Origin of the sequence: Actinomadura montaniterrae (assembly GCF_008923365.1) — a bacterium.
Taxonomy (GTDB): Bacteria; Actinomycetota; Actinomycetes; order Streptosporangiales; family Streptosporangiaceae; genus Spirillospora; species Spirillospora montaniterrae.
Genome location: NZ_WBMR01000065.1, coordinates 1 through 46,369, shown reverse-complemented (window position 1 = coordinate 46,369; position 46,369 = coordinate 1). Strand labels below are relative to the sequence as shown.

General features: G+C 73.3%; 47 protein-coding genes. 17 read left to right on the top strand and 30 right to left on the bottom strand.

Going from position 1 to position 46,369, the window contains the following annotated elements:
- Positions 1–357 precede the first annotated feature (357 nt).
- The 4 genes from F9B16_RS22495 to F9B16_RS22480 form a co-directional block, all read right to left on the bottom strand.
- Complete coding sequence (locus F9B16_RS22495) at positions 358–879, bottom strand: hypothetical protein (protein ID WP_151542084.1); 522 nt, start codon at positions 877–879, stop codon at positions 358–360.
- Positions 880–933: 54 nt separating this feature from the next.
- Positions 934–2,346 carry an NAD(P)/FAD-dependent oxidoreductase gene (locus F9B16_RS22490; protein ID WP_151542083.1) on the bottom strand — a complete coding sequence of 471 codons (1,413 nt, stop codon included), beginning with the start codon at positions 2,344–2,346 and terminating at the stop codon, positions 934–936.
- 77 nt (positions 2,347–2,423) lie between these two features.
- Positions 2,424–2,894 carry an Lrp/AsnC family transcriptional regulator gene (locus F9B16_RS22485; protein WP_225991853.1) on the bottom strand — a complete coding sequence of 157 codons (471 nt, stop codon included), beginning with the start codon at positions 2,892–2,894 and terminating at the stop codon, positions 2,424–2,426.
- An 81-nt stretch (positions 2,895–2,975) separates the two neighbouring features.
- Positions 2,976–4,394, bottom strand: coding sequence for an amidase (locus F9B16_RS22480; RefSeq protein ID WP_151542082.1), 1,419 nt, complete (start codon positions 4,392–4,394; stop codon positions 2,976–2,978).
- 128 nt (positions 4,395–4,522) lie between these two features.
- Here F9B16_RS22480 and F9B16_RS22475 point away from each other — a divergent pair, with 128 nt between their 5' ends.
- Complete coding sequence (locus F9B16_RS22475; protein WP_151542081.1) at positions 4,523–5,098, top strand: TetR/AcrR family transcriptional regulator; 576 nt, start codon at positions 4,523–4,525, stop codon at positions 5,096–5,098.
- 124 nt (positions 5,099–5,222) lie between these two features.
- Here the strand turns inward: F9B16_RS22475 and F9B16_RS22470 are convergent, their stop codons facing one another.
- The gene (locus tag F9B16_RS22470; protein ID WP_151542080.1) at positions 5,223–5,840 is read right to left on the bottom strand and encodes a TetR/AcrR family transcriptional regulator; all 618 of its coding nucleotides are present in this window, start codon (positions 5,838–5,840) and stop codon (positions 5,223–5,225) included.
- A gap of 216 nt (positions 5,841–6,056) precedes the next feature.
- Here F9B16_RS22470 and F9B16_RS22465 point away from each other — a divergent pair, with 216 nt between their 5' ends.
- Genes F9B16_RS22465 through F9B16_RS22440 form a run of 6 tightly spaced genes read left to right on the top strand, consistent with a single transcriptional unit; the run spans position 6,057 to position 12,964 of the window.
- Positions 6,057–7,676: an ABC transporter substrate-binding protein gene (locus F9B16_RS22465; RefSeq protein WP_151542079.1), complete on the top strand. Its 1,620-nt coding sequence runs from the start codon at positions 6,057–6,059 to the stop codon at positions 7,674–7,676.
- Positions 7,646–8,635 carry an ABC transporter permease gene (locus tag F9B16_RS22460; RefSeq protein WP_151542078.1) on the top strand — a complete coding sequence of 330 codons (990 nt, stop codon included), beginning with the start codon at positions 7,646–7,648 and terminating at the stop codon, positions 8,633–8,635. Before F9B16_RS22465 ends, F9B16_RS22460 begins: the two co-directional genes overlap by 31 nt.
- Positions 8,632–9,498, top strand: coding sequence for an ABC transporter permease (locus F9B16_RS22455; protein WP_151542077.1), 867 nt, complete (start codon positions 8,632–8,634; stop codon positions 9,496–9,498). Before F9B16_RS22460 ends, F9B16_RS22455 begins: the two co-directional genes overlap by 4 nt.
- A complete protein-coding gene (locus F9B16_RS22450) occupies positions 9,495–10,502 on the top strand; it encodes an ABC transporter ATP-binding protein (RefSeq protein ID WP_225991852.1) in 1,008 nt (335 codons plus the stop codon). Before F9B16_RS22455 ends, F9B16_RS22450 begins: the two co-directional genes overlap by 4 nt.
- Entirely contained in the window at positions 10,499–11,311 is an 813-nt protein-coding gene (locus F9B16_RS22445; RefSeq protein ID WP_151542076.1) for an ABC transporter ATP-binding protein, read from the top strand. Before F9B16_RS22450 ends, F9B16_RS22445 begins: the two co-directional genes overlap by 4 nt.
- Positions 11,312–11,341: 30 nt before the next feature.
- Positions 11,342–12,964 (top strand): CocE/NonD family hydrolase, encoded by a 1,623-nt coding sequence (locus F9B16_RS22440; RefSeq protein WP_151542075.1) that lies wholly within the window; start codon positions 11,342–11,344, stop codon positions 12,962–12,964.
- A gap of 65 nt (positions 12,965–13,029) precedes the next feature.
- Here the strand turns inward: F9B16_RS22440 and F9B16_RS22435 are convergent, their stop codons facing one another.
- Positions 13,030–13,356, bottom strand: coding sequence for a helix-turn-helix transcriptional regulator (locus F9B16_RS22435; protein WP_225991851.1), 327 nt, complete (start codon positions 13,354–13,356; stop codon positions 13,030–13,032).
- A gap of 107 nt (positions 13,357–13,463) precedes the next feature.
- On the opposite strand from F9B16_RS22435, the gene F9B16_RS22430 reads away from it, so the two are divergent.
- Positions 13,464–13,892: an STAS domain-containing protein gene (locus F9B16_RS22430; protein WP_151542074.1), complete on the top strand. Its 429-nt coding sequence runs from the start codon at positions 13,464–13,466 to the stop codon at positions 13,890–13,892.
- Positions 13,893–13,971: 79 nt separating this feature from the next.
- Here F9B16_RS22430 and dapD read toward each other — a convergent pair whose 3' ends face one another.
- Positions 13,972–14,928, bottom strand: a complete 957-nt coding sequence (dapD, locus tag F9B16_RS22425; protein WP_264159760.1) for a 2,3,4,5-tetrahydropyridine-2,6-dicarboxylate N-succinyltransferase — start codon at positions 14,926–14,928, stop codon at positions 13,972–13,974.
- Between the two features lie 300 nt (positions 14,929–15,228).
- Between dapD and F9B16_RS51060 the strand changes: the two genes are divergently transcribed.
- Both F9B16_RS51060 and F9B16_RS53640 read left to right on the top strand, forming a co-directional pair.
- Entirely contained in the window at positions 15,229–17,439 is a 2,211-nt protein-coding gene (locus F9B16_RS51060; protein WP_449699098.1) for a poly(ethylene terephthalate) hydrolase family protein, read from the top strand.
- Positions 17,423–17,554 carry a hypothetical protein gene (locus F9B16_RS53640; RefSeq protein WP_264159759.1) on the top strand — a complete coding sequence of 44 codons (132 nt, stop codon included), beginning with the start codon at positions 17,423–17,425 and terminating at the stop codon, positions 17,552–17,554. Before F9B16_RS51060 ends, F9B16_RS53640 begins: the two co-directional genes overlap by 17 nt.
- Positions 17,555–17,702: 148 nt before the next feature.
- On the opposite strand, the gene F9B16_RS22415 is transcribed toward F9B16_RS53640, so the two are convergent.
- From F9B16_RS22415 to F9B16_RS22370, 10 genes are all read right to left on the bottom strand, one after another.
- Complete coding sequence (locus F9B16_RS22415; RefSeq protein WP_151542071.1) at positions 17,703–18,920, bottom strand: SMP-30/gluconolactonase/LRE family protein; 1,218 nt, start codon at positions 18,918–18,920, stop codon at positions 17,703–17,705.
- Positions 18,921–19,144: 224 nt separating this feature from the next.
- Positions 19,145–19,681 (bottom strand): hypothetical protein, encoded by a 537-nt coding sequence (locus tag F9B16_RS22410; RefSeq protein WP_151542070.1) that lies wholly within the window; start codon positions 19,679–19,681, stop codon positions 19,145–19,147.
- 307 nt (positions 19,682–19,988) lie between these two features.
- Positions 19,989–20,633: a response regulator gene (locus tag F9B16_RS22405; protein ID WP_151542069.1), complete on the bottom strand. Its 645-nt coding sequence runs from the start codon at positions 20,631–20,633 to the stop codon at positions 19,989–19,991.
- Positions 20,630–22,678, bottom strand: a complete 2,049-nt coding sequence (locus F9B16_RS22400; protein ID WP_151542068.1) for a sensor histidine kinase — start codon at positions 22,676–22,678, stop codon at positions 20,630–20,632. Before F9B16_RS22400 ends, F9B16_RS22405 begins: the two co-directional genes overlap by 4 nt.
- 119 nt (positions 22,679–22,797) lie before the next feature.
- Positions 22,798–23,505: a DUF4386 family protein gene (locus F9B16_RS22395; protein ID WP_151542067.1), complete on the bottom strand. Its 708-nt coding sequence runs from the start codon at positions 23,503–23,505 to the stop codon at positions 22,798–22,800.
- Positions 23,506–23,937: 432 nt separating this feature from the next.
- Positions 23,938–24,354, bottom strand: a complete 417-nt coding sequence (locus F9B16_RS22390) for a DUF4352 domain-containing protein (RefSeq protein WP_192808931.1) — start codon at positions 24,352–24,354, stop codon at positions 23,938–23,940.
- A gap of 136 nt (positions 24,355–24,490) precedes the next feature.
- Entirely contained in the window at positions 24,491–24,760 is a 270-nt protein-coding gene (locus F9B16_RS22385) for a hypothetical protein (protein ID WP_151542065.1), read from the bottom strand.
- A 362-nt stretch (positions 24,761–25,122) separates the two neighbouring features.
- Positions 25,123–25,599 carry a hypothetical protein gene (locus F9B16_RS22380; RefSeq protein WP_151542064.1) on the bottom strand — a complete coding sequence of 159 codons (477 nt, stop codon included), beginning with the start codon at positions 25,597–25,599 and terminating at the stop codon, positions 25,123–25,125.
- A 123-nt stretch (positions 25,600–25,722) separates the two neighbouring features.
- On the bottom strand, positions 25,723–25,917 hold the full coding sequence (locus tag F9B16_RS22375) for a DUF397 domain-containing protein (RefSeq protein WP_151542063.1): 195 nt from the start codon (positions 25,915–25,917) through the stop codon (positions 25,723–25,725).
- Positions 25,914–26,729 carry a helix-turn-helix domain-containing protein gene (locus F9B16_RS22370; RefSeq protein ID WP_151542062.1) on the bottom strand — a complete coding sequence of 272 codons (816 nt, stop codon included), beginning with the start codon at positions 26,727–26,729 and terminating at the stop codon, positions 25,914–25,916. Before F9B16_RS22370 ends, F9B16_RS22375 begins: the two co-directional genes overlap by 4 nt.
- A gap of 102 nt (positions 26,730–26,831) precedes the next feature.
- Here F9B16_RS22370 and F9B16_RS22365 point away from each other — a divergent pair, with 102 nt between their 5' ends.
- Positions 26,832–27,284: an ATP-binding protein gene (locus tag F9B16_RS22365; protein ID WP_151542061.1), complete on the top strand. Its 453-nt coding sequence runs from the start codon at positions 26,832–26,834 to the stop codon at positions 27,282–27,284.
- Here the strand turns inward: F9B16_RS22365 and F9B16_RS22360 are convergent.
- A complete protein-coding gene (locus F9B16_RS22360; protein WP_151542060.1) occupies positions 27,252–27,854 on the bottom strand; it encodes a TetR/AcrR family transcriptional regulator in 603 nt (200 codons plus the stop codon). The genes F9B16_RS22365 and F9B16_RS22360 overlap by 33 nt on opposite strands.
- Positions 27,855–27,954: 100 nt before the next feature.
- On the opposite strand from F9B16_RS22360, the gene F9B16_RS22355 reads away from it, so the two are divergent.
- Together F9B16_RS22355 and F9B16_RS22350 are read left to right on the top strand one after the other, a co-directional pair.
- Positions 27,955–28,602 carry an FMN-dependent NADH-azoreductase gene (locus F9B16_RS22355; protein WP_151542059.1) on the top strand — a complete coding sequence of 216 codons (648 nt, stop codon included), beginning with the start codon at positions 27,955–27,957 and terminating at the stop codon, positions 28,600–28,602.
- Positions 28,602–28,922 (top strand): DMT family transporter, encoded by a 321-nt coding sequence (locus tag F9B16_RS22350; RefSeq protein WP_151542058.1) that lies wholly within the window; start codon positions 28,602–28,604, stop codon positions 28,920–28,922. Before F9B16_RS22355 ends, F9B16_RS22350 begins: the two co-directional genes overlap by 1 nt.
- Here F9B16_RS22350 and F9B16_RS22345 read toward each other — a convergent pair.
- From F9B16_RS22345 to F9B16_RS22335, 3 genes are all read right to left on the bottom strand, one after another.
- Complete coding sequence (locus tag F9B16_RS22345; RefSeq protein ID WP_151542057.1) at positions 28,906–30,240, bottom strand: serine hydrolase; 1,335 nt, start codon at positions 30,238–30,240, stop codon at positions 28,906–28,908. The two genes, F9B16_RS22350 and F9B16_RS22345, sit on opposite strands and share 17 nt — an antisense overlap.
- Entirely contained in the window at positions 30,237–30,848 is a 612-nt protein-coding gene (locus F9B16_RS22340) for a DUF3887 domain-containing protein (protein ID WP_192808930.1), read from the bottom strand. Before F9B16_RS22340 ends, F9B16_RS22345 begins: the two co-directional genes overlap by 4 nt.
- 274 nt (positions 30,849–31,122) lie before the next feature.
- Positions 31,123–31,914 carry an inositol monophosphatase family protein gene (locus F9B16_RS22335; protein ID WP_225991850.1) on the bottom strand — a complete coding sequence of 264 codons (792 nt, stop codon included), beginning with the start codon at positions 31,912–31,914 and terminating at the stop codon, positions 31,123–31,125.
- Positions 31,915–32,054: 140 nt separating this feature from the next.
- Here F9B16_RS22335 and F9B16_RS22330 point away from each other — a divergent pair, with 140 nt between their 5' ends.
- Both F9B16_RS22330 and katG read left to right on the top strand, forming a co-directional pair.
- Complete coding sequence (locus tag F9B16_RS22330; RefSeq protein ID WP_151542085.1) at positions 32,055–32,477, top strand: Fur family transcriptional regulator; 423 nt, start codon at positions 32,055–32,057, stop codon at positions 32,475–32,477.
- A 15-nt stretch (positions 32,478–32,492) separates the two neighbouring features.
- Positions 32,493–34,697, top strand: coding sequence for a catalase/peroxidase HPI (gene katG / locus F9B16_RS22325; RefSeq protein ID WP_151542055.1), 2,205 nt, complete (start codon positions 32,493–32,495; stop codon positions 34,695–34,697).
- 237 nt (positions 34,698–34,934) lie between these two features.
- On the opposite strand, the gene F9B16_RS22315 is transcribed toward katG, so the two are convergent.
- Positions 34,935–35,369 carry a Fur family transcriptional regulator gene (locus F9B16_RS22315; protein ID WP_151542054.1) on the bottom strand — a complete coding sequence of 145 codons (435 nt, stop codon included), beginning with the start codon at positions 35,367–35,369 and terminating at the stop codon, positions 34,935–34,937.
- Positions 35,370–35,615: 246 nt separating this feature from the next.
- Here F9B16_RS22315 and F9B16_RS22310 point away from each other — a divergent pair, with 246 nt between their 5' ends.
- Positions 35,616–37,511, top strand: a complete 1,896-nt coding sequence (locus F9B16_RS22310; RefSeq protein ID WP_151542053.1) for a serine/threonine-protein kinase — start codon at positions 35,616–35,618, stop codon at positions 37,509–37,511.
- Between the two features lie 403 nt (positions 37,512–37,914).
- Here F9B16_RS22310 and F9B16_RS22305 read toward each other — a convergent pair whose 3' ends face one another.
- The 8 genes from F9B16_RS22305 to F9B16_RS22270 all read right to left on the bottom strand — a co-directional run bounded on the left by F9B16_RS22305 (position 37,915) and on the right by F9B16_RS22270 (position 45,258).
- Positions 37,915–38,721, bottom strand: coding sequence for an FHA domain-containing protein (locus F9B16_RS22305; protein ID WP_151542052.1), 807 nt, complete (start codon positions 38,719–38,721; stop codon positions 37,915–37,917).
- A 97-nt stretch (positions 38,722–38,818) separates the two neighbouring features.
- Complete coding sequence (locus F9B16_RS22300; protein WP_151542051.1) at positions 38,819–39,733, bottom strand: ABC transporter substrate-binding protein; 915 nt, start codon at positions 39,731–39,733, stop codon at positions 38,819–38,821.
- Positions 39,730–40,842, bottom strand: coding sequence for an LLM class flavin-dependent oxidoreductase (locus tag F9B16_RS22295; protein ID WP_151542050.1), 1,113 nt, complete (start codon positions 40,840–40,842; stop codon positions 39,730–39,732). The genes F9B16_RS22300 and F9B16_RS22295 overlap by 4 nt, the downstream gene beginning before the upstream one ends.
- Positions 40,832–41,650 carry an LLM class flavin-dependent oxidoreductase gene (locus tag F9B16_RS22290; protein WP_192808929.1) on the bottom strand — a complete coding sequence of 273 codons (819 nt, stop codon included), beginning with the start codon at positions 41,648–41,650 and terminating at the stop codon, positions 40,832–40,834. The genes F9B16_RS22295 and F9B16_RS22290 overlap by 11 nt, the downstream gene beginning before the upstream one ends.
- A complete protein-coding gene (locus tag F9B16_RS22285; protein WP_151542049.1) occupies positions 41,647–42,408 on the bottom strand; it encodes an ABC transporter ATP-binding protein in 762 nt (253 codons plus the stop codon). Before F9B16_RS22285 ends, F9B16_RS22290 begins: the two co-directional genes overlap by 4 nt.
- A complete protein-coding gene (locus tag F9B16_RS22280) occupies positions 42,405–43,244 on the bottom strand; it encodes an ABC transporter permease (RefSeq protein ID WP_151542048.1) in 840 nt (279 codons plus the stop codon). The genes F9B16_RS22285 and F9B16_RS22280 overlap by 4 nt, the downstream gene beginning before the upstream one ends.
- A complete protein-coding gene (locus F9B16_RS22275; RefSeq protein WP_151542047.1) occupies positions 43,241–44,245 on the bottom strand; it encodes an NrtA/SsuA/CpmA family ABC transporter substrate-binding protein in 1,005 nt (334 codons plus the stop codon). Before F9B16_RS22275 ends, F9B16_RS22280 begins: the two co-directional genes overlap by 4 nt.
- Positions 44,242–45,258: an ABC transporter substrate-binding protein gene (locus F9B16_RS22270; RefSeq protein ID WP_151542046.1), complete on the bottom strand. Its 1,017-nt coding sequence runs from the start codon at positions 45,256–45,258 to the stop codon at positions 44,242–44,244. Before F9B16_RS22270 ends, F9B16_RS22275 begins: the two co-directional genes overlap by 4 nt.
- A gap of 59 nt (positions 45,259–45,317) precedes the next feature.
- On the opposite strand from F9B16_RS22270, the gene F9B16_RS22265 reads away from it, so the two are divergent.
- On the top strand, positions 45,318–46,109 hold the full coding sequence (locus F9B16_RS22265; RefSeq protein ID WP_151542045.1) for an IclR family transcriptional regulator: 792 nt from the start codon (positions 45,318–45,320) through the stop codon (positions 46,107–46,109).
- Positions 46,110–46,369 lie beyond the last annotated feature (260 nt).

The following is a 46,369-nucleotide window of genomic DNA, read 5'->3' as shown; positions in this document are numbered from 1 at the left end:
ACCTGCCCAGGGGCCGCAGAGGCTCCAAAGTCAAGGGTGGACGAAGTCCATCGCGAAGCGACGCCGAAGGCGCCCTTGACTTTGGAGGGGCGGCCCCGTACGCAAGCGCCACCCCACCACCCGAACACCCTTTTCTGCGGTCTCTCGAACACCCATTTAGATGCTCGACACGGGAGCTGGCTACAAAGACTTTGGCGCGCAAGACGAAATGGCCGCCAGACCGTGCCGATTGCCCGCGCCCTCCGCCCTCCCGCGCCCGCCGCCCTCCCGCACCCTCCGCGTCCCTCCGCACTCCCGCACCCTCCCCACCCATCGAGGGCATGGGCATCAGCATGCGCCCCAGGGAAGGTGGTCGTGCTATAGGTCCATGGCGGATACCACGACTCGGGGCTGGGCGGCGTCGCTGCGGTCCACTGCGGCCTGGCGCTGGGTCGGGCCGCCTTCGGCTGGGCGCTCTCCGGCGTAGTAGCGGGGGTCGTGGAAGGACGCCGACCCGAAGCCGCAGCTCGGCCCGTCCAGCGGTGCCGGGTCCGTGTCCGCGTCGTCTTCCGTGCTGGACGTCGACAGGCCGGAGCGGTCGAGGAACAGGCGGAGGCCAGACGCGGTGGTCCGGAAGGACAGCCGGAGGCTGTACTCGCCGAAGAAGGGATGCAGGTCCGAGGAGAAACGGACGTCGGTCGCGTCCGGGGGGATGACGAGCCCGAAGTGCCCGGTCACCTCGGAGAGGGAGACATTGCTGCCGGGGCAGGCGCGCGGGTCCTTCACGTCTGGTCCCCTCGGGTCCCATGTGAGGACGAGCCGGACGGTGATCGCGCTCGCGATCAGGAGGACGGCGCCTGCCGCCCCGAGAGCGAGGCGTCCGCGGCGACGCAGGGCCATGGGCTCTCCTCGCTACTCGCCCCGGGAAGCCTACAAGCGGGGCGGCGGGGTGCGTTAGCTGTCGAAGCCCAGGCCGAGGGTGTCCATGGTGCGGAGCCACAGGTTGCGGCGGCCGCCGTTGCGGTCGGCGGCGGCCATGGAACGGCGGGTCAGTTCGATGCCGAGCCAGCGCAGCGGTTCGGGCGGGAACGGGACGGGCTTGGTGCGGACCATGGCGAGGCGGGTGCGCGGGGTGTCGAGGCCGTCGAGGCGGTCGAGGATGACCTGGGCGGCGAAGCGGGTGGCGCCGACGCCGAGGCCGGTGAAGCCGAGCGCGTAGGCGGCGCGGCCCTGCGCGGCGGTGCCGAAGAACGCGGAGAACCGGGTGCAGGTGTCGATGACGCCGCCCCAGGTGTGCGTGAACCGGACGCCTTCGAGCTGCGGGAACGTGCGGAAGAAGTTGCCGGCGAGGACGCGGAAGGTGTCGGGGCGCTGGTCGAGGTCCGCCGAGACGCGGGACCCGTAGTGGTAGACGGCGTCGTAGCCGCCCCAGAGGATCCGGTTGTCGGCGGTGAGCCGGTAGTAGTGGAACTGGCTGCCCGAGTCGGCCATGCCGTGCCGGTTGCGCCAGCCGACGGTGGCGAGCTGCGCGTCCGTCAGCGGTTCGGTGACCATCGCGTAGTCGTAGACGGGGACGACGTACGGGCGGACCCGGTGGACGAGGGAGGGGAACGCGTTGGTGGCGAGGGCGACGCGGCGGGCGACGACGCGGCCGTAGGCGGTGGTGACGACCATGCCCGCGCCGTGCGGGGCGAGGGACGTGGCGGGGGTGCGTTCGTAGATGCGGACGCCGAGCCGGACGCAGGCGTCGCGCAGTCCCCAGGCGAGCCGGGCCGGGTTGACGAGGGCGGTGCGGTCGCGGTCGAGGAGTCCGGCGAGGTAGGTGGGGGAGTCGACCTCGGCCCTGACCTGGGCGGTGTCGAGGAACTCGGGGGACAGGCCGTGGCGGCGCATGGCCTCGGCCTCCTCGCGCAGTTCGCGGACCTGGTGGGGGCGGGTGGCGACGTTGAGCTCGCCGGTGCGCTCCCAGTCGCAGTCGATGCCGTGCCGGCGGAGGGTGTCCTCGATCTCGTCGAGGTTGCGCAGGCCAAGCCGTTCGAGTTCGGCGAGCTCGGCGGGCCAGCGGGCGAGGCCGTTGCCGAAGCCGTGGGTGAGGCTGGACGAGCAGAACCCGCCGTTGCGTCCGGACGCGGCCCAGCCGGCCTCGCGGGCCTCGACGAGGACGACGTCGCGGCCGGGGTCGCGTTCCTTGGCGAGCAGGGCGGTCCAGAGGCCGCAGTAGCCGCCGCCGACGACGGCGAGATCGGCGTGCTCGTCGCCGGCGAGGGCGGGGAAGGCCGCGGGGCGCGCGGGGTCGTCGAGCCAGAAGGGGACGGGTTCGGCGTGGACGAGCGCGCGTGCGGGATCAGCGGCGGTGGCCTGCGACATGCCACTAATTTAGCGGCTTGCGGCGCAGATTTCACTAATCGAGTTGCGGCAACCTGGAGCGGCTACTGATTTAGTGGTCAGTGCGTGCCCCAGCGGTAGCTCTCCTTGCGGAGCTGGAGGTAGACGAACGTCTCGGTGCCCGCGACGCCGGGGATGGAGCGGATGCGGGACGCCAGCACCTCGGCGAGGTGCGCGTCGTCGTCGCAGACGATCTCGCAGAGGATGTCGAAGCCGCCCGCGCAGAGCACCACGTAGATCGTCTCCGGCATGTCCGACAGCGCGGACGCGACCGGTTCGAGGGGTCCGGAGACCCGCACCCCGACCATGGCCTGCCGGTGCCCGCCGACCAGCAGCGGGTCGGTGACCGCGACGATCTGGACGACGCCGGCCTCGGTCAGCCGCTGCACCCGCTGCCGGACGGCCGCCTCCGACAGGCCGACCACCTTGGCGATCGCCCCGTAGGAGCGCCGGCCGTCCTCCTGCAGCTGCTCGATGATCTGCCACGAGATGTCGTCGAGGTCCGGCCCGGCGGTGCTCTTCCTGCTCATGGCCCGCATCATCGCAGGCCGCCGCGCGGGCGGCGCACCGATCACCGCAATGCGGGACGTCATCGCCCGGACTGGGACGGATCAGGAGAAGGCGGGCGGGACGATGCGGGGCGCCCGGTCCTCGATCGCCTGCGCCGCGTCGAGGACGAGGTCCTCGGTGAACCGGCCGCCGATGAGCTGGACGCCGATCGGCAGCCCGTCCGCGACCGAAGCGGGCACCGACACGCCGGGGAACCCGAGGACGGGCAGGGCGGTCATCGGCCACTGCGCGTCGACGATGCTCCGGCCTCGCTCCGGGTCGAGGATGTCGGCGTCCTGCTCGAAGGGCGGTTCGGCGGAGACCGGGGTGAGCAGGAGCATGCCGGTGCCGAGCAGCTCCTGGAGCCGGGTGATCAGCGTGGCGCGGCGGGCCCAGCCGGTGACGTAGGCGGTGAGGCCGGGTTCCTCGCCCCACAGCCCGGCGGCGTGCTCGAACGCGTACCGCATGTGGACGCGGAGGGGCTCGTCGGCCATCTCCAGCATGCCGGGCAGCCCGGGGCGCAGGTCCTCGAACAGCAGCAGCGACCAGAGCCGCGCGGCCTCGGCGAGCAGCGGCAGCTCGATCTCCTCGACCTCGTAGCCGGCGTCCGCGAGCCACCGCGCCGCCTCGCTCACCGCCGCGTCGACGGACGGGTGCGGCTTGGCGATGCCGACGTCGCGGACGACCCCGACGCGGATCGGGCCGGCCGGGGGAGCGGCGGCGGGCAGGGCGGGGACGCCGAACGGGTCGCGCAGGTCGGCGCCCGCCATGGCGTGCAGGGCCAGCCGCGCGTCGGCGACGGTGCGGGCCATCGGTCCCTGCACGGCCCACGCCTGGACGGTGAGGGGCGGTTCGGGGCCGGTGTCCTCGGGGGCGATCCAGTTGGAGATCAGCCCGACGGTCGGGCGGACGCCGACGACGCCGCAGCAGCCGGCGGGGAAGCGGATCGAGCCGCCGATGTCGTTGCCCTGCGCGAGCGGCGTCATCCCGGCGGCGAGGGAGCTGGCGGCGCCGCCACTGGAGCCGCCCGGGGTGTGCCCGGCGCTCCACGGGTTGAGGGTGCGGCCGTGCGGCTCGTTCTCGGTGAACCAGCGGACGGAGAACGCGGGCGCGTTGCTGCGGCCGAGGAAGACGGCGCCGGCGGCGCGGAGCGCGGCGACGGACGCGTCGTCGTGCGTCGCCCGCATCCCGGCCATGGCGGCGACGCCGTGGCTCATCAGGGCGCCGCGCTGCGGCGTGTTGATCTTGGTGGAGGCGGGGACGCCGTGCAGCGGGCCGAGCTCCGCGCCGGCGGCGACGGCGGCGTCCGCGCGGCGCGCCTCGGCGAGGGTCTCCTCGGGGCGGACGTCGGCGAGCGCGTTCAGCTCGGGGTTCACCGCCTCGACCCTGGCCAGGCAGGACTCCGCCACCTCGACGGCCGAGACCCGCTGCTCGCGGATCAGCGCGGCGACCTCGGTCACCGGCAACTGCCACAGTTCCATGCCTGCTCCTCGGGCTCGTCGGGAGGTCGTGGGGCCGGAGCGCACCGGCGATGGCGAGGAGCGTACGTCATGCAACGCTGATGTACAACGGTGTTGTACGACGCATCCCGCGGCGTTACCCTGCGGGCATGCCGGTGGAGATCGATATCGACCAGCGCCTCGCGACCATCGCCGACGCCACCCTGGACATCGTGGCGGCGGACGGTCTCGACGGCGTGTCCATCAGGGCCGTCGCCAAGCGGATCGGCGGCTCGACGACCCTCGTCACCAACTACCTGCCCACCCGGGAGGCGCTGCTGCGCAACGCGATAGAGCACGCCATGCGGGACTGGGACGCCGAGCTGGACCAGGCCCTCGAAGGCACCCCCGCACCCGGGCGGCTGGCGGTCCTGGCCCGCTGGGCGTGCTCGACCACCGGCAACGACGAGGTGCTCCGCCGGCTGTTCCTGGAGATCCTCGGCCGCAGCGGCCGCGGGTCGGACGCGCTCCAGCTCATCCGCGACGACGCGCGCCACAACCTGGACGGGCTCGTCGACGCCGCGCGCGACGCGGGCGCGGACGACGCCGCGTTCGCCGCCGACGTCCTGCACCTGGTGTTCCGCGGCTTCTACGTCTCCAGCCTGGAGGCGCCCGAGCGCTGGAACAGCGAGCGGATGACCCCGCTGGTCGACCGGCTCGTCACGCTGCTGACCACCGGGCCCTGACGGGGAGCCGCGCATGGACCTGGAGGTGAACGCGCACGGCGCGGCGGGCCACGGGGGCGCCCGCCCAGCCTCCCGCGAGAACGCCCGCCCAGTCTCCCGCGAGTACGCGCGCCCGGCCTCCCGCTCAGCCGGCCGCCGTCGGCGGTGGCGGGGCGCGGTGCCCGGCCTCCAGGGCGGCGAGGAGCTGCGCGGCCAGGGCCTTCATGCCGGCCTGGCGGGTCGCGGGAAACGGCAGCGGCGCGAGGGTGGAGTGCCCGAACGCCATGCAGATCAGCGCGTAGGCGAGCTGCAGGCTCTCCGCCTGGCCGCAGCCCGGGACGGCGTCGCGGATCGTCCCGGCGATCTCGCGTTCGAGCCGGGCGTAGCTCTCGTAGATCCGGCCGCGGAGCCGGACGTCGTGCATCGCGCCGCTGATGAGCGCCTCGATGACGAGGTCGTCCTCGTTGCGCGCCATCTGCGGGCCGAACAGGTAGTCCACCAGCGCGGGCAGCCGCGCGGCCGGTTCCCGGTCGTTCAGCGCGTCCCGCATCGAGGCGAAGTACGGGGTGATGACGTGGTCCCACAGGGCGTCGATGAGCTCGTCGCGGTTGCCCACGTAGTGCCGGACGTGCGAGCGGCTCATCCCGGCCGCCGCGGCGATCCGCTCCTGCGTGCTACCCGCCAGGCCGTGCCGGGCGACTGACCGGGCGGCGGCCCGCAGGATCTGCTCGCGCCGCTCGGCGGCGAGGCTCGGCCGTCCCAACGGCCCTCCTTTTCGCCTTCGATAGTTCTGCTGAACGGAAGGATAATGCGCGCTTCAGGATAGCGCCCTGATCCTTCATAACGAGACCACGGGCATCCTCGGCCTGACCTTCCGCCGTTTTGTTTTGCGGTATTGACAATCAACTCCGAACGAACCACGCTGCGATTCCCCTCCCTCCCCGGTCCCGGCCCGTCCACCATCCGAAGGGTCCACCCCATGTCACGTTCACGCCTGGCCGCGATCACCGCGATCCTCGCCGGTTCCTGCACCCTCGCCGCGTGCGCGGACGGCGGCGGGTCCGCGGCGGCGGCCGCCCCGTCCCTCACCACGTCCGTCCCGGCCCCGGTCAAGGACGTCGACACCGTCACCTGGAACCTGCCGCCCGGCGAGCCGCCGACGCTCGACCCGGCGCAGTCCGCGATCGAGTCCGTCAGCACGCCGCTCGCGAACATGTGCGAGGGGCTGTTCAGCTTCGGCCCGAACTACGAGCGGGTGCCGGCCCTCGCCACGTCCGTCGACCATCCCGACGACCTCACCTACGTGATCCACCTGCGCGAGGGCGTGACGTTCTGGGACGGCAAGCCCGTCACGCCCGACGACGTCGTCTACAGCGTCAAGCGGATCCTCGACCCGAAGCTCGGCTCGTCCTGGATCGGCTGGGCGGAGCGGCTGCGGAGCATCGAGCCGACCGGCGCCCACGAGGTCACGATCAAGCTGAAGCAGCCGGACGTCCTCGTCCCGAACTTCTTCGCCACGCCCGCGTTCGACGTCGTGGAGAAGGCGTTCGCGGAGTCCGCCGGCAGGTCGTTCGGGACGGCCGGACACGGCGTGATGTGTACCGGCCCCTACAAGCTCGCGAGCTGGACGCAGGGCCAGAACATCACGCTCACCCGCAACGACGCGTGGTGGAACACGCAGGTGAAGCCGAAGGTGAAGAACCTCAAGTTCACCTTCATCACCGACCCGTCCGCGCAGACGGCCGCGCTCGACAGCGGCGACGTGGACGGCCAGTTCAGCGTCCCGCGCGCCGCGCACGTCCGGCTGAAGGACAAGGGGAACCTGCTGTTCGGGCAGAGCCTGTCGCCGACGTTCCTGTCCGTCCTGAACCAGAAGGGCGCGCTGTCGGACCCGGCGACGCGGCAGGCCGTGCAGGCGCTGATCGACTACAAGGGCATCATCAAGTCGGTCTACCAGGGCGCGGCGCAGCCGCTGCGGGCGCTGGTCCCGCCGGCGGCGTGGGGCTACGGCAAGGACGTCTACCAGCAGGCCTACGACGCGCTGCCGCAGCCCGCGCAGGACCTGGAGAAGGCGAAGAAGCTCGTCGCCGGGTCCGCGAAGGCCAAGCAGAAGATCGTGCTGGCGTACACGACGGCGATCGACGAGGAGTCGCGGACCGCCACGGCGATCGCCGACGCCGCCTCGCAGGCCGGGATGCACGTCCAGCTGAAGCCGCTGACCGCCGAGCAGTACGGCGCGATGTTCGCCTCGCCGCAGGCCCGCGCGGGCGTCGACCTGTTCCTGTCGAGCGGCTACCTCGACTTCCCCGAGCCGCTGACGTACTACCAGTTCTTCACGACCGGCAACTTCTACAACTTCGCCGGATACAGCAACAAGGAGTACGACACCGCGATCCGGACCGCGATCGCGACCGCCGACCCGTCGGCGCGCGCCCGCGAGGTCACGAAGGCGCAGGCGATCATGGCGCACGACCTGGTGAACATCCCGATCGCGACGCAGTACGTCAACGTCTACTACAAGGCGGGCCTGACCGGCCTCGTCCCGCGGCAGAACTACCTGTACGTGCCGTGGGCGACGACGCTCGGCGGCAAGGGATGACCGCCCGCGCGCTCGCGCCCTGGATCGGGAAGCGCGCGCTCGGCGCGGCCCTGACGGTCCTGGTCGCGTCGGTCCTCATCTACGGGGCGCTGCGGCTCGTCCCCGGCGACCCGGTGCTGGCGGTGACGTCCGGGCGCCGCCTCACCCCCGACCAGATCGACGCCCTCCGGCACGCCTACGGGCTCGACAAGGGGTTCGCGCAGGGATACCTCGCGTGGATCGGCGACGCCGTCCACCTGGACCTCGGCCGATCGCTCACCTACCAGACCAGCGTGACGTCGCTGATCGGGAGCCGGCTCGGCGTGTCCGGCCTGCTCATCGCGTACTCGGCGGTGCTCGCGATCGCCGTCGGGACGGGCGTGGCGCTGGTGTCGGCGGTCAAGGGCGGCCTCACCGACCGGATCGCGACCATCGCCGCGTCCCTGACCACGGCGACGCCGCCGTTCGTCGCGGCGATCGTCCTGCTGTCGGTGTTCGCGGTCGGGCTCGGCTGGTTCCCGTCCACCGGCGCGGGCACCGGCCTCACCGACCGGCTCTGGCACCTGACGCTGCCCGCCGTCGCGATGGCGATCGCCGCGTTCGGCGTCCTCGCCCGCGTCGGGAACGCCGCGTTCGCCGACGAGCTCGGCCGCGAGCACGTGGCCGCGGCGCGCAGCCGCGGCGTGGACGGCGCCCCGCTGATCCGCCGGCACGTCGTCCGCAACGCGCTCGGGCCGCTGCTCACCGTCATCGGGGTGCTGGTCGCGAGCCTGTTCGTCGGCACCGCCGTCATCGAGACCGCGTTCGGCCTGGACGGCGTCGGGTCGCTGCTCGTCACGTCGGTGTCGCGGCGGGACTTCCCGGTCGTGCAGGGCGTCTCGCTGCTCGGGGTGCTGCTGTTCGTCGCCGTGAACACGCTGGTCGACCTGGCGCTGCCGTTCATCGACCCGCGCGTCGCCGCGAGGGGGCCGCGCCGATGACCCTGACGATCCCCGCGCTGCGGGCGCGCGCCGCGAGACGGCGGCGCCGCCGCCCGCTCGGCGTCACGCTCGCGGTCGCGTTCCTGCTGGTCGCCGCCGTCACCGGCGCGCTCGCCCCGCTGCTCGCACCGCACTCCCCGAACGCCACGAGCCTGCTGGACTCGCTGGCGCCGCCCGGCACCGCCGGGCACCTGCTCGGCACCGACTCCACCGGACGCGACGTGCTGTCCCGGCTGATGTACGGGGCGCGGCTGTCGCTGCTCGCGCCGCTCGGCGTGGTGCTGCTGTCCGGGATCCTCGGCACCGCGGCCGGGCTGCTCGCCGCCCGCGCCGGCGGCTGGGTGGACGCCGTCCTGTCCCGCGCCATGGACATCGTGTTCTCGTTCCCGAGCCTGCTGCTCGCGATGCTGGTCGTCGCGGTGTTCGGGCCCGGGCTGACCGCCCCGATCTGCGCGCTGGCCGTCAGCTACACGCCGTTCCTCGGACGCGTCGTCCGGAGCGTCGCGCTGCAGGAGGGCGCCCGCCCGTACATGGAGAGCTACCGCGCCATGGGCTTCGGCGAGCTGTGGACGACCGTCCGGCACCTGCTGCCGAACATGACGCCGGTGCTGCTCGCCCAGAGCGCGCTGTCGTTCGGCTACGCGATGGTCGACCTCGCGTCGCTGTCCTACCTCGGGCTCGGCGTCCGCCCGCCCGCCGCCGACTGGGGCTCGATGATCAGCCAGGCGCAGAGCGCGATCCTGCAGGGCTCGCCGTGGAGCGGGCTGATCCCCGGCCTCGCCGTGCTGCTCACCGTCGTCAGCGTGAACGTGCTGGGCGAGCACATCGGCGGGTCCATCGCGAGGAGAGGGGAGGGGACGTGACCGTGCAGGACAAGAAGACGGCGGCGGACACCGCGACTCGCGCGGACGCGCTCGGCATCGCCGGGCTCGGCCTCGCCATCGGCTCGGGGGAGGACGCGGTGCCGCTGCTGGACGGCGTCACCGTCCGGGTCGGGCGCGGCGAGACGGTCGGCCTGGTCGGCGAGTCGGGGTCCGGGAAGTCGCTGACGGCCCGCTCCGCGCTCGGCATGTTCCCGCGCGGCGCGCGCGCCACCGGGTCGGTGACCGTCGGCGGCGTCGACGTGCTCGCCGCCGGCCGCGCCGCGCTGCGCGACCTGCGCCGCACCCGGGCGTCGATGATCTTCCAGGACCCGCGCGCCGCGATCAACCCGGTGCGCCGCGTCGGCGACTACCTCACCGAGGGGCTGCGGGCCCGCGGCGTGCCGTCGCGCGAGGCCGCCGCCACGGCGCTCGACCTGCTGGAACAGGTCGGCATCCGGGACCCGCGCGGCGCGCTGCGGCGCCACCCGCACGAGTTCTCCGGCGGCATGCTGCAGCGCGTCGTCATCGCCGGCGCGCTGTCCACCGGGCCGGAGCTGCTGCTCGCCGACGAGCCCACGACCGCGCTCGACGTCACCACGCAGGCCGAGGTCATCGGGCTGCTCAAGGGGATGCAGCGCACCCGCGGCACCGGGATGCTGTTCGTCACCCACGACCTCGACCTCGCCGCCGCGATCTGCGACCGCGTCTACGTCATGTACGCGGGACGGATCGTCGAGGAGGCCGCCGGCACCGCGCTGTTCTCCGCGCCCGCGCACCCGTACACGAAGGCGCTGCTGGAGGCGAGCCCGTCCGTGCACGGCGACCGGACCGAGATCCGGGCGATCCGGGGGCGGCCCCGCTCGCTCGCCGAGGCGCCGTCCGGGTGCGCGTTCCGCGACCGCTGCCCGCTCGCCGACGACGACTGCGCCGTCGCCGTGCCCGCCGTCCGCGCGCACGGGACGTCCGCCGTCGCGTGCGTCCGCCCCGAGGAGGTGACGCGATGACGTCCGAGCCCGTTCTGGCCGTGTCGTCGCTGGTCAAGAGGTTCGGCGACGTCACCGCCGTGGACGGCGTCGGCTTCGAGCTGATGCCCGGCGCGTCCCTCGGGATCGTCGGCGAGTCCGGCTCCGGCAAGACGACCACCGCGCGGATCCTCGCCGGCCTCGACGCGCCGACGTCCGGGACCGTGCTGCTCGACGGCGAGCCCGTCACCGGGCGGTCCCGGCGCGCCCGGCTCCGCCGCGCCCGCCTCCTCCAGATGATCTTCCAGGATCCGTACGGGTCGTTCGACCCGCGGCAGAGCATCGCCGCGTCCATCGCCGAGCCGATGCGGCTGCACCTGCCCGGCACCGCCGCGGACCGGCGGGCCCGCGTCGCCGAGCTGCTCGACCAGGTCGGGCTCAGCGAGCGCGCCGGCGCGTCGCTGCCCCGCGACCTGTCCGGCGGGCAGCGGCAGCGCGCCGCGATCGCCCGCGCGCTCGGCATCCGGCCGCGCGTCCTCGTCCTGGACGAGGCGGTCGCCGCGCTCGACGTGTCCATCCAGGCGCAGATCCTCACGCTGCTGGACGGGCTGCGCCGCGACACCGGCATCGCCTACGTCTTCGTGTCCCACGACCTCGCCGTCGTCCGGCACATCACCGACACGGCCGTCGTGATGCGGCACGGCCGCATCGTCGAGCGCGGCGACACCGAGCGGATCCTGCGCGAACCGCGGCACCCCTACACCCGCCTCCTGCTCGACTCGATTCCCGTGCCCGGCTGGGACCTCGACCGCGTGGCCCGCGACCGCCGCGCCCTCGACCCGTCCAGCTGAGGCGCCCCCTCACCCCCTTCCGGAGAACACGTGCTGAACATCGAACGGGTCGGCCCCGCCGCCGTGCCCGCCGACGCCGACCAGGCCATGGTCCCGATGCGGGACGGCGTCCGGCTGGCCGCCGACGTCTACCGCGCCGCGTCCCCGTCGCCGGGGCCGGCCGTCCTGATCCGGCTCCCGTACGACAAGGACGGCGCCTACTGCTTCATGCCGCTGATCGGCCGCTACTTCGCGGCGCGCGGCTACACCGCCGTCGTGCAGGACGTCCGGGGCAAGTACCGGTCCGAGGGCGCCACCGAGTTCGCCGTCCACGAGGTCGACGACGGCTACGACACCGTTCAATGGGTCACGGAACAGCCCTGGTGCAATGGCGATGTCGTCATGTGGGGCGATTCCTATTACGGCTTCACCGCGATCGCCGGCGCCATCGGCGGCCATCCCGCCCTCCGGGCGATCGCGCCGCGCGTCACCGGTTCGCAGCTGTCCACCGTCCTGGATTACGGCGACGGCACCCGCGACGTCGAGCAGACCAGCCGGAAAATGTACTTCGCCACCCACTACGTGGACGCCGGCCGCTACGAATGGGAGCCCGACTGGACGCGCCGCCCGCTCCGCGCGCCCTTCGACGACTTCTTCGACCGGATCGGGAAGCGCTCCGCGAACTTCGACGCGGAGTTCTCCGGCGAGTCCCGGTTCGTCCCGCCGCCCGTGAAGGCGCTGGTCGAGAGCCGTCCGGTTCCCGCGCTCTACACGATCGGCTGGTTCGACAACTGCGCCATCTGGTCCTGGCATGACGTCCGGGCGCTGTCGCGCGACCCCGGATGGGCCTCCCACCTGCGGCTGCGGCTGGAGGCCATCGACCACGAGAACTACCGCCTCCGCGACGCGCCCGTCGCCCCGTCCGACGACCACGCCGCCGACGCCGGCGCGCTGCGGCGGATGCTGCCCGGCTACCTCGACCCCGCGATCGAGTTCTTCGACGCCGTCCTCAACGGCTCCGCCGACGAAGTGCCCCGCGTCGCCTACGAGATCTGCCACGGCGAATGGCGGGAAAGCGAGACCTGGCCACCGCGCGAGGCCCCCGAATTCGAGTACTTCCTGGCGCCGGAAGGGCTCGCGGTCGAACCGCCGTCCGAGGCGAGCACCCTCGCATGGACGCACGACCCGTCCGATCCGGTCCCGTCCCAGGGCGCGAACCCTTTCGCCGCCCTTTTCGACCGGTCCGATCTGAGCGCCGTCGGCGACCGCGAAGACGTGCTCCGCTTCACCGGCCCCGCCTGCGCCGAGGACACCGACCTCATGGGCGCCGTGACGGTGACGCTGAACCTCGACGCACCGGCCGGCGCGCACGTCCACGCCCGCCTGCTCGACACCGGGCCCGGCGGCGCCGCGTTCCTCATCGCCAAGGGCCAGCTGCGCCTCGACGCGCCGCGCGCCGCCGCCGTCCTCGACCTCCAGCACATCGCCTACCGGCTCCGCGCCGGCCACCGCCTCGCCCTCGACGTCATGAGCGGCGACTTCCCCGAATACGTCCCGGAGGCCCCCGCCGGCGCCGACCCGTGGACGTCCCCGCCCGGCGGCCCGGTGACCCGCCGCCTCACGCTCGGCGGCCCCGGCCCGTCGCGGCTGCGCGTCGGCCCCGCCCGCGGGTGACCGCGCGTCGGCCCCGCCCGCGGGTGACGGCCGGGCCGGTCAGGCGAACGTGACGGCCGGGCCGGTCAGGCGTACGAGCCCTCGCCGAGGAACACCTCGATGAGGTCCTGGACGTCGTGGCCGGCCTCGGCCGGATGCCGGAACGGCCGGTCGGCGTTGATCGTGTAGGTGTTGCGGCGGCCGACGCGGGTCCGGACGAGGTACCCCGCCTCCTCCAGATCCGTGATGATCAGCTGCGCCGCCCGCTCGGTGATCCCGATCCGGTCCGCGACGTCCCGGACGCGCAGCTCGGGGTCCCGGGCGATGCAGATCAGGACGCGGGCGTGGTTGGTCAGGAACGTCCACGGCTTCCTGCTCCGCCGTGCTTCCGCGGTCTCCATGGTGCCGGCCACTCCGCCATGATACGACGAACCTTTGCCGAATTATTTTTCCGGTAACATCTTTGGCGTAAGCTCTGTCAGCCGTCGAGGTCGTCGTCCCGTGAGGAGGGTGCTCCGCCATGCTCGCGCAGCCCGCCACGTCGCAGGTCACACCGGACACGGGGGCCGGTGAGGCCGGCCGCCCCGCCCTCGCCGTCGAGACCGCCACCCGCGAGGGCACGACGATACTGACAATGCGCGGACGGCTGGTCGCCGACACCGCCGTGACCGCCGAGGCGCGGATCCTGACCACGGCCGTGCTCTCCGCGCGCCCCCTGAAGCTGGTGCTCGACCTCACCGAGGTCGACGCGATCGACCAGCACGGCACCGGCCTGCTCACCAAGACCCGCTTCACGGTCCGCGCCGCCGGCGGCGCCCTGCGGCTCGTCGCCCCGCCGGGCGGCGCCGTCCACCCCGCGCTCAACCGGTACCTGCGCCGGATCACCGTGCCGCGGCTGGACGACGTCCCCGCCGCGTTCGGCGCGCAGGGGCCGAGCGGCACCCGCTGAGCCCGCGCCGGCGACCGCGGGCGGCGTGCGGGCTCCAGAGGGGGGAGCCCGCACGCGGCCTTCAGTTGCTGGTGTGCCTTCAGTTGTTGGTGTGCAGGTCGGTGTTGAGGGCGATCGTCCCGCCCTTCCGGGGCAGCGCCTCCACGGCGCCCGTGCCGGAGTTGCGGCGCAGCAGCAGCCCGGAACGGCCGGACAGCTCCGCCGCCTTCACCGAACTCCCGTCCGGCAGGGCCACCTTGGTGCCCGCCGTCACGTACAGGCCCGCCTCCACGACGCAGTCGTCGCCCAGCGAGATGCCGATGCCGGAGTTCGCGCCCAGCAGGCAGCGCTCCCCGACCGAGATGACCTGCTTGCCGCCGCCCGACAGCGTCCCCATGATCGACGCGCCGCCGCCCACGTCGGAGTCCGCGCCGACGACCACGCCCGCCGACACCCGGCCCTCGATCATGGACGCGCCGAGCGTCCCCGCGTTGAAGTTCACGAACCCCTCGTGCATCACCGTGGTGCCCGCCGCCAGGTGCGCGCCCAGCCGCACCCGCGACGCGTCGGCGATCCGCACCCCGGACGGCACCACGTAGTCGGTCATCCGCGGGAACTTGTCGACCCCGTCCACCGTGACCTGGCCCCGCGCCCGCAGCGCCGTCCGGACCCGCTCGAAGCCGTCCACCGCGCACGGCCCGGCGCTCGTCCACACCACCGTCGCGAGCAGGCCGAAGATCCCCTCCAGGTTCACCCGGTGCGGCGTGACGAGCCGCGCCGACAGCAGGTGCAGCCGCAGGTACACGTCGTGCGCGTCCACCGGCGGGTCGGCGAGGCTGCCGATCTCCGTCCGGACCGCGACGGTCTCGACCCGCCGCGCCGCGTCCGGCCCGACCGCGACGTCCTCGCCGAACACCTTGCGCGCCTCGGCGGCGTCCAGCCGCCGCGTCCCCTTGCCGGTGTCCCCGGCGAGCCGCGGCTCGGGGAACCAGGTGTCGAGCACCGTCCCGTCGTCCGCGACCGTGGCGATCCCGTCGCCGACCGCTCCGTCTGTCACAAATCCCGTTCCGACCATGCCGAACACGGTAACGGCCCCGCCGCGCCGGCGGCATCGCGGGCGACCCCGGCCGGGCCGCCGGCCGTCCGGTGGAGGTCCCCGGCCGGGTGATCGCGAGGTTAACGGGGCGGCAATGATCGCGTAACGCGATCGCGCCGGTGGCTGCGGTCCCATGCGAGGGCAAACCTCACAAACCCCTTCTGACGTCGTGTAACGCACCCGTTGCACGATGTTTCGGGGTCTGTCCTCGAAAGGCACTGCATGCGCGTGCACAGACGCGGCCGGCGAGCGGCCGTGGCGATGACGGCCCTCGCGGCGGCCGTCCTGTCCGTCTCCCCGGCGAACGCCGCACCGAACCCCCCGCCCTGGACGGTCGAGTCCGTCCAGGGCGGGCATCGCCTGACCCTCCGGCTGGACGCGCCGCTGCCCGTCCGCGACGCCGTCCCCGAACTGGCCGTGGACGGGAAGTCGCTCGGCCCGGCGCAGGAGTCCCCCGACGGCAGGACCCTGACCCTCGTCACCGCCGCCCCCGAGGCCGCCGACCCGTCGTCGGTCGAGGTCGCCTGGAACGGCGAGGTGCCGTCGGCCGCGGCGCCGAAGTCGGCCAAGGCCGCACCGGCGCCGGCTCCGTCCGTCAAGGGCGGGAAGCTTCCGGTCGACCCGGCCGATCCGGGCCCGTACAGCGTCAAAGTGACCGGCTACGACCTCGGTGACACCGCGATGGAGCTGTCCGGCCTCGGCGGCCGCAAGGCCGAGATCCGCGCGGAGGCGTACCTGCCGGACAAGCGGGGCAAAGGGCCGCTCGTGCTGTTCCTGCACGGACGCCACTCGGCCTGCTACGACCCGGTCGCCTGGACGACGTCGAACTCCCAGTGGCCCTGCCCCGCCGGGCAGAAGCCGATCGACAGCTACAAGGGGTACCAGGAGCCCGCGAAGGTCCTGGCCAGCCACGGGTACACCGTCGTGTCGATCAGCGCGAACGGCGTCAACGCGGCCGACAATCCCTACAGCGACGATCGCGGCGCGCTCGCCCGCGGCGAGCTCGTGATGCGCCACCTGGACCTGCTCGCCCAGGGCACCAAGGGCAAGGGCCCGCTCGGCGCGATCTTCGACGACCGGCTCGACATGAACGACATCGGGCTGATGGGGCACTCGCGCGGCGGTGAGGGCGTGGTCAAGGCCGCCCTGCTCAACGACGGCCGCGACCACCCCTACGGCATCAAGGCGGTACTGCCGCTCGCGCCCACCGACTTCGCGCGGGCGACGCTGCCGAACGTCCCGATGGCGGTGCTGCTGCCGTACTGCGACGGCGACGTCTCCAACCAGCAGGGACAGCACTTCTACGACGACACGCTGTACGCCGACGCCGGCGACCGCTCGTTCCGCGCCGCCCAGCTGGTCATGGGCGCCGACCACAACTTCTTCAACACCGAGTGGACGCCGGGGACGGCGCATTTCCCGGCGGGCGACGACTGGTCCAACAACGCCGACCCGGTCTGCGGGAACACCGCGCCCACCCGGCTGTCGGCCGCCGAGCAGTACAAGGTCGGCACGGCCTACATCGCCGGGTTCTTCCGGCTCGTCCAGGGCGGCGAGGACGCGTTCCTCCCGCTGTTCGACGGCAGCGGCGGCACGGCCGCCTCGGCGGGCCGCGCGGTCGTGCACACCGTCGCCCAGGCTCCGGCGAAGGAACGTTCCGACGTCGCCGCGTTCACGACGCTGCCGGGCTCGGTCACCGTGGGCGGCGCGGCCGCCGGCGCGATCTGCGCGAGCATGTTGGATCGCTCCATCCAGAGCGGCCTGCCGTCCTGCGCGACCCGGCTCACCACCTCGCAGGCGCCCTCGTGGACACCGGCGACCTACGCGCCCAACGTGCCGGCCACCCCGGTCCTGCACTTCACCTGGACGGACCCGACCGGGAACGTCACGGCCGCCGTCCCCGCCAAGTCCGCGAACGTCAAGCGGTACGACGCGCTGACGTTCCGCGCCGCGCTGGACGAGTCCACCACCGCGGCGGACCTGACCGTCACCGTCGCGGACGACAAGGGCGGCAGCGCGAGCGTCCGGCTGTCGGACGTGAGCGACGCGCTCACCCCGTTCCCCGGCACCGTCTCGCCGCTGCCCAAGACCTGGTTGCGGACGGTGCGGATCCCGCTGTCCGCGCTGAAGGGCGTCAAGCTGTCCTCGGTCGCCTCCGTCCGCCTCTCCGCGGCGAGCGGCACCGGCGGCGTGTACCTCGCCGACCTGGCCTTCACCAGCGCCGGCACCGGCAAGGCCGACGCGTCGGCGCTGCGCGCAGGTGTCGGTGCGGGACCTGACCGTCCCCGAGGGCGACGGCCCGGGCACCGCGACGATGACGCTCGCACTGTCGCGGAAGAGCACCGTGCCGGTGACGGTGAACGTCCAGTCGATCACCAGCGGCGCGGCGCCCGTCATCGCGCAGGTCGCGCGGCGGGTCGTCGTCCCCGCGGGGGCGACGTCGGCGTCCTTCGAGGTGCCGCTGGCCGGTGACACGGCCGTCGCGGCGGCCGCCCAGTCCTATCAGGTGGTCGCGTCCGCACCCGAGAACGCCGAGATCGGCGACGGTTTCGCCCGCCTCGTCGTCACCGACGACGACGCGGCCTGACCCTCGCGCGCGCCGGGGCCGTGCCGTGACCGAGCGTCGGATGCGCTCCTCACCTCGCACGGCCCCGGCCGCCTCGCGCCCGCGGCACCCCCTGACCACGACACCCGCGCGAGGCCGACCTCTTGAACGCGTGGGGTCGTAGCCGTCGTCAGCTGGTCTTCGCGGGGAGGTGGATTCGCAGGACGGCCGACTGGGAGTTCGCGGTGCTGCACTTGGTCTCGGTGGACGGGCAGGTGTCGGCGGCGAGGTACAGGTAGCCGTTCGCGGTGGAGAGCGCTTCGGCTCCGGCGGTGACGGCGGACAGGTCGCCGTTCCTGCCGACTTGGTAGATGGTCTCCTGAGCGTTGCGCAGCGAGTCGCGGAAGTCGCGCTCGGACTTGGTGAGGTCGCCGCTCCACCGGAATTTCGCGGAGATCCCGTTCGTGCCGTTGCCGGGCCGGGGGTCGCCGGCGCCGTAATAGAGGTCGCCGGTGGCCCGGTTCACGGTGATGCTCGACGCGTGCCTTGCGTCACCGGTGCCCGGGGCGTCGACATATCCGTTGATCGCCTTGCCGAACGGCTTGAAGGGCGAGTCCGGACGCTTGAGGGAGGCCGTGTCGCGGGCCGCGACGACGGGATAGATCCGTTCTGTCGCAGTGGCGATTCTCAGGATGCCGCGACCGGTGTGCATGTACAGGTTTCCGGCGTTCCACGCCAGCGGCGCGTTCCCGTCCTCGGGAATGTATGTGTCTTCGGCGGGGGCGCCGGTCTTGGGGTCGAGGAGATTCGGATCCCGCTTCGGGACTTGTTGCGTGGAGCGCAGCGGAGTGCCCGCGATTCGGGTCGTCTGGCCTGAACGCAGGCGGTGGACGAGGAGCGAATTGCGCTGGTTCTGATGGTCGCTGTAGAACACGGTCCCGTCGTCGGCGACCGCCACTCCGTTCACCGACAAAGGAGGGACGCGCTCTGGGGGCGTCCTGTCCTTAAGGGGGAGCTCGCGCGCCGTCGCGACGACCCTGGTCGCCTGCCCGTCCCGGGTGACCTTCCACAGGCCCTCTCCGTCGAGGGCCAGATAGAGACTGCCGTCCGGCGCGGCGGCCGCCTGAACCGCCTGGCTCAACGCGCCGGCGCCGAAACGGTCCAGGGCCGGGACGCGCACCCGCTTGACTGCTCCGCCGGGATCGGCCGTCCAGAGCTCGTAACCCTGCGAGTCGCGGGTGAACAGGGCGATGTTCCCGCGCTGGTCGGTGGTCATGCTCTGCAGTTCCCCGGACACTTTTCGCTGGGGCCCGCTGCCGCTGTCAGCGGTGCCCGCTCCCAGCACGAATTCGACCGACGCGCTATCGGAGGAGCCGCGGACCGCGAAACCGACGACGACGGCCGCCACGACGATGACCGGGACGAGCGTCGCGAGAATCCATCGGCGGCGCGTCAGGATGGGAATCTGAATGACCGGCCTCCCGCCGCATCGTTCGCCTTCCCGGCCGGGCGGCGCGGAAGTGACGAAAGCGGCGGCATCCTACCGGCCGATCTCGCGGCACCGGAAGGGAGCGGGCCACGAGCCCCCGGCCTGCGCGTGGGGGCCCGTGGCCGTCTTCGGGGCGGGAAGGGCTAGCCGGTCAGGCCGAGCAGGGCGTTCAGCTGCGCGATCAGCGCGGGGAGCCCGGCGATGTCGCCGACGCCGTTGAGCAGGCCGGCGATCGCGCACAGCAGGTTGCCGAGCAGGTTGCCCGGGCCGGAGATCGCGGTGATGTCCAGGACGACCCGGTCGAGGTGCACCTTCAGGCCGAGCAGGTTGAGGTCCAGCGGGCCGAGCGTCAGGTGCAGGATCGGGCACGTCGCGGCGGGCAGCGCGACCGGCACGGACACCGGGGTCGCGTCGACCGTGCCGGTGGTGGCACCGGACGCGTTACGCAGCGTCCCGCTGAGCGTCCCGTTCAGGTTGAGCTGTCGGCCCTCGGACGTGAAGGCCGTCGGGACCAGCGTCCCGGTGAACGTCGACCCGTCGTCAGCGGTCCCGGTGACGGGGATGCGGTCGAGCGGCGCCGGTGCCGCCTGCTGGCGGGCCGAGGCCGGTGCGATGGCGAGCGCCAGGGCCGTCACCAGCGCGATCGCGATGGCGGACAGCTGAAAGGCAGTCCTTTTCATGGACGCATTCCTCCTTTTCGTGATTGCGTCTCACGTGAAGAGGGTGCCTGCCTTACCCGTGCTCGATCCTGGTAACCGCCGAGAAGAAGCGGTAGAGTGATCATCTGTATTCATGCCTGGTAGGCGCACTCGCGCCTCCCGACAATTGACCGCTTCGGGTCAATGTCCGCCACCGTGTAAACGTCTCGCGCGGTACAGGAGTCGTTGGACGAATTCCAGTGAAAACCTGCCGCTTCACTTGACCTGCACGAATGAATCCACGAGCGACCCGCCACCCCTACGCTGCTCCCCCGGCGCTTGGCTCGGGTCAGGGCGGCGGCGGGTTGCCCAGACCGGCGTCGCGGGCTTTGGCGACGGCTGCGGCGCGGTCGGTGACGCGCAGTTTGGTAAAGATGTTGGAGACGTTGTTGCGGACGGTCTTCTCCGACAGCGTGAGTCGGCGGGCTATGGCGTTGTTGCCAGTGCCCGCTGCCATGAGGGTGAGGATCTCCAGTTCGCGGGGTGTCAGGTCGGGGAAGGCGGACGGCGGGGACGGGGCGGCGAAGAAGTGCGCCATCCGGCCGGCGATGGCGGAGCCGAAGATGGCCTCGCCGTCGGCGACGACCCGGATGGCGCGCAGGATCTCCTTGGGGCCCGAGCCCTTGAGCACGTAGCCGCGTGCTCCGGCGCGCAGGGCGGCGAACAGGGAGGCGTCCTCGTCGACCATCGTGAGGATGAGGATCGCGGTGCCCGGTGCTTCCCGAAGGATCCGCCGCGTGGCCTGCACACCGTCGGCGCCGGGCATCCGCAGGTCCATGACGACGACGTCGGGGCGCTGCTCCAGGGTCACCGCGACGGCCTCGTCACCGGTCGTGGCCTGGCCCGCGAGCTCGGTGCCGGCGGTGTCCTCGATGAGGGAGCGCAGACCCTCGAGCACGAGCGGGTGGTCGTCGGCGACCACGACGCGGATCATGCCGGCTCCGCGAGCGGCAGCACGGCGTGCACGATGGTGCCGGTCGGGTCGCGGCGCGTCACCGTGCAGGTGCCGCCGAGCTCGGTGGCTCGGCGCCGCATCGAGGTGATGCCGACGCCGGCCCGGAAGCCGTCGGGCAGCCCGCCGCCGTCGTCGCGGACCACCACCTCCAGGCCGGGCGGCCGGAACGCCACCTCCACCTCGACGCGCGCGCCGGGGGCGTGCCGGGAGGCGTTGGTCAGCGCTTCCACCGCGATCCGGTAGGCGGCGACCTCGACGGCCGCGGGCAGCGCGGGCAGCGCGGCGGGTACCAGGACCGAGACGCCGCCGAGCTGCGCGGCGTGCGACCGGACGGCCTCGGTGAGGCCCAGCTCGTCCAGCACGGCGGGCCGCAGGTCGTAGACGATCCGGCGGATCTCGGCGATGACGTTCTCGGTCTCGGCGCGCAGCCGGGCCAGCAGGCCGGTCGCAGTGCCGGCCGGGAGGGACCGGCAGGCGGTGTCGATGCCGAGCGCGATCCCGGTGAGGGACGCGCCGAGCCCGTCGTGCAGGTCGTGGCGGAGCCGCCGCCGCTCCTCCTCGCGGGCGCCGACGAGCCGTTCACGCGAGGTGCGCAGCTCGGCGGCGAGTGACAGCGCGCGCACCGTGACCGCGACCTGCCGGGCGAGCTGTCCGAGCAACTCCCGCTCGGCCGTGCCGAACCGTTCGGCCGGGTCGCGGGTCTCCAGCACCAGCATCCCCACCGCCTCCCCGCTCCGGCCGGCGGCCGCCTTCCCGGCTGCGCCGACCGGAGCGTCGCCGCCCGGTTCGGCGAGCGGCAGCGGCAGCGGCAGCGACTCACGGTGCCCGCTGCCCGTCACCCCGTGCGCGCCGACAGCGACGCCCTCCACTTCGATCGCGACGTAGGGCAGGCGCAGGACCTCGGCGATGGTGCGGGCGGCGGCCGGCAGGACGTCGGCGGGTTCGGCGGCGGCGTGCAGCCGGTCGCCCAGTCGCCCGACGACCGCGGCGGGTTCGTCGCGCAGCCCGTACACGAGCTGGCTGGCGCGGCGTTGCAGCAGGTCGCGCAGGGGCAGGACGGTCAGCGCCGCGCCGGCGGTGGCGAGCGCGCCGGGGAGCCGCCCGCCGGCCAGCGCGCCGAGGGCGGTGGCCAGGACGAGGTAGACGGCGACGACCCCGGCGGTGAGCAGCCCGTAGATCAGGGCGCGATGCATCACCCGGCGCAGGTCGAACAGGCCGTACCGGACGATCCCGACCCAGGCGGCGGCGCCGAGGACCAGCGCGGCGGTGTTCTCCAGCGCGCTGACCACCACCGTGTCACCACCGCTCATCCCCACGGCCACGCAGACCAGTTGCGACGCCGCGATGGCGTAGCCGGCGCCCGCCACCAGCCGCAGCGCCCGGCCCGCCGGATCCGGGGCCCGCCGGGCGCGGCGCATCAGGGCGGTGGAGGTGGCGAGAGCGACCGGGCCGAGCAGCAGGATGGCGAGCACCCCGCCCTCGGCGGCCTGCCCCGCCGCGCCGGGGAGCCCGGTCGGGTTGTCCTGGTCCGGGTAGTCGATCATCGTCGGTGAGAACAGCGCCCAGCAGGCGATCGCGGCGAGCTCGGTGCCGCACGCCGCGGCTAGGACCCGTCGCCGCCGGGACGGGCCGCCGAGCCGCCCGTCCGGGAACAGCAGCAGGCCGAAGGTGGCCGCCAGCGGGACGCCCGCCAGCGCCGCGAACGTGTTCACCGTGGCCAGCAAGGCCGGGGCGGGGATGGCGCCGTCCCCGTGGTCGTAGGCGGCGGCGACGGCGATCTGCAACGCCATGTTCAGCGGCAGGCACACGCCGGCCGCCAGGAGGATCCAGCTCACCGCGTTGCGCGGTCGGGAGCGGACCACCGCCGCGCCGACCGGCGCCACGGGCAGGCAGACCACCGCGGTCACCGCGAACAGCACCGGCAGCGCGTCCGGGGTACGGGCCGCCAGCAGCACCGCGAGGACTGCGGAGGCGGCGGCCAGGACGACGGCGGCGTCCGCGGTGACCCGCAGCGGGCGGCTCATGGCAGCGATTGTCGGCCATGGCGGGCCGGGTCGCCAGAGGGGCGTCCGTCGCCGCCCCCGCGGGCGACGGCGCCCTCCGGCCGGCTGCGGCCGGCCGGAGGTCCCAGCGGTCCCGGTGGTCACGGCCGTGCGGTGGCGGGCTCGGCCAGCGGCCGCCCGGCCGGGTCGGCCGGCGCCGCGTCCCAGTCCCCGTCGGCCAGCCGGACGATGGCGGCCGCGCAGATCACGAACCCGGCCAGCATCGTCACGCTCGCCACGTCGTCCACGGCGGGCGAGCCGACGATGTGCGACGCCAGGTGGATCAGCGGAGTGATCCCGACGAGCAGCCCCGCGGACCGGGGGACGGCGCGGGACCGCCACAGCGCGGCGCCGAGCAGCACGCCGCCGACGATGTGGCCGAGCACGAAGACCAGGGTGAAGACGCCGATCAGTGCGTCGCCCTCGATCGCGTCGACGAGCGCCGCCGTCCCCGGCCCGGGGTTGCGCGCCGCCTCGTACAGCACGGCGTCCAGTGGCAGGAGCCCGACCACGCCCGCCAACCACCCCGCGCCGGCGATCCAGCCGCCGGCCAGCGCCAGCCGCGGCGCGCCCCGCCGCGCCAGCCGAGCGACGGCGAGCATCGCCGGCACGACCAGCAGGGTCAGCACGTCCAGCGCGAGCGCCGCCCGCATCGCGCCCTGGTGGGCGACGACCTTCGCCACCTGGTCCGCCACGCTCTGGCCGTCGGTGTCGCCGACCGGGTTGACGAATCCGGCGGCGAGCAATACCGCCGGTGCGATCACCAGCGTGCCGGCGGCCCCGTACCGCGCGAGTGTCCTGATGTCCATGACCCGTTCCTTTCATGGTGGACGGTCACCCGAAGAGTGGACGCGGACACGTCCCGGGACACAGAGCCGCCGGTCCCGGCGCTCAGGGAAGAAGCCCGGCACGCCGGGGGTGCCGCAGTACACGGACCGGGCTCGTACCGGACGCCGGTCGACGACGAGAAAGCTCCTGGTAGGTCGAGATCTGCGACGATCTCGACCTACCAGGAGCTCCGATGCTGTTCAGTCGCGCTGCCCTCGATCTGTCTCGCTCGGCCCGCGACCGCGCACCGCTCCGTCACCGAGGTGATCGAGCTGCTCGCCGACCTGGCCACCGACCGACTGTGGGGTGCCACGCCGCGGGCGATCGCCTGCTACGCCGACAAGGGGTATGTGGGAGCGGGCGGCGCGATCGCTACTCTCTCCGCCACCAGGACCGATGAGGATGGAATGAGCTCAGTGGACGTTGGCGCGGGCTATCTCGGAGAACAGCGCGTCGGTCATGGCGACCACCTTGGGCTGGAAGTGCCCCTCGGCGCAGACTAGGCCCTTGACGTTCTCGTGCGGGGCGAGCGTCGTCGCGGCGATCTCTCCGTCGTATTCACCGAGGGCCGAGCCGGGGTCGTGCTTCGTGTTGCCGGTGTCGGTGATCGAGAAGTACAGCGGGTTGACGTCGACGTCGTCCCCGGACTGGTTGGTCACCGTGACCCGGACGCAGCTGAGCGGAGTGCCGGTGTTGAGGACGCTGTCTTGAGCCTGGGCCCGCTTGGCGTCCAGCTTGACCGGCCCGGGCTTGACCACGACCGCGCCCGCCGCGCCGTGCGGCTGCGCCTGTGCGGGGGCGGCCTGGGACGTCCACGCCGATGCGAACACCAGGGCCAGAATGGTCAGTATTCCGAGAAGTAGGGCTGACTTCCTCAATGTGCTCTCCTTTCAGAGCCGCCTTCACCGCAGAAAGAATCCAGACGATGCACGGCGCGGTGCATCTGCGTCCGGTTCTGGCGGGCCGCTACTTCCGGAAGACGCGGAACATGAGGTACGTCAGCGCGAGAATGATGTCCACGGCGACCCAGAGACCGATTATGAGCCCTACTCCGATCGTCGTCCCGGCGTCGCAGGCGTTCTGCTGCCCAGCTGGGCAGTCGCCACCGGAGTTCGCTCCCGTGATGATCCAGACCAGGAATATGATCTGCACCCCCAGGAAGACCCAGGGGAATACGCGGTGCCGGCGTTTGGGAGGCTCGACCTCCGCCCGCTCCCGTTCCTTCGTCTTCGTCATGTCTCCCCCTACATGCGCCTAGTCTCAGGGCACAACCGGGGTGGGCAAATGCAAACTTAAGCACCGCAAGATGTGTCTCAAGTCCTGGCAAAGTAAACCGTCATCAAAGGTTTCCGCAGGCCCCGGTGGATCTCGGCGCCGGCCGCGGCACCTGAAGACGGCTCGCCGGGGGCTCCGGGGTCGGGTGTGCGCGGGAGCAGCGGGCATCGTGGCCGGGCGCCGGCGGCCGGAGTGATGGAGAGGAGCTCGAGCCCGGCGGGTTGTGGCGGCTCCGTCCAGCAGCGTGCCTCCGTGGCCGCCAGGCGGGCTACGGGCCGTTCGCAGGACGGATGTCCGGGCGAACGGTCGATCGTCGGTCCGCGTCAGAGAAGGGAGCGTTCGTCGACTCGGTGAGTCGGCGGGCGAAGGAAGACTTCGGTTGTGCGGTTGCCGTAGGAGACGTTGAGGGTGTCGAGCCGGTAGTACCAGCCGCCTTCGGCAGTGAGGCGGTGGTTGATCTGCCAGCGCAGGGTCTGCCGGGGCCGCATGGTCACGGCTGCCGGCCGCCAGGTGACGTCGAGCCCACTGCTCGCCCACTCGGGTGCGTCCCTGACCGGGAGGACGCGGAGGCAGTTGTCGGCTTCGGTCATCTCGACCTGCGATTTCGGCGGGTGCCCGCTGGTGACGGTCGTGCTGGGAGAGAAGCCGTTCCGCTCAAGCATGTGCATTTCGTGGACGAAGGGCGGCTCGGCCTCCGGGAGTGGGAAGGCCTCGGGGAGCACGCTGCGTCGGACGGCTCCTGGCCCTCCGCGGGATTCCTTTGTCCAGTAGACGCGCACCCATTGCACCACGATGTCCACCGGCTCATGATCACACTTGTGTCATGGAGAAGTCAGGCGGTTTCCGCGCTGGTCACCGCTGCGCGACGGCCCGGCGGCGGGGCCGCCAGGCCGTCTGGGGGAGTGGTGTCGTGGGGGTGCGGGTCAGGCGGAGGGGGTGTGCTTGATCCGCGTCAGGAGATCGGCGAACTGGGTGGACGTAAGGGTGAGGTGTCCGCCGTCCGGGTCCTTGGAGTCTCGGACGCCGATGCCAGCGCCCGGCGCAAGTCGTCCCAGCTCAACGCAGTGCTCATCGTCGGCTCCGCCGCTGCAAGAGCTCTTCCGCCACTGCACGATCATTGGTAGCTCTCCAGATACCGCTTGATGATGTCGCGGGAGGCCTCGAGGGACGCAGCCGCCGCTCCTATGCGATCGAACTTAACGGACAGTTCGCGGACCTCGCCAGGCGTCTCGATCAAGCGACCTCCGTTCTGCGCGGCGGAGTAGGCGATGTCTCGGCTCTCCAAGCTGAGGACCTGCAGAGCACCGTCGACACCGAGGTGTGCCCCGGACTTGAAGGGAATGATTCGCAGGCTGATCTGAGGTAGATCAGCCAGCTTCAGCAGATGCTCCAGTTGCGCCTTCATCACCTGCGGGCCGCCGACCTCGCGGGCCAGGACACTCTCGTCCAGGACGGCCCACATCTCCACATCGGTCCCTCGGTCGAAGAACGACCTCTTGCGGGTGCTCCGCCGTTCCATGGCGGCCTCGAAGTCCTTGGGCGTCCCTGACTGGACGTAGGCCCAGGTGTACTCGTCGGTCTGGAGGGCGAGCGGGATGACCTGGCCGTGGTAGGTCCTGATGATGTGGGCCTCTTCCTCGTACTTGACGAGTTGGCGTCCCCAGTCCGGGTCGTGGGCCATTCGGGCGAACCAGAGCAAAAGCTGGAATAGCCACCCAGTTCCGTAATGCTTGTCGAGTGCCCGCATATGGTCTTCCTGCGGGCGGCGGCGTCCTGCCTCGAAGTTGGATACAGTGCCGCGCTGCACGCCCATTATCTCGCCGCACTGGGTGAGTGACAGCCCCATCTTCTCTCGCCAAAACCGCAGGTAGAAGGCCAGGAAGTGCCACATGGAGAGCTTCGGGTTGAGGGGGTCGCGGACGATCGGCATCGCTCTCTCCCTGTATCCGGATCGGGGGACTACAGGCACAACGTAGAACGATCGGGTGATCCTTGCCACAAGAAATCGAAAACGTTGGCGAGGGTGGGGACGATGGTGATGACGGCGACGGGGGATTTGATCATTCCGCTGCTGGGGACGCCGGCGACGGTGGGGCTGGCGCGGACGCTGGCGGACGCCTGGATGTGCAAATGGGACTATTTTCATATTCTCGACGATGCGCTTCTGATCGTGTCCGAGCTCGTCACGAATGCCGCGTACGAGACGCCGCACAAGGAGATCCGTTTCCAGCTCAGCCGGGACGCTCAGGGGGTCATCATCGCCGTCTGGGACTCGGGTCTCGGTGTTCCGCGTCCGAAGCCGCTCCGGAAGCTCACCCTCGACGACCTGGACCTGTCCGAGGAGGCGTTCGACGACAACGGCGGCTGGGGCCTGCACATCGTCCAGGCGCTCGCGACCCGCTGCGGTGCCACCCACGACCCGGCCGGCGGCAAGTGGATCTGGGCGCGTATGTCAGTGGGTGGTGGCGTGGGCCAGGTGGGTTAGGGCGGTGGTGATGTCGGCGGGGGTCAGGCCCTGGCGGCGTTGTTCGGCGTAGACGTCGGGGGCCAGCGGGGCGAGGAGCGCGTCGGTGAGGGCGGCCGGGGCGGGGGTGCCCGCTTCGGCCAGCAGCATCCGGACGTGGGCGCGCCAGAAGCCGTAGGCGCTGGCGGCGAAGCGCGCCGCGCCTTGCTCGGCTCCGAGGACGAGCGCGATGTGGTCTTCCAGTAGCTCGACCATCGCGGCGTAGAAGGCGGCCAGCCGGTCGCCGGGGGGCGCGCCGGGGCCGAGGGGCGGGTCGCCGCGCAGCAGGCGCTCCTGGAGCGCGCGCTCGTGGTCGTCGAGGAGCGCGCGGGCGATCGAGACGGTGTCGGGGTAGCGGCGGTAGAGCGTGCCCCGCCCGACGCCCGCGGCCTTGGCGATGTCGTCCATGGTCACGCTGCGCGGGTCGCGGGAGGCGAACAGGTCGGCGGCGGCGGCGAGGACCTTGGCGCGGTTGCGGGCCGCGTCCGCGCGCTCGCGCGGCCGGCCGCCGCCGGCGGGACGGCCGCTGAGCAGGTCGGTACGGGACTCCATGGCGGCGACTCTAGTAGCGATGTGGACAAAGTGTCCACATCGTTGCTACGGTCGGGGCCCACATCAAGCGGACATTGTGTCCAGTTAAGGGAGGCTCCTCATGGCCACGTTGCTGCACCTGGACGCCAGCGCCCGGCGCCGTTCGATCAGCCGCGAGATCGGCGACGCCTTCGCCGGGTCGTGGCGGGACGCCCACCCCGGCGGGACGTACGTCCACCGGGACCTGGCGGCCGAGCCCGTGCCGCACATCGGCGAGGCGTGGACCGAGCTGTGCGACCACGTCCTGGCGCACGGCATCACCGACGTCGACCGGTACAAGGAGGCCGTCCGGACGCCGGAGCAGGCCGCCGCGTGGGAGATCGTCGAGCCGCTGCTGGCCGAGCTGGTGGCCGCGGACGTCGTGCTGATCGCGACCCCGATGTACAACTACTCGGTCCCGTCGTCGCTGAAGGCGTGGCTCGACCAGGTGACCTTTCCGCGGATGTCGCTCGCGGGGCGGCGCTTCGTGGTCGCCACGGCCCGCGGCGGCGCCTACGGTCCCGGCGCGCCGAAGGCCCGCTTCGACCACCAGGAGCGCTTCCTCCGCGACTTCTTCGCCGGCCACTTCGCCGTCGAGGACGCGACGTTCATCGCCGCCGAGCTGGCCAACTCACGCGTCGACCCGGCCCTCGCCCACCGGCGCGCCGAGCACGACGCGTTGCACGCCGCCGCGCTCGGAACCGCCCGCGACCTCGGCAAGGAGTACTGATGAACTGGCTCGTCCTCGGGCTGGCGGGGCTGGTCGAGATCGCCTGGGCACAGAGCATCAAGCCGACCCAGGGCTTCACCAGGCCGCTGCCGACCCTCGTCTCGCTCGCCCTCATGGTGGCCGCGGTCTGGCTGCTGGCGCAGGCGATGCGCACCCTGCCGGTCGGCACCGCCTACGCGATCTTCACCGGCATCGGCGCGGTCGGCGCGATCGCGCTGGGCGTCGCCGTCCACAAGGATCCGCTGACGGCCGGGCGCGTGACCGCGCTCGCCCTCATCGTCTCCGGCCTGGTCCTCGCCCGCGTCACGAGCCCGGAGTGACGGCGGCGAGCTGGATGCCCGCTCGGGCGACGGCGATGGCGTCGAGGGGCGCGGTGCCGGTGAAGGACGTCTTGGGGTCGGACAGCATCACGCTGGTGACGACGGTCCGGCCCCCGGACGTCCGGGCCAGGTAGTTCAGCGTCAGGACGCCCGGTTCGCTGCCGCCCTTGAACCAGACCTTCGGGTAGCTCGCCGGGTTCAGGTCGATGTTGCCGTCGTTGATGGACAGGGCCTTGCCCACGCCCGACTGGCCGGGCTTGGACGAGCGGGCGTCCAGCCCGCTGAACGCCGCGCAGATGTCGGTCGGGGCGGCGAACCATTCGATGGAGTCGATGTCGCGCGGCTGCCGCCACATCGTGACCTGGTTGAGCGGGACGGTGTCGAGCCCCGGCAGCGCGGAGGCGCGGCGGCTCGGCGGCAGCGCCAGGTAGCGGTCGGCGCGGGCCGGGTAGCCGGCGCCCTTGAGGACGAACATCTGCCGCGTGGTGAGGAACGGCCGGTCGCCGCGCTGGTGCCGGTTGCCGAGCCGGGTCGGCTCCGCCTCCACGGCACGGCGCCCGAGGCGGTGGAGGAGATGGTCGGCGGCGGTGTTGTCGCTGATCGAGATCATGTAGTCGGCGTACTGGCCGAGCGTCAGCTCCGTCCCCGCGGGCTTGTCCTGCAGGATCCCGGACGGGAGGCTCTTCCAGGCGTCCTTGATGGGCATGGTCGTGCTCCACGACACGGTGCCGCGCGCGACGGCGTCCGACAGCGCGCCGAGCACGTACAGCTTGAACGCCGAGCCGAGCGGGCGCGGGGCCGCGGGACGCACCCCGTGGACGACCCGGCACCGGCCGCCGGGGCCGATCTCGGACGCGGCGAACGAGACCCGCGGCGCGAGGCGGTGCAGCTCCGCGTCCAGCTCCTTCCAGGAGCCGGGCTGCTTGGTGACGTACAGGCCGATGATCAGGCCGGACGCGTCGGTCGAGACGGTGACCAGCAGCGAGGCGCGCCGCGCGCCGGTGAACCAGCCGACGGCCTGCGTCTTGGACGACGCGGCGGGCTCCTGCGCGGTGAGCGGGCCGCTCTGGGCGAGCACCTTGGACAGTCCGGCGGCGCCGCCCATCGCGGTGAGCGAGGCGGCCGCGACGTGGGCGGCGGCGTCCGCGTCGCTGATCGGCAGGTGCCGGGACGCGGAGACGAGCCAGGCCAGCTGGTCGCCCGCGGTCGCCGTGGACGCGTACGCGGCGGTGCGCCGGACGGAGGTGGAGGCAGTGCAGGCCGCGGCACCGGCGACGAGTGCGGTGGCCAGGGCGAGCAGGCGGACGGAGGTGTTCAAGGGACCCTCCCCGGAGGGGTGATGTAGAGGCCCGCGACCGTGGCGTCGGGGGCGTAGGTGACCCGGCCGGTCATCTCGCCGGCCTCGAAGTGCAGCGGGACGTCGACGACGGTGTGGTCGCCGGCCTGGTGGACGGCGGGCGCGCCCATCCGCTCGTACGCGCCGACGGTGCCGATGACCTGCGCCCACACGGACGCGAGCCGGTCGGTGCCGATGGCGTCGCGCATCGTGGCGTCGAAGTCGCGGCGGGCCGCGTCCCAGTCGCCCGCCGCGAGGTCGGCCAGCAGCCCGACGGCGAGATCGGCGGCGCCCGGGAGGACGTTGGCGGACATGGGACTCCCCGTTCGCGGATCGATCGGACGCCCGAAGCGCTGGAACGCGGCCTGCCGGGTGGTGCCGAGCACGTCGCCGATCTCCTGCCAGGTGTGCCCCGCGGCCCGAGCCGCCTCGACGGCCCGGCGGAGCAGGTCGTCGGCCAGCCGGGTCGTCTCCGCCGCGGCGGCGACCGCGTCCATCGGCGCGGAGCCGGTCCCGGTGGACGCCTGCTCGGCGAGGCGGGCGGCCGCCTCGGCCAGCGCCTCGCCGGGCGTTCCGGTCACCTCGGGCATGCGGCCCACGCTGTCACCGTCGCCGAGAAACGTCAATCTCTCCTTTACGTGCGGCGCCGCCGGAGCACGTTTTGTGGCTCGGGCTCTGCGTGCCGCGCTCCGGCAGGTCGCGTTGCAGAATCGGCGCGTACGTCCTGGTCCATCGCGCTCAGGGAGAGGTTGCCCGCAGAACTCGCACGTGCCGCCCATCGTGCCGTCCACCTTTCCGTGCCGTCAGAGATAGCACGAAAATAGCACGATATGCAGTGGGCAGGCCGCTGTTGATCTCGGTGCTTCAGCGCGTGTTGCGCGGGGTACCGATGAGATCAAGGAGGGCGGAGTGGGTCTCGGGGTCTGCGGCGGCGATGAGGCCGCCGGGGCCGGTGTGCAGCGGCTGACCGTGAATGCCGGTCACGACGCAGCCGGCGGCCTGGCACAGCGCGATGCCGGCGGCGAAGTGCACGCTGTCCTGCACATGCCCATCGGTGACGTAGGCCGCGCGACGTCCCGCCGCCACCCACGCCACGGCCAGGGTCGTGGACACCACGCGCGGACGGAACCGGGCCGCGAACCCCGCGCCGGCGAGGAGATCGACCGCGCGGAAGCCCGGGGCGTTCGGGAACGGCGGGTCGAGGTTGACGTCCACGAGGTTCGAGGCGGGCGAGGGGACCAGCGGCGCGTCGGTCCCGCCGGCGCGGACGCGGGCGCGGGTGCCGTCCGTCCAGAAGACCTCGTCGCTGAACGGGTCGGCGGACGCCGCCGCGCCGGTCCCGGAACCGGCGCGCAGGGCGACGTTCACGGCGACGAGCATGCTGCGGACGGCGTAGTTCAGCGTCCCGCAGAGCGGGTCGACCAGCCACATGCGGTCGCCGGAGCCGGTGCGGCCGCTCTCCTCCCCGGTCACGGCGTCGTCGGGGCGGGCGGCCCGGAGGACGTCCACGATCGCCTTCTCCGCCGCGAGGTCGACGGACGTGGCGAAGTCGCCGCCGGGCTTGCCGAAGCGGTCGAGGGACGTCCCGTACATGTCCCGCACGACGGCGGCGCCCGCCAGCGCCGCCCGCACCGCGACCTGCGCATCGTTCTCCACGGGCGCGCAGCCTAGCCGGACGGGGCGGATCCGGGCCCTCGACCTGACATGGTCAAGAACAGGGTTCCTGCAAACACTTGACTCGTTCAAGAAAAGGAGGCAACCTGTGCGACGTGGCCACGACCGTGGAATTCCGGCAGATGCTGCGCGGGGCCGCTCTCCGCGTGACCCGTCCCCGGGTCGCGGTGCTGAGCGCGGTACACGCGCATCCGCACGCCGACACCGAATCGATCATCAGCGCCGTGCGCGGTGACCTGCCGAAGGTCTCCCACCAGGCGGTCTACGACTCGCTGCGCGCGCTGACGGAGGCGGGCCTGGTCCGGCGCATCCAGCCGGCCGGCTCCGTCGCGCGCTACGAGGCGCGGGTCGGCGACAACCACCACCACATCGTGTGCCGGTCCTGCGGGACCATCGCCGACGCCGACTGCGCGACCGGCGAGGCGCCCTGCATGACCGCCTCCGACGACGGCGGCTTCTCGATCGACGAGGCCGAGGTCATCTACTGGGGCCTGTGCCCCGCCTGCTCCACCGCTCACCGTTCCTCATCCGCCAACCTCGCGTAGCCCTGGAGGGAACCCATGTCCGAGAACACCGAAGCCGCCGCGGGCCAGTGCCCCGTCGCGCACCAGCGCGCCCCGCACCCGACCCAGGGCGGCGGCAACCGCGGCTGGTGGCCCGACCGGCTCAACCTGAAGCTCCTCGCCAAGAACCCGCCGGTGACGAACCCGCTCGGGGAGGACTTCGACTACGCGGAGGCGTTCAACAGCCTCGACCTCGACGCCGTCAAGCAGGACATCGCCGCGGTCCTCACCGACTCGCAGGACTGGTGGCCCGCCGACCACGGCAACTACGGGCCGCTGATCATCCGGATGGCGTGGCACAGCGCGGGCACCTACCGCGTCAGCGACGGCCGCGGCGGCGCCGGCGCGGGCCAGCAGCGCTTCGCCCCGCTGAACAGCTGGCCGGACAACGCGAGCCTCGACAAGGCCCGCCGCGTCCTCTGGCCGGTCAAGCAGAAGTACGGCCGGAAGATCTCGTGGGCCGACCTGATGATCCTCGCCGGGAACGTCGCGCTGGAGACGATGGGCCTGAAGACCTTCGGCTTCGCCGGCGGCCGCGAGGACGCCTGGGAGGCGGAGGAGGACGTCTTCTGGGGCCCCGAGACCGCGTGGCTGGACGACGAGCGCTACACCGGCGACCGCGAGCTCGAGAAGCCCCTCGCCGCGGTGCAGATGGGCCTCATCTACGTCAACCCGGAGGGCCCGAACGGCAACCCGGACCCGATCGCCGCGGCGCGCGACATCCGCGAGACCTTCGGCCGCATGGCGATGAACGACGAGGAGACCGTCGCGCTGATCGCCGGCGGCCACACCTTCGGCAAGACGCACGGCGCCGGGCCGGCGGACGCCATCGGCCCCGAGCCGGAGGGCGCCCCGCTGGAGGACCAGGGCCTCGGCTGGAAGAACAGCCACGGCACCGGCAAGGGCCGCGACTCGCACACCAGCGGCCTCGAGGTCACCTGGACCAACACCCCGACCAAGTGGGACAACAGCTTCTTCGAGATCCTCTTCGGGTACGAGTGGGAGCTGGAGAAGAGCCCCGCCGGGGCGCACCAGTGGCGGCCGAAGAACGGCGCCGGCGCGAACACGGTGCCCGACCCCGAGGACGGCACCCTCAACCGCGCGCCCGGCATGCTGACGACGGACCTGTCGCTGCGCTTCGACCCGATCTACGAGCCGATCTCGCGCCGCTTCAAGGACAACCCCGACGAGTTCGCGGACGCGTTCGCGCGCGCCTGGTTCAAGCTGACCCACCGCGACATGGGGCCCATCCAGCGCTACCTCGGCCCCGAGGTGCCGAGCGAGACGCTGGTCTGGCAGGACCCCGTCCCGGCGGTCGACCACGAGCTCGTCGACGCGCAGGACGTCGCCGCCCTCAAGGCCCGGCTGCTGGACTCCGGCCTGTCGGTGTCCCAGCTCGCCGCCACCGCGTGGGCGTCCGCCGCGTCGTTCCGCGGCACCGACAAGCGCGGCGGCGCCAACGGCGCCCGCATCCGGCTGGAGCCGCAGCGGAGCTGGGAGGTCAACAACCCGGCCGAGCTCGCGACCGTGCTGCGCACGCTGGAGCAGGTCCAGGAGGCGTTCAACGCCGAGCAGACCGGCGGCAAGAAGATCTCCCTGGCCGACCTGATCGTGCTCGGCGGCTGCGCCGCCGTCGAGAAGGCGGCCAAGGACGCCGGCCACGACATCGAGGTGCCGTTCACGCCGGGCCGCACCGACGCGTCGCAGGAGCAGACCGACGTCGAGTCGTTCGAGGTGATGGAGCCGACGCACGACGGGTTCCGCAACTACCTCGCGAAGGGCAACATCCTGCCGGGCGAGTTCCTGCTCGTCGACCGGGCGAACCTGCTCACGCTGAGCACGCCCGAGATGACGGTGCTCGTCGGCGGGCTGCGCGTCCTCGGCGTGAACCACGGCCAGTCGGACCTCGGCGTCCTCACCGACCGTCCCGGGCAGCTCACGAACGACTTCTTCGTGAACCTGCTCGACATGGGCACGGTGTGGAAGGCGACGAACGAGGAGTCGGAGACCTACGAGGGCCGCGACGCCTCCGGCGAGCTGAAGTGGACCGGCAGCCGCGTCGACCTGGTCTTCGGCGCGAACTCCGAGCTGCGCGCGGTCGCCGAGGTCTACGCCTCCGACGACGCGAAGGAGAAGTTCGTCCAGGACTTCGTCAAGGCGTGGGACAAGGTCATGAACCTCGACCGGTACGACCTGCGGTGACGCCCTCCGGGGACGTCGCCTGAGGTGACGTGACGGCGGCCGGGGGCCGGGCGCCCGGCCCTGGGCCCGCCGGGGTTGCGCGGGGGGGGGGGGGGGGGGGGGCGGGGGGGGGGGGGGGGGCCGGCCCCCCCCCCCCCCCCCCCCGGCCGTCGTTCCGCTTGCGGGTCGGGGCGGTTCCTCGTCAGTCGGCCTCTGGCGGTGTCAGTCGGCCTGGCGGTGTCGGTCAGCCGGGCGGTGTCAGTCGGCCTGGCGGCGGCACCGCGGGCACAGGCCCCAGAACGTGACGTCGGCCTCGTCGATGAGGTACCCGGCGTCGTCGACCGGGTCGAGGCAGGGCGGGTGGCCGACGGCGCAGTCGACGTCCTTGACGGCCCCGCAGTTGCGGCACACCAGGTGGTGGTGGTTGTCGCCGACGCGCCCCTCGAAGCGGGCGGGGCTCCCGGCGGGCTCGATGCGGCGGACCAGCCCGGCCTTGGTGAGCGCGTGGACGGCCTCGTACACGGCCTGCAGGGAGATGTGGCCGACGCGGTCGCGGACTCCGGCGGCGATCCCCTCGACGTCGAGGTGGTCGCCCTCCCGGACGGTCTCCAGCAGCGCGACGCGGGCGGCGGTCACCCGCAGGCCGGCACCGCGCAGTTCCTCGGCGGTGGTCGGGGTCTGCGATGCGCACATGGACCCCAGATTACCTTAGCGAATCGCGAACGATTCAAAACAGTAAACGCTACAACTCTGTACCCCCGGACGGAAGCACCGACGCAGGCCACGCGGCGGGCGCACGGGCTGGCGCGCGGGCGGGCGCATGGGTGGGCGCGCGGCGGGCCGCGTGGCGGGCCTGGACGGAAACCGCGTGTGTCCGGCCGGTCACACTGTAGGTTCGATCACGCGTGACCGTGCGGCCCCCCGGCGAGAGGAGTCACGGTGCGTCTGGGAGCGCGGATCGCCGGCCGCTACCGGCTGGTCAAGGGTCCCGTGCGCGGCGGGACCGGCGAGGTCTGGCTGGCCGCCGACGAGCGCCTCGGCCGCCCGGTCGTGCTCAAGCGGGCGCTGCTCGGCGGCGACGACGCCGCGTTCGGCCGGCTGCGGGCCGAGGCCCGCGCCCTCGCCCGGTTCAGCCACCCGCACGTCGTCACGCTCTACGACGCGGTCCGCACGGGGACGCGCGGGCGCGCCGCGTCCTGGCTCGTCATGGAGTACGTGCCCGGCGGGAGCCTCGCCGACTGGCCGCCGATCCCGGCCGCGGCCGCGGCCCGCGTCGGCGCGCAGATCGCGGACGCCCTCGCCGCCCTGCACGCCGAGGGCATCGTGCACTGCGACGTCAAGCCGGGCAACATCGTCGTCACCGAGGACGGCACCGCCAAGCTCACCGACTTCGGCGCCGCCTACCGGACCGGCGGCCGCGAGACGATCACCCCGAACGGCGCCGTGAGCCACACTCCCGCGTTCGCCGCGCCCGAGGTCGTCGTGGGACGGCCCGAGCCCGCGTCCGACGTGTACTCCCTCGGCGCCACCGTCCTCGCGCTGACGACCGGCGAGCCGCCCGCCCGCGACGGCGGAGGCCCGGCTGCCGGGGACGCGGGCGAGCCGCTCGCCGGGATCGTGGCGGCGATGGTCCGGGACGACCCGGCGGAACGTCCCAGCCCCGCCGAGGCGCGCGCGCTGCTCGACGAGGCGGCGGGCCCGGCGGAACCCCAGCTTCCCCTGCATCTCGTCCCGACCCTGGACGGCCCGTCCGGCGGCCTCGCCGCCGCCGACGCGGACGCCGACTGGGACCTGACCGGCGGCTCCGCGTCCACGTGGCGGAAGGGGACGGCGTTCGCGCGGCGCCATCCGCGGCTCCTCACGGCGGGAGCGGCCGTCGCGGCGGCCGCTGTCGCGCTCGCGCTGACACCGCTCTTCTCCGGCGGAGGCCGCGCCGACCAGCCCGAGACGGACCCGTCCGGGACGGCGGCCGCCGCGTCCCTCATCGGCGACCCGCGCACCGCCGACCCCTGCGCGCTGACCGCCGCCGCCGCGCTCGGCCGGTTCGGCGACACCGACCTTGACGACCACTACGGCAACTTCGACCGGTGCGACGTCGTCGTGTCGTCGCACAAGGGCGGCGTTGTCGACGTCAGGGTGGAGTTCGACGACGACGCGGGGACGGAGCAAGGGGCCCGGGCGAAGGCCGCGGGCCGGGTCCGCGTCGACGAGGAGCCCCTCGACGGCGACGAATGCGCCCGCATCCTCCGGCTGCCGGGCAAGGACGCGGGCACCGCGATCGACGTCATCGCCCACCAGGAGGACGGCGGTCCCGCGCAGCTCTGCGCCATCGCCGACGTCGCCGCCGCCGGGGCGACCGCTGTGCTGAACCGCGGACCCGTTCCGCGGCGCTCCCCGCCCCTGCCCGCCGCGTCCCTGGCCCAGCAGGACGCGTGCACGCTGCTCGACGCGCGCGCGCTCGACGTCGTGCCGGGGATCGACGCCACCGATCCGGACGTCGACTACGCCCGGTGGGGCTGCTCGTGGCACAGCACCACCCGCGACATCCAGGTCAAGCTGCGGTTCGACCAGGGGCAGCCCCTCACCGCGCAGGACGGCCGCCCCACCGTGCTCGGCGGGTTCCCCGCCTACGTCGAGCCGGACGGCGACGGCGACGGGTCGTGCCTCGCCCGGCTCGTCTACCGCACCCACCCCGACCGGTACGGCGACAAGGCGGTCGAGACGGTCTACCTCGTCGTGCAGGGCGAGGCGCCCGCGAAGCAGCGGTGCTCGCTGGCGACCGGGCTCGCCGCGTCCGCCGCCCGCTCCCTCCCCGCACCGCCCCGCTCAGGCTGAGCCGCGGCGCCCGCGCTCAGGGCGAGCCCGCTGCCCGCGCCCGCCCGCTCAGGTTGAGCGCGCTGCCCGCGCCCGCCCGCTCAGGTTGAGCGCGCTGCCCGCGCCCGCCCGCTCAGGTTGAGCGCGCTGCCCGCGCCCGCCCGCTCAGGTTGAGCGCGCTGCCCGCGCCGCCTCGCTCAGGTTGGGCGCGCTGCCCGCGCCGCGCCGCTCAGGTTGAGCGCGCTGCCCGCGCCGCCTCGCTCAGGTTGGGCGCGCTGCCCGCGCCGCGCCGCTCAGGTTGAGCGCGGCGCCCGCGCCGCCTCGCTCAGGTTGAGCGCGGCGCCCGCGCCGCCTCGCTCAGGTTGAGCGCGGCGCCCGTGCCGGTCCGGTCAGGTTGGGTGCGGCGACCTTCCGGTGGGGGCGGTCACGCCAGGCCGTCCGGGCCGTCGAGGAGCGCCAGGTCCGCGGTCACGATCGTGGCGCTGACCAGCAGCTCGCTGATCAGGTTGTGGTTCAACGTGTTGCCGAGCGGCGGCGGGACCTCCTCCTCCAGCAGCCCGTCGACCCGGGCGCTGAGCCGCCGGCGCACCTCGGTGACGATGCGCGCGGCCCGCTTGGCGTTCCACCGCTCGCCCGGCCGCAGCGCGCCCAGCTCGTCGGCGACCTGCGCCCAGGTGAGCGGCTGCGGCCACGGCTCCTGCCGCAGGTAGCGCTGGCCGAGGCACACCAGCACCAGCCGTTCGAGGTCGCTCAGCTCCCAGCCGCCCGGGTCGTAGGTGGCGGCGTCGTGCCGGTTCCCCGCGCCCCGCCCGGGCGCCCCCGCCGCGATCCGCACCTCGAGGAGGTGCTCCTGCTCCGGCGTGACGATGAACAGCGGCGTGTACGCGGCGGGCAGCTCGGCCCGGTGCCCGCCGAGCACCAGCCGCGACCCGGGGAACCGGATCGCGAGCTTCCCGACGTTGTACAGCACCCACCGCGAGTGCTCGCGGGTGATGTAGCCGTGCCGCCGGCTGACGTGCGGGTCGTTCGCGCCGACGCAGACGTGGACGTCCGGCTCGCAGCGGCCGAACACGACGTCGAAGCCCGCGTCCGGGGCGACGCGCATCCCGCCGTTCGTCCCCATGACGAACAGCGTCCCGGTCTGCGCCGGGGGATGCCCCGACGTGAGGCTCCCGATCCCTTTCGGGAGGACGTCGACCTTGCCGAGGGAGCTCCGCGTCCGCACCGCCATGTCATCCATCCTCTCTCGCTTGGCGGCCAACGTAACGGCGGACGGCCGGGAGGGGTCCCGGAACGGGCCGGGACCCCGGGGGCGAAGCGGCGGCGGGTCAGGACGCGGGCGCGGCGACCAGCTCGTTGATCTCGGGCAGGACCGCGTCCGCGACGGTGACCGGGCGCGGGATCAGGCCGTTGGCGTGGAAGAGGTCGGCGGCGTGCTGCTGCTCGGCGACGAAGCCCTCGTCCACCGGGTTCAGGCCCCAGGGGCGGGTGCGCAGCGCGTGCTCCCAGGCGTCGAGGTCGCCGCCGTCGTCGTCGGCGAACAGCTTCGCGGCCTCGCGCGGGTTCGCCTCGATCCAGGCGTCCGACTCCTTCAGCGCGGCGACGATCGCGGCCAGGTCGTCGCGCCGCTCGGTCGCGAACGCCCGGCTGGTGAACCACAGCGAGCGGTGGCTGAACAGGCCCGGCGTCTCGATGACGGTCCGGACGGGACGCTGCTTCTCCACGTCGGTGAGGTACGGGTAGGAGCCGACCCAGGCGTCGACGTCGCCGTTCAGGAACAGCTCGGCGGCGTTGCCGTAGGCGTCCACCGGCTCGATGTCGCTCCAGGTCAAGCCCGCCTTCTCCAGGGCGAGCAGCAGCAGCGTGGTCTGCCAGGAGCCGTGGCCGAGCGCGACGCGCCGCCCCTTGAGGTCGGCGGGCCCGGCGATCGGGGAGTCGTCCGGGACGACGATCCGGCCGTTCTCGACGCGCGGCCCGGAGATCGCGACGTAGACGACGTCGTGCCCCTTGGCCTGCGCGGTGACGGGCGGGGTGGAGCCGGTGCCGATGAAGTCGTAGCCGCCGTCGAACAGGTGGTCGCCGTGCCCGGACGGCAGGCCCTCGGTGGGCGCGGGACGGTCGCCGGCGGGCAGCGACCGCAGGTCCACCCACTCCACGTCCGGGACGGACCGTTCCAGGATGCCGCGGTGCCGCAGCACCCACAGCGAGTTGTTCTGCGGGAAGTAGCCGACGCGCAGGCTCATGCGATCTTTCCTTTCAGCAGGGGGAGGACGTGGCGGCCCACGCGCTGGGCCTCCTCGAGGTGCGGGACGCCCGCGAGGATGAAGGCGTCCACGCCGAGGTCGATCAGTTCGTCGAGCCGGGCGGCGACCTGGTGGTAGTCGCCGACGAGCCCGAACAGCGGGCCCGGCCGGAGCCGGTTGAAGCCGCCCCACACGTTGGGCTGCACTTCGAGGTCGCGGAAGTCGTCGCCGGCGCCCGCGGTGAACGCGCGGCCCCGCTGCCAGCCGACGGACTCGGACGCGTCCGGGGTGCGCTGCGCGTCGCCGAGCCGCGCCCAGCCCGCGCGGACCTCCTCCCACGCCTCCTCCTCCGTCTCGCGGGCGAGGACGTCGACGCGGACGGCGAACTTCGGCGGCGTGTCGCTGTGCTCGCGGACCAGGGCGAACTTCGCGGCCAGCGCGTCGAACGGCTCCAGCCAGGACAGGTAGTAGTCGGCGTGCCGGCCCGCGGCGGCGATCGCGGCGGGCGACGAGCCGGAGAAGAAGATCTCGGGGAACGGCTGCCCGCGCAGCTCCGGCGGGAGCGCCGCGCTCTCGACCCGGTAGAAGCGGCCCTCGTGGTCGAACGGGCCGTCCCACACGCCCTTCAGCACGTCGAGGAACTCCGAGGTGCGGGCGTACCGGTCGTCGTGCGCGACCTTGTCGCCCCACCACAGCTGCTGCGGCCCGCCGCCGCCGGAGATGATGTTGTAGACGACGCGCCCGCCCGTCGCGGCCTGCAGCGACGCCGACATCCGCGCCGCCTGCACCGGGTGCAGGAACCCGGGCTGGAACGCGATCATGAACCGGTAGGCGGTGGTCTCCCCGGCGAGCGCGGCGGCCGCCGCCCACGGGTCGTCGGTCTCGGGGAACGACGGCATCAGCCCGCCGACGAACCCGGACCGCTCCGTCGCCCGCGCCACCTCGCCCATGTAGTCGACCGGGCCGTACCCGTCCGGCGCGCCGCCGCGCAGGCCGGGGCCGAGGGCGCCCGGCAGGTACGGGCCGAAGCCGCCGCGGGTGATGTCGCCGAGCCGCAGCGCGGGCGCGTCGCCCTCCATCGCGATGCGCCAGTAGATGTCAACCGACACCTTCGGTCTCCTTCCGCAGCAGGGGCAGGACGCGCTGCGCCAGCCAGTAGGCGGTGCCGGGCGTCGCCGCCGGCTCCACGAAGAACTCGGCGATCCCCGCCTCGGCGCGGCGCCGGATCTCCTCGGCGAGGGCCGTCTCGTCCTGGACGTCGGCGCGCAGCCGCAGCGCCGCGTCGACGCCGTCCGGGACGAGCCCGGGGTCGTCGTCGGGGCCGATGAGGTGCGCGTCGGCGTGCTTGGCGGACAGCGCGAGCGCCTCCGGGGACGTCCCCGACAGGTACACCCGCGGGAACGGGCGCGGCACGCGGGAACCGGGGAAGCCGCCGTCGAGCACCTGGAAGTGCTCGCCCTCGAAGGTGTACGGGCGCTCGCCCCACACGCCCTTCGCGATCGTGAGGAACTCGTCGGCGCGGGCGTAGCGGGCCGGGCCGTCGAGGAAGTCGCCGTGTGCGCGCGCGACGTCCGGGGCGAGGTCGACGGCGAGCCGCCACGCGAGCCGTCCGCCGGTGTAGCGCTGCAGCGACGCCGACAGCTTCGCCGCGTAGACGGGCGTCGCGATCGCCGGATGGAACTCGGCCGCCACCTGGACGTGCCGCGTGTCCCGCAGCACCGCCGCCGCGAGGACCAGCGGGTCGTGGCCGCCGGGATCGAACGGGACGAGCACGCCGTCCAGCCCGCCCAGCTCGGCGGCGCGGCCCACCGCGCGGTGCTCCGGCTCGACGGCGCGCGGGCGCACGTCGGTGACGAAGTCCGGCAGGACCGCCCGTCCGGGCGCGCGGGTCGGCGCCACGACATGCAAGCGGGTCAACGTATCGCTCCTTCCGAGGGCCGTCCGGCCTTCTCCTGTTCGTCGCCCGGCTCGGGCGCCGGGAGGCGGACGCCGAGGTCGGCCAGCAGCCGGCGGCGCAGCGCGGTGAACTCGGGGTCGGCGGCGTCGCGGGGACGCCGCGCCGCCACCCGCTCGTCGGTGACGAGCCGCCCGTCCTTCAGCACCGCGACGCGGTCGGCCAGCCGGATCGCCTCGTCCACGTCGTGGGTGACCAGCAGCACCGCCGGGCGGTGCGTGCGGACCAGGTCCCCGACGAGGTCCTGCATCCGCAGCCGGGTCAGCGCGTCGAGCGCGGCGAACGGCTCGTCCAGCAGCAGCAGTTCCGGTTCGCGGACCAGCGCGCGCGCCAGCGCGACGCGCTGCGCCTCGCCGCCGGACAGGGTGTGCGGCCACGCCCGGGAGTGGTCGGCCAGGCCGACCTCCGCGAGCGCCCGCCGCCCCCGCTCCTGCACGGCGGCGCCGCGCGGCAGCCCGACGACGACGTTGCCGAGGACGCGCTTGGACGGCACCAGCCGCGGCTCCTGGAACACGATCGTCCGGGCCTCGGGGACCAGGACGGTGCCGCCGTCCGGCCGGTCGAGGGCGCCGAGGATGCGCAGCAGCGTCGTCTTGCCGGTGCCGCTCGCGCCGAGGAGCGCGACGAACTCGCCGCGTTCGATGTCGAGGTCCACCCCGTCCAGGACGGCGCGGGTCCCGAAGACCCGGCGCAGCCCGCGCAGGTGCACAGCGGTGCTCATCGTGCCGCCCCCTTCGCCCGCCACGGCATCAGCAGCCGCTCGGCGCCGCGCGCGAGCAGGTCGGCGGCCAGCCCGAGCAGCCCGTACACCAGCACGCAGACCGACAGGATGTCGGTGCGCGAGAAGCTCTGCGCCTGCGTCATCAGGTAGCCGATCCCGGACGTCGAGTTGATCTCCTCGGCGGCGATCAGCGCGATCACGCTGAGCGTCATCGACAGCCGGAACCCGGCGAGCAGTGACGGCAGCGCGCCGGGCAGCACGACCTCGCGGACGAGCCGCCACCCGCCGAGGCCGAAGGTGCGCATCGCCTCCAGCAGCCGCCGGTCGACGTTCCGGACGCCGCCCGCCGTCGAGACGTACATCGGGAACGTGGTGGCGACGGCGATCAGCACGACCCGCGCCGACTCGCCGATCCCGAACCACACCATGAACAGCGGGACGAGCGACAGGAACGGCAGCGCGCGCAGCAGCTGCAGCGGCGAGTCCAGCAGCTCCTCGCCGAGGCGGGAGAAGCCGGTGACGACGCCGAGCAGCAGCCCGGTGGCGAGCCCGAACGCCAGGCCGAGGACGGCGCGGGTCAGCGAGACCCGCAGCGCGTCGGTGAGCTGGCCGTCCGCCCACAGCTCGCGGGCGGCGTCCGCGACGGTCGCGGGCGAGGCGAGCACGTCGGGGCTGAGGACGCCGGTCGCGGACGCCAGCCACCAGCCGCCGAGCAGCGCGAGCGGGCCGAGGGTGCGCAGCGCGACGCTCACGCCGCGGCGGCGCGGCTTCGGGATGCGCGGGCGCGGGACGACGAGGTCCGGGTAGGAGCGCGTCTCGGCCGGGGCGGCGGTCATGTCCCGCTCCCGGGCAGCGCCACCACGTACGGCTTGACGTCGACCGCCGTCGGAGTGATCTTCTGGTCGGCGAAGAACCGCGCGACGCTCGCGAACCCGTCGAGGTCGGCCGCGCCGATCGGCTGGGCGGTCGCGCCCTGCGCGAGGTTCTGCACGGTGAGCCGCTCGGCGTCGCCGCTGACGGCCTGCGGCCCGGCCTTGGTGAACACGTTGACGTAGGCGCCGGGGTTCTTGATCTGGTCCTGCCCCCGGTCGTGCAGGTACTGGTAGAACGCCTTGACGACCTCGGGGTGCGCGTCGGCGAGCTTCGTCCGGACGGCCCACACCGAGTAGTTCTGCGAGCCGATCTGCCCGCCGTTCACCAGGAAGTGCGCGCCCGTCGAGGCCATCTCGGGCAGCGAGTACGTCGCCCACACCGCCCACGCGTCGACCTTCCCGGAGTTGAACACCGGGGCGGTCTGCGCGGGGTTGAGGTAGACGCGCTTCACCTGGTCCGGCTTGATCCCGGACGCGGCGAGGGCCTTGAGCAGCAGGTACTCGGCGGTGCCGCCCTTGTTGACCGCGACCGACTTGCCGACGAGGTCGCGGGGCGTCCGGATCGGCGAGTCCTTGCGCACGAGGATCCCCTCGCCGATCTTGTCGGGGGCGATCTGCGCGAACAGCTTGAAGCCGGGCTTCTGCGCGAGCGCGGCGATCGCGGACGTGATCGAGCCCTGCGCGAAGTCCAGCTCGCCCGCGTTCAGCTCCTGCGCGGCGGGCGCGAACGGCCCGGCGCTGCCGGTCCACTTGACCTTGGCGTGGACCGCCGACAGCGCCTTGTCGAGGCTGCCGTCCTTCTTCCCGGCGGCGAGCACCCCGGAGTTGCCCGGGTCGGGGACGCGGATGGTGACCGTCCCACCGCCGGACGCGCCGGCGTCGTCCGAGCCGCCGCAGCCCGCGGCGGCGAGCAGGACCGCGAGGGCGCCGGCGGCCAGGGCCGGGAGGGCGGGGAAGCGCTTCATGGATGCTCCTGTGCGACGAAGGCGAGCCGCGGGACGAGGTCGCGCGCGGCGGTGAGGGGTGCGGGGTCGGCCCAGGCGGACACGTCCACCGGGGCGTCGTGGAAGCCGTGCCGGCGCAGGAACTCCTCCTGGCCGGCCAGCAGGTCGAGGCGGTCGTCGTCGAGCGCGGCGTGCAGCTCGCGGTGGAAGCCGTCGCCGTAGGCGCGGGCGACGCCCTCCGCCCCGGACCCGGTCTCGTCCGCGAGGATGCGGGCGAGGTCGGCGGGGTGGTCGCGGGCCCAGTCCGCGGCGCCGAGCAGCACGGCGAGGAACCGGACGACGAGGTCCGGGTGCTCGTCGAGGAGCCGCTGGTCGACGGTGATGGGGCGGGGCGTCCCGTTGTTGACCCGCCACCGGCGGTCCGGCAGGGCGTCGAGGTCGATCGCGACCTCGGCGCCGTAGCGGGCGGCGGTCTCCACGGCGACCGAGCCCTTGGTGTAGACGGCGTCGACGCGGCCGTCGCGCAGCGCGGCCAGCTCGGCCTCCCACTGCCCGGGGAGGGCGTCGCCGTCGAGGTCGACGAGCTCGGCGTCGGCGAGGGTGAGCCCGGCCTGGCGCAGCGCGCCGTCGAAGCCGCGCAGCGCCATCGCCCGCCAGAAGTCGATCTCGATGGCGCGGCGCGGGACGGCGAGCCGGCGGCCCTTCAGGTCGTGCGGCCCGTGCAGGCCCGCGCCGGGCCGGGCCAGCACGACCTGCCGCTCCTCGAACCAGGTGAGGCCGACGAGGCGGGTCGGCGCGCCGGTGGAGCGGGCCCACAGCGCGGGGACGTTGCCGCCCTCGCGGACGAGCGTGGGAAGGCGGTGGCGGAAGTGCTCGCCGCGGTCCGGCCCGGGGCCCGCGTCCTGGAGGGAGCGCACGGCGATGCCGTCGGCGGCGAACTCCGCCGCGAGCCAGCCCTGGTCTGCGGCGATGCCGGTGGCGGTGGGGACGGGACAGCGGGTGAACCAGAGGTCCGCGGGAGGGGTGCCGGTCATGCCGGGAGTATTGCCAACAATCCCTACCAACTCAATGTAGATCCCATAAGGTGGGAAACATGGCACACCATCCCCCCGGCGGGCAGGCCGTGCGGCGCGCGCTGGACGTCCTGCTCTGCTTCCGTGACGGCGCCGCGCCGCTGACCGCGTCCGGCATCGCCCGCCGCCTCGGCCTCAGCACCTCGACCGCGCACCGGCTCGCGCAGACCCTCGCGGGCGCGGAGTTCCTCGCCCGCGACGCGTCCGCCCGCTACCGCCTCGGCCCGGCGGTGACCGAGCTGGGCCTGCTGTCGTTCCACCGGCAGGGCCTGCACCGGGTCGCGCCGGAGCTGGAGCACCTGGCCCGGGTCACCGGGACGACGGCCGACCTCGCGATCCGCAGCGGCGACCACGCGGTGCTGCTCGCCGGCGGCACCGTCCGGCGCTCCGAGGACGGCGTCGGCCTGCGCCGCCCGCTGCACTCCACCGCGCTCGGCAAGGTGCTGCTGGCCTGGCCGCGGCCGGGCGCCGACGACCTGTCCGGGCTCGCGCCGCTGCGCCCGCTCACCGGCCGCACCATCGCGGACGTGGACGAGCTGCGCGCGGAGGTGGAGCGGGTCCGCGCCGCGGGGCACGCGATGAACGACGGCGAGTCCGCCGAGGGGGTGCGGACGCTCGCCGTCCCGCTGCTGGACCGGTCCGGCCACGCGCCGTACGCGCTCGCGCTGCGCTCGACGCCCGAGGTCATCACGGACGCGCGCGTCCCGTGGTTCCTGGCGCACGCGCAGTCGTGCGCGCGGGCGATGGAGGTGCTCCTGCTGCCGCCCGAGGACCGCCGGGGCTGGCCGGGCCAGGGCACCGCCCGTCCGTAAACATGTATTTCCTACTGTTTTAGTTGATTTCTCGCCCGATGGGTGCTTACACTCCCCGCGTCCGCCGGGACGCTCCCGGCGCTTGGGAGACCACCGTGACCACCACCTGCGACCAGCCCGCGCGGCAGGCCTCGCCGCGCGACCACGCGGGCTGGCTCGCGCTGGCCCGGACCACCGCGTCCGGCCCCGGCGTGGACGACCCGGACGGCCGGCACGCCGGGCGCCCGCAGGCGCGCGGCGCGGAGGCCCTCCGGCGGGCC

Bases quoted from the DNA above. Each gene is read 5' to 3' on its own strand.
- F9B16_RS22430 (WP_151542074.1), top strand. From the start codon at position 13,464: ATGCTCGCGCAGCCCGCCACGTCGCAGGTCACACCGGACACGGGGGCC.
- katG (WP_151542055.1), top strand. From the start codon at position 32,493: ATGTCCGAGAACACCGAAGCCGCCGCGGGCCAGTGCCCCGTCGCGCAC.
- F9B16_RS22455 (WP_151542077.1), top strand. From the start codon at position 8,632: ATGACCCTGACGATCCCCGCGCTGCGGGCGCGCGCCGCGAGACGGCGG.
- F9B16_RS22490 (WP_151542083.1), bottom strand. From the start codon at position 2,346: ATGTCGCAGGCCACCGCCGCTGATCCCGCACGCGCGCTCGTCCACGCC.
- F9B16_RS22480 (WP_151542082.1), bottom strand. From the start codon at position 4,394: ATGGAACTGTGGCAGTTGCCGGTGACCGAGGTCGCCGCGCTGATCCGC.
- F9B16_RS22375 (WP_151542063.1), bottom strand. From the start codon at position 25,917: ATGATCGTGCAGTGGCGGAAGAGCTCTTGCAGCGGCGGAGCCGACGAT.
- F9B16_RS22340 (WP_192808930.1), bottom strand. From the start codon at position 30,848: ATGCCCGAGGTGACCGGAACGCCCGGCGAGGCGCTGGCCGAGGCGGCC.
- F9B16_RS22475 (WP_151542081.1), top strand. From the start codon at position 4,523: ATGCCGGTGGAGATCGATATCGACCAGCGCCTCGCGACCATCGCCGAC.
- F9B16_RS22445 (WP_151542076.1), top strand. From the start codon at position 10,499: ATGACGTCCGAGCCCGTTCTGGCCGTGTCGTCGCTGGTCAAGAGGTTC.
- F9B16_RS22405 (WP_151542069.1), bottom strand. From the start codon at position 20,633: ATGATCCGCGTCGTGGTCGCCGACGACCACCCGCTCGTGCTCGAGGGT.
- F9B16_RS22395 (WP_151542067.1), bottom strand. From the start codon at position 23,505: ATGGACATCAGGACACTCGCGCGGTACGGGGCCGCCGGCACGCTGGTG.
- F9B16_RS22400 (WP_151542068.1), bottom strand. From the start codon at position 22,678: ATGAGCCGCCCGCTGCGGGTCACCGCGGACGCCGCCGTCGTCCTGGCC.
- F9B16_RS22315 (WP_151542054.1), bottom strand. From the start codon at position 35,369: ATGTGCGCATCGCAGACCCCGACCACCGCCGAGGAACTGCGCGGTGCC.
- F9B16_RS22360 (WP_151542060.1), bottom strand. From the start codon at position 27,854: ATGGAGTCCCGTACCGACCTGCTCAGCGGCCGTCCCGCCGGCGGCGGC.
- F9B16_RS22270 (WP_151542046.1), bottom strand. From the start codon at position 45,258: ATGACCGGCACCCCTCCCGCGGACCTCTGGTTCACCCGCTGTCCCGTC.
- F9B16_RS22385 (WP_151542065.1), bottom strand. From the start codon at position 24,760: ATGACGAAGACGAAGGAACGGGAGCGGGCGGAGGTCGAGCCTCCCAAA.
- F9B16_RS51060 (WP_449699098.1), top strand. From the start codon at position 15,229: ATGACGGCCCTCGCGGCGGCCGTCCTGTCCGTCTCCCCGGCGAACGCC.
- F9B16_RS22365 (WP_151542061.1), top strand. From the start codon at position 26,832: ATGGTGATGACGGCGACGGGGGATTTGATCATTCCGCTGCTGGGGACG.
- F9B16_RS22285 (WP_151542049.1), bottom strand. From the start codon at position 42,408: ATGAGCACCGCTGTGCACCTGCGCGGGCTGCGCCGGGTCTTCGGGACC.
- F9B16_RS22410 (WP_151542070.1), bottom strand. From the start codon at position 19,681: ATGAAAAGGACTGCCTTTCAGCTGTCCGCCATCGCGATCGCGCTGGTG.
- F9B16_RS22370 (WP_151542062.1), bottom strand. From the start codon at position 26,729: ATGCCGATCGTCCGCGACCCCCTCAACCCGAAGCTCTCCATGTGGCAC.
- F9B16_RS22485 (WP_225991853.1), bottom strand. From the start codon at position 2,894: ATGAGCAGGAAGAGCACCGCCGGGCCGGACCTCGACGACATCTCGTGG.
- F9B16_RS22330 (WP_151542085.1), top strand. From the start codon at position 32,055: ATGCTGCGCGGGGCCGCTCTCCGCGTGACCCGTCCCCGGGTCGCGGTG.
- F9B16_RS22280 (WP_151542048.1), bottom strand. From the start codon at position 43,244: ATGACCGCCGCCCCGGCCGAGACGCGCTCCTACCCGGACCTCGTCGTC.
- F9B16_RS22305 (WP_151542052.1), bottom strand. From the start codon at position 38,721: ATGGCGGTGCGGACGCGGAGCTCCCTCGGCAAGGTCGACGTCCTCCCG.
- F9B16_RS22265 (WP_151542045.1), top strand. From the start codon at position 45,318: ATGGCACACCATCCCCCCGGCGGGCAGGCCGTGCGGCGCGCGCTGGAC.
- F9B16_RS22300 (WP_151542051.1), bottom strand. From the start codon at position 39,733: ATGAGCCTGCGCGTCGGCTACTTCCCGCAGAACAACTCGCTGTGGGTG.
- F9B16_RS22350 (WP_151542058.1), top strand. From the start codon at position 28,602: ATGAACTGGCTCGTCCTCGGGCTGGCGGGGCTGGTCGAGATCGCCTGG.
- F9B16_RS22275 (WP_151542047.1), bottom strand. From the start codon at position 44,245: ATGAAGCGCTTCCCCGCCCTCCCGGCCCTGGCCGCCGGCGCCCTCGCG.
- F9B16_RS22465 (WP_151542079.1), top strand. From the start codon at position 6,057: ATGTCACGTTCACGCCTGGCCGCGATCACCGCGATCCTCGCCGGTTCC.
- F9B16_RS22495 (WP_151542084.1), bottom strand. From the start codon at position 879: ATGGCCCTGCGTCGCCGCGGACGCCTCGCTCTCGGGGCGGCAGGCGCC.
- F9B16_RS22355 (WP_151542059.1), top strand. From the start codon at position 27,955: ATGGCCACGTTGCTGCACCTGGACGCCAGCGCCCGGCGCCGTTCGATC.